The following is a 55402-nucleotide window of genomic DNA, read 5'->3' on the forward strand; positions in this document are numbered from 1 at the left end:
ACGAGCCCCGTCACACACGGCGGCGGGGGGGGGGCCGGGGGGGGGGGGGGGGGCGCCCAACTTCTGGTGGGGGGGGGGCCCCCTCCTCCCCCCCCCCCCCTCACTCATGAGTTCTGCAGCAAGTTTCGGTGTTCACGGTACGGATCAGGGCCGGGCGGACCGACGCCTGCCGAACCGGGGATTCACTGGCCCTGTTCGTCGCGGCGGCGCTGCCACCGTTGCTCGATCCGGTTCATCATCGACCGGCGCTGCTTGGGATGTCGGCGTTCGCCTCCGCCCCCGCTCTCGCTCCCCGCCTGCGGCTGCTCGCCGGGCTTGGGCGCTTTGCGCCACCCGGTGACAGCCAGCACGGCACAGCCCAGCATGACGAGGAATCCCACCACGCTGATCCAGATCTGCTGGGCGACCATTCCGGCCATGAGGAGCGCGATACCCACCAGAAAACCGGCCACCGCCTGGTAGACCCGTCGCCGGGTGTACCTGCGCAGCCCGCTTCCCTCAAGCGCTGTCGCGAACTTGGGATCTTCGGCGTACAGCGCTCGCTCCATCTGCTCGAGCATTCGCTGCTCGTGCTCCGAGAGCGGCACGGAGTCCTCCTCGTCGTCGGCCGCGGGGGGCGACCGGTATGCGGCCCTTCCAGAATAGGCAGGGATTCGCCCCCGTGAAACCCGCCCTCTAGCCATAGCCAGTCCGGACCGCCATGTCGGTCGGCTGCTGAGGCGTAGATTCCCCGACCGCCGATCCGTCATGCCGGATGGTGTCACCCGATCATACGGGGCCTGCGCCCCGATCGGGTGTTCTGGGCCGTACTCCGTCTGCAGCTGCGTTGCTGATCAGCCGTGCTCCGGTCGCGCCACGGCCACGTTCGGGCCGTGTCCGCGTCAGGCTCAGACGCGCTTCTCGCCCAGAACGTGCAGCTGGGTCGCCACCGAATGGAACGCCGGCAGTTCCGCGACGGCGGCCTCGAGCCTCAGGAGCGCATCGAGCGCGCCGGGCTCGGTGTCCACGAGAACCCCCGGCACGAGGTCCGCGAAGACCCGCACACCATGGACCGCGCCGACCTCCACCCCTGCGGCCGACACCAGCTCGGCGAGCTGGTCGGCGGTGAACCTGCGGGGCACGGGGTCGCCCTCCCCCCAGCGTCCCGAAGGGTCCGTCAGCGCCTGCTTGGCCTCGGTGAAGTGCCCGGCGAGCGCGCGGGCCAGGACGGCACCGCCGAGCCCGGCACCCAGCAGGCTGAGCGCGCCGGAGGGGCGGAGCGCGTCGACGGCGTTCCGTACGCCTTCGGCGGGGTCGTCCACGTACTCCAGGACGCCGTGGCACAGGACCGCGTCGTAGCCGGTGCGCTCCACGACGTCGAACAGGCCGAGGATGTCGCCCTGGACGCCGCGGACCCGGTCGGCCACCCCGGCCTCGGCGGCGCGGCGCTCCAGCGCGAACAGCGCGTTGGGGCTGGGGTCGACGACGGTGACCCGGTGGCCGAGACGGGCGACGGGCACCGCGAAGTTGCCGGTGCCGCCGCCCGTGTCCAGCACGTCCAGGGCGTCCCTGCCGGTCGCCTTGACGCGGCGCTCGAGAGCGTCCTTCAGGACCTCCCAGACCACGGCGGTACGGAGGGAGGCACGGGGGCGCAGCTGGTCCGACACGGCAGTTGACTCCTCGGCACGATGCCGCCACGGACGGCGGAGCGTGAACGGTGCAGGTGGTACGGGCTCTCCACCCTATTGCCTTGCACCGCCGTCCCGGTCACCCCGCGTCGGACCGCCTCCCGCCTGTTACCGGGGCCGGTCCTTTCGTGGTTGCGGAAGGACCGGCTGGAGCACCAGAAGCCGCTCGACCAGTCGCAGGAACATGGCGGCGTCCCGCAGCAGATCGTCGGCGTCGCGGCTGGTGGCCGCGCCCGGTATCCCGGCCTCCGCCCGGGCCCTGCGCCGGGCCCCGGAGGCGAACAGGGCGCTCCATTCGGTGAGTTCGGGCGCGATTTCCGGGAGGACTTCCCAGGCGCTGCGGATCCTCTCCCGGCGGCGCCTGCTGGTTTCGGGACGGCCACGGGCGGCGAGCACGGCGGCTGCGGTACGCAGCGCGGCGAGGTGAGCGGTGGCGTACCGCTCGTTGGGCACGTCGAGTACGGCGGCCTCGTCCAGGCCGGAGCGGGCCTGGACGAGCAGATCGAGAGCGGCGGGCGGCGCAGTGGTGCGACGCGTAACGGGGTGGACGTCGGTTGCCGGACCGGTCAGTGAGGGGGCAGGGCTGCCTGCGCGGCGCCGTGGAGCGGCGGCTGCGGACGAGCTGGCCATGACGAACCTCCTGTCGTCGTGTGACGGCTTCGTGGCCGTATGTATCCATCGTGACGGCCACCACTGACAATTCCTTCCGTACCGCCGCTGACCAGGCACTTTGCTTCGAGCGCAAGTTCGGGCTAGTTTTTTGCACTGACTGGTCAGTTCAAAAATGGGGGTGGGGTTGTGGACAGCCCGCACGGGGCGGAAGTGAGCGCCGAGGACTTCGGGCTCGAAGGGCCGCGCGGCTGGGCCTTCCGGGGTGTGGACTTCACCGCGGATCCCGGAACGCTCGTCGCCATCGAGGGCCCGTCCGGGTCGGGCCGCACGTGCCTGCTGCTCGCGCTCACCGGCCGGATGCGCTCCACTCGGGGGCACGCGGAGGTCGGCGGTCTGCGCATGCCCGGCCGGTTCGCGGCCGTCCGCAGGATCAGCGCGCTGGGTCCGGTGCCCGGGGTCAGCGAACTCGACCCCGCCTTCACCGTCGCCGAGCATCTGCGTGAACGGGCCCTGCTGCAGCGCCGCTTCGACGGATCGCTGCGCACCCTGCTGGAGCCCCGGGCCCGGCGGACCGCGACGGCCCGGGCCACCGTCGACGCCGCGCTGGAGGCCGTCCGGCTGGACACCTCGGCCCTGCCCAAGGCCGAACGGACCTCCGTACGGGACCTGGAGCGGCTCGAAGCCCTGCGGCTGTCCGTCGCCCTCGCGCTGATGGCCCGGCCCCGGCTCCTCGCGGTGGACGACACCGACCTCAAGCTCTCGGACGCGGACCGTGCCGAGGCCTGGGCACTGCTGGGCGCCCTCGCGGACGCGGGGACGACGGTGCTCGCCGTGTGCAGCGAGGCACCTGAGAACGCGTTCACCGTACGGACCGGAACACCCGGCCCGGGCGAGCGACCGGACGGAGCGGCCGCCGGCTCCACCTCCGGGACCGACACCGCCAGGAACGACAACGCCAGGACCGACAACGCCGGGAACGACACGGCCGCGGACGAACCCGCCAGGAACGACACGGCCACGGACGACACGGCCGAGCACGACACGAGTGAGAACGCACCGACCGAGGACGACACGACCGGAGAGGGGACGGCCGATGCGATCGCCGAAACTGGCCGCGCTTGAGCTGAGGCGGTTCGGAAGGGGCCGGATGCCGCGGGCCGCGCTGGTGGCCCTCCTGCTGCTCCCCCTGCTGTACGGCGCCCTGTACCTGTGGTCCTTCTGGGATCCGTACGGGCGGCTCGACAGGATCCCCGTCGCGCTCGTCAACGACGACAAGGGCGCGAGCGCGGAGGGCAAGCGCGTCGCGGCAGGTGACGAGATAGCCGGCAGGCTCCTCGACTCCAAGGTCTTCGACTGGCACGAGGTCGACTCCGACGAGGCCCGCAGGGGCGTCGAGGACGGAACGTACTACCTCTCGCTGACCATGCCGTCCGACTTCAGCAGGCGGATCGCATCGAGTTCCGGCGACTCCCCCGAGACGGGCGCCCTGCAGGTCCGTACGAACGACGCCAACAACTACATCGTCGGGCAGATCTCCCGGACCGTGTTCGCCGAGGTCCGCAGCGCCGCGTCGACGAAGGCCTCGCGCGGTTTCCTCGACCGGATCTTCATCAACTTCTCCGGCCTCCACGACGCGACGGCGAAGGCCGCCGCGGGCGCCGACGACCTCAAGGGCGGCGTCGCCAAGGCGAAGAAGGGCTCGAAGGACCTCGCGGCCGGGCTCAAGGACGCCAAGTCGGGAAGCGGCACACTGTCCGCCGGGATCGTCAGGCTCAACAAGGGGGCCGGCGACCTCGAGACCGGATCCCGGCAGGTCGCCTCCGGTACCCAGCTCCTCGCCGACAAGGTCAACAAGGTCGCCGGCGATGTCCGTCCCTTCCTGAAGGACAACGGCAGGACGATCGGGGACACCGCGCGGCTGGTCGCCGACTCCTCGAAGACCGTGCGGGACAACCTCGACCTGCTGGTCGAGGCCGCGCCCACCGCGTCGGCCGCCGCACACGCGGCCTCGGGCGATCTGGCCGACGTCTACCGCATCCGGTGCACGGAGCAGCCGCTGCCCGACCCCGGTGTGTGCCCGCAGCTGAAGCGCGCCAAGACCGCGGCTGCGGATGTCGCGAAGGTCTCCGACGACCTGAACACCCTGGTCGCCGACCAGAACGGGGACCTGAAGAAGCTGCGTGCCCAGCTGACCACCCTTCAGAAGCAGGCCGACGCCCTCGCCAGGCGCTCGCCGAACCTGGACACGGACCTGGAGTCCGCCGTCTCGAAGATCAACTCGCTCAACACCGGTGCCCACAAGGTCGCCAAGGGTGCCGACGCACTCCACACGGGGCTCGGCACCGCGAAGACCGGGTCCGCGGATCTGGACAGCGGGCTCGGGAAGCTCAAGAAGGGGGCCAAGAGTCTGGACAGCGGGCTGTTCCGGCTCAGTGACGGGTCCGCGACCCTGGCCCAGGGGCTGAACGACGGTGTCGGAAGAATCCCCGACTACGACAAGAAGGACCGCGACGCCCGTACCGGTGTCATGGCCGACCCCGTGCAGCTGGCCTCCTCGTCGCTGCACGCGGCTCCCAACTACGGCACCGGCTTCGCCCCGTACTTCATCCCGCTCTCCCTCTGGGTGGGGGCGATGGTGGCGTACATGCTGATCCAGCCGCTCAACCGGCGTGCGCTCTCGGCCGGTGCACCGGCCTGGCGCATCGCCTTCGCCGGCTGGCTGCCGGTCGCCGCGATCGGCCTGCTCCAGGTCGTCGCCCTGATGTCCGTGCTGCACTGGCGGCTCGGCCTGCAGATGGCGCACGCCGCCGGGACGATCGGCTTCCTGGCCCTGGTCACCTGCTGCTTCGCCGCGATCGTCCAGTGGCTGAACGCCCGCTTCGGCGCGGCGGGAAGGATCCTCGTGCTGGCGGTACTGATGCTCCAGCTGACCTCCGCGGGCGGCACGTACCCCGTCCAGACCAGCCCCGGCTTCTTCGGCGCGATCCACCCCTACCTGCCGATGACGTACGTCGTGGAGGGGCTGCGCAGGCTGATCACCGGGGGCGGTCTCGGACCCGTCTGGCAGGCCTGTGCCGTGCTGCTGGCCTTCACCGCGGGCGCTCTGGCACTGACCGCGCTCTCCGCGCGCCGCAAGCAGGTGTGGACCCTGGACCGGCTGCACCCGGAGCTCAGTCTGTGAGCTCGCCGGGACCTGTGAGAATCGACCGTATGGACAGCAGTAGCACCACACGTCGCCAGGCCACGCGGCAGAAGCTCTACGAGGCGGCTGTGACCCTCATCGCGGAGAAGGGCTTCTCCGCGACCACGGTGGACGAGATCGCCGAGCGTGCCGGGGTGGCCAAGGGCACGGTCTACTACAACTTCAAGAGCAAGACCGAACTCTTCGAGGAGCTGCTGCGGCACGGCGTCGGACTGCTCACGCAGTCGCTCCGCTCCGCGGCCGAGGAGACCGACGAGCGCGACGGCACCCGGGTGGAGGCCCTCGACGCGATGATCCGGGCCGGTCTGGTCTTCATCGACCGCTACCCGGCCTTCACCCAGCTGTACGTCGCCGAGCTCTGGCGCACCAACCGCGCCTGGCAGTCGACCCTCCTGGTGCTGCGCCAGGAAGCCGTCGCGGTCGTCGAGGGCGTGCTCCGGGAAGGTGTCGCGAACGGAGAGCTCAGCGAGGAGATCGACATCCAGCTGACGGCCGCCGCCCTCGTCGGGATGGTCCTCGTGGCGGCGCTCGACTGGCAGGCGTTCCAGCCGGAGCGCTCGATCGACGATGTGCACTCGGCCCTGTCCCTGCTGCTGCACGGGCGTGTCAGCGGACGCTGACCCGGGAGCACACGGCACACGAAGACGCCGGCCCGGTGGCATTCGATCCCCCTCGAATGCCACCGGACCGGCGTCTTCGGTGTTCCGCGGCGCCCTTCCCCGTGACCCCGATTCCCCCGTGGTCCCCGGGCTCCGCGTCGTACACCCCCGTTGCGTCCGGAGTGCCGCGCCGTTCCGCCGCCCCGTGTCGGCGGTCCGGGCGCTGCGCCCCTTCCGTGGTCTCCACTCTGCCGTCCGTGCAGGTGGGGCCCCATCCGCTTCCCTACTCATCTCCCCCACTAGGTACACGTACTCAGAGCTGTGTGCGGGGGCCCACCCGGGGCGGAGGGCGACTGGTTACGATCGCGTCCGTGTCCGTACTCCCCCTGGTGTTCACGAGTGGCTGGGCGAGCGGGATCAACGCCTACGCGGTGGTCCTCCTGCTCGGCGTCTTCGGCGCGACCGGACTCACCGACGAGGTGCCCGAGTCGCTGCAGCGCACCGATGTGCTCGTGGCGGCCGGGGTGCTCTTCCTGCTCGAGGCGGTGGCCGACAAGATCCCCTACGTGGACTCGGCCTGGGACGCGGTCCACACGGTCGTGCGTCCGGTCGCCGGGGCGGTCGTCGCGGCGCTGCTGGCGGGCGAGAGCGGATCGCTGCCGGAGCTCGCGGCCGCGGCGGTCGGCGGTTCCACCGCGCTGATGAGCCATCTGGTGAAGGCGGGCACCAGGATGGCGGTCAACACCTCGCCCGAACCGTTCAGCAACGTCGCGGTGAGCGTCGCGGAGGACCTCGGCGTCGCCGGGATCATCACGTTCGCCATATTCAACCCCGTGGCCGCGGCCGTCGTCGCCGCGACGCTTCTGGTGCTCGGCCTGGTGATACTGGTCTTCCTGGCCTCGCGCATCCGCCGCTTCCTTCGTCGCAGAGCCCAGCGACGCGAAGAGAGACGCATGGCCGGAGCGGGCGGGCACCGGCCTCACGAGTGAGCTGTCGGTGCCACCCCTTAGGGTCACTGACATGGCACGAATTGCGGTGATCGGCGCCGGGACGGGCGCGATGGCGGCGGCCGCCCGGCTGGCAGTGGCAGGCCACCGGGTGACGGTGTACGAGCGGTCCCGGACCTACGGCGGCTCGCTCGGCAGGTATGCCCACGAGGGGTTCGTCTTCGACACCGGACCCTCGCTGCTGCACCTTCCCGCGGTCTATCGCGACCTGTTCGTGAAGACGGGCAAGGAATCCCTGGAGCAGCGCGTCACGCTGACCCAGGTCGACCCGGCGAGCCGCCACCATTTCGCGGACGGCACCGCGGTCTCCCTGCCGAACGCCTCGCGGGCCGGAGTCGTCGGTGCGCTGGACGGGGCACTCGGCAAGGGATCGGGAGCCCGCTGGGGGGAGTTCCTGGACCGGGCGGGGACGGCATGGGACCGCTCGCGCAGGCCGCTGCTGGAGGAGCCCCTGCGGGACGACCGGCAGGTGCTGGCCCGCGATCCCTACCCCGCGCTCCGCAGGCGCAGGCTGCTGACCGTCCGGGAGGCGGGCACGGTCGCCGAGATCGGCGCGTGGGAGCTCGCGGACCCCCGGCTGGCCGCCCTGCTCGACGGGTACGCCCTGTCGTACGGCCTGGACCCCCGCCGCGCGCCCGCGGCCGCCGCCCTGCTGCCCTACATGGAGGAGACCTTCGGCAGCTGGTACGTCACCGGGGGCATGCGTGCGCTCGCCGAGGCGGTGTACGAGCGGTGCCTGGCGCGCCGTGTGACGTTCGTCTTCGGCGCCGAGGTGGTCCGGGTGGCCGAGAAGGACGGCCGGGCCGCAGGCGTCGAACTGGCGGACGGCGAGAGTGCCGAGGCCGATCATGTGGTCCTGGGCGCGCAGCCGTGGCCCGGTCTGTTGTCCGGTGAGGGGCGGCGGCTCGGCGCAGAGGCAGCAGAAGCACAGGGGGCCGGGCAGGGTCCGGTGCCGGGCCGCTTCCTGGTGCTGCTGTCGCTGCGCGGCGCCCGGGAGGCAGGTGCGGTGCACCGGAGCGTGGTGCACTGCGAGGACGGGGCCGCTGAGCAGGACGCGGTGTTCGGGGGACGGACCGCGGAGCGGCCCACGGTGACGGTGCTGCGTCCCGACGACCCCGCCACCCGCCCCGACGAGGCGCACGAGGCGGTGACCCTGATGGCGACGGTGGCCCCTCACGGTCCGGTCGACTGGACGGACGCGGCGCTGCGCGAGAGGTACGCGGACGTGCTGATCGATCGCGCTCGCGCAGCCGTTCCCGGGCTGCGGGAGCGCATACTCCACGCCGAGGTGCGTACCCCTGCCGAGACCGCCGCCGACACCGGCGCCGAGGGCGGTTCGGTGCCCGCGCCCGCGTTGGCGGGAGCGCGGGGCGCGTATCTGCACTCCGGGAACCGCACCGGGCTGCCCGGCCTGTATCTGGCGGGCGGCTGGTCGCATCCCGGTGGCGGACTGGCGCATGCCGGCATGTCGGGGGCCCTGGTCGCGGGGCTCGTGGTGGAGGGTGACGGCTTCCGCGGCTCCCAGTGAGCCGCGGAGCGCTCGTCGTCGTGACCGCGGGCGGTCAGTAGCGGTACTGCTCGTTCTGGCCGGTGTCGTACCCGTTGCCGTACGGGGCGGGCTGCTCGGGCGGCATCGGGGGGTACTGCTCGCCCTCGCGCTGCTGCGGGACCCAGACGCCCCCGGGCGGCGTCTCCGGGGCGTACTGCTCGGCGTAGGGGCCGGTGTACTGCTGCTGGCCCCCGTAGCTGTCGTAGCCGTTGCCGTAGCTGTCGTACGAGGTGTACTGGCCGGGGCCCGCTGCCGCACCGGTCCCGATGTACGGGTCGGAGTAGGGGGCGTAGTCCGGCGTCTGCGTGCCGTAGTCGTACTGGCCGGCGTAGGTGTCCTGGCCCTGGTAGGTGTCCTGGGCCGGATAGGCGTTCTGGCCCTGGTAGGCGCCCTGGCCGCTGTAGGTGTCCTGGGCGGGCTGCGCGTAGTCGGTGTACGGGTCGTAGGCGCCGTACTGCTGCTGCTCGCCCTGCTGTTCCTGGCTTCCCGCGGCTGCGTAGGCGGCGTCGGTGTATATCCCGTACTGCCCGGTGTCGTCCGGCAGCGGCTGCGGTTCGTAGACCGCCGCGGTCTCGTCCCCGGCCTCCGGGGCGGGTTCCTGGTACTCCAGGCCGGAGACCTCGAGCGTGGGTTTCCCGCCGGGTGCGTCGCCGGAACCACGGCGACGGCGGCTCTCGCCGGGGCTGCCGCCTATGGCCCAGCCCGTCGAGAAGCCCCGCCGGAAGGAGAGGGTCACATACGTCTGACCCGTCGCGAAAGCGATCGCGCCGAGGGCGATCACCAGCACGGAGGGAATCAGTACACCGAGGACCACACCGAGGAACCCGGCGAAGGCGAGCAGCCGCCAGCGCAGCCGCGCCTTGTACTGGAGCAGCACCTCGCCCAGCAGCCACAGCGCCACGACGCCGAATGCGATGTAGAGGACCGTCCAGCCCACGCCCGCCCCCTCCTACGGCCACCGCCCCGGTTGGTGGCGGGTACGGCCGGTCACGACTGCTTGTGCAGTCCGAGATTCTCGTAGATCTCGAGTGTTGCCGTCGAGTTGTTGAGCGTAATGAAGTGCAGCCCCGGGACACCCTCGGAGAGCAGCTTCGCGCAGAACTCCGTGGCGAACTCGATGCCAATGGAGCGTACAGCGGCGGGATCGTCCTTCGCGGCGAGGATGCGCTCTTTCAGCGAGGAAGGCAGGGACGCGTTGCTGAGCTGGGCGAATCTCTCCAGCTGCCGGACGCTGGTGAGCGGCATCACCTCGGGAATGACGGGGGTGTCGCAACCGGCAGCGACCACACGGTCACGCATCTGCAGATAGCTCTCCGGCTGGAAGAACATCTGGGTGATCGCATAGTCGGCACCCGCACGGCACTTGTCGACGAAATGCCTGATGTCGGTGTCCCAGTCGGCCGACCGCGGGTGCATTTCGGGAAACGCAGCGACGCCGACGCAGAAATCGCCGGATTCCTTGATGAGCCGTACGAGATCCGCCGCGTACCGCACGCCCTGCGGGTGCTTGACCCACTCGGCCATCGGGTCGCCCGGCGGGTCTCCGCGCACCGCGAGGATGTTGCGGATACCGGCGTCGGCGTACTGCCCGACCATGTTGCGCAGCTGGGCGACGGAGTGGTCGACGGCGGTGAGATGCGCGACGGGGGTGAGCGTGGAGTCGGCGGCGATCTGCTGGGTCGCCCGCACCGTCCCCGCACGCGTCGAACCGCCGGCTCCGTACGTCACGGAGACGAAGCTCGGACCCACCGCCTCGACACGCCGCAGGGCGTTCCAGAGGTTCCGTTCGCCCTTCTCGGTCTTGGGCGCCCAGAACTCGAACGAGTACGACGTTTTGCCGGTCGCGAGCAGCTCACGCACGGTGCGTGCGTGATCTGTCCTGGTGGAGGGTGTGCCAAGAGCCATACTGGGAGGTTAACCAGGGCTCGGCGGTACCCCAACCAGAGCGGGGCTTTTCGCCCGGATTGATGGGATTGCCGTCCACCCCTCGGACAGCTGCCTCCCCCCGGAGCCCGCGGTGCGCCCGCTCAGGCCGCGCTTGCCCTGATGCGCGCGGCGAGTGCCGCGGTCGCCGCGGCGGGATCCGCCGCTTCGGTGATCGCCCGCACGACAACGACCCGCCGTGCGCCCGCGTCCAGCACCTCGTCCAGATTTCCCGCGTCGATTCCGCCGATGGCGAACCAGGGGCGCGGCTGGTCGAGTGAGGCGGCGTAGCGGACGAGCCCCAGACCCGGGGCGTACCGGCCGGGCTTGGTCGGGGTGGGCCAGCAGGGGCCTGTGCAGAAGTAGTCGACACCCGTCTCGGCGACGGCCGCGTCCACTTCGGACTCGGCGTGGGTGGAACGGCCGATCACCGCCTCGGCGCCGATGACGGCGCGGGCGGCGGGCACCGGCAGATCGCCCTGTCCGAGGTGCAGCACGTCGGAGCCGATGGCGTGGGCGACGTCGGCCCGGTCGTTCACCGCGAGGAGTTTGCCGTGACGCTTGCAGGCGTCCGCGAACACGGCCAGGTGCTCGAGCTCCTCGGCGGCTTCCATGCCCTTGTCGCGCAGTTGCACGATGTCGACGCCGGAGGAGAGCACGGCATCGAGGAACGCGGGAAGGTCGCCCTGCCGTCTGCGGGCGTCCGTGCAGAGGTAGAGCCGGGCGTCGGCCAGCAGCGAGCGAGGCGTGGACATGGTGGATTTCCCCCCGTTGATTGGTCGCCGGCCCCACAGGCCGCCGACCTGGTGGTCGTCGGCCCGGCGGGTGCCGGTCACGGCAGAGCGCGGGCCGTGAAGCACGGCCCGCACCCCGCATACGGTCGTCCGGTCAGACGGCGAGCGCCTGGGCCCGGCGCTTCACCTCCGTACCGCGATTCTCACTCAGTGCCTGCGCGGGCGTGCCGGGCAGGCTCGGGTCGGGGGTGAAGAGCCACTCCAGCATCTCTTCATCGCTGTAGCCGTCGTCCCTCAGGAGCGTCAGGGTCCCTGCGAGGCCCTTGACCACCTTGTTGCCGTCGATGAAGGCGGCAGGCACCTGGAGCGTCCGCCTCTCACCACGCCGTACGGCGATGAGCTGGCCCTCCTTGACCAGCTGCCGTACGCGCGTCACCTCGACATCGAGCATTTCCGCGATGTCGGGAAGGTGGAGCCAGGCGGGGACGAGAACATCGGTCTTTGCGTCAATCTCGGTCACAGGGACAAGCCTGCCATCCCGGACCGACAGTCGGTAGCCGGGCCGCCCGTAAGGAGGTACCCGGGTCCTACAGCGCCGCCGCCTTCAGCTGTACGGAGGGGTCCGCGGCACGCACCGGATCGATGCGCGCCCCGGCCTCGATGAGCTTGCGCGCCTGGGAGAGGTCGCGCGGCCGGCTGACGGCGAGCACCGCGACCAGGACGCCCTCGCGCAGCCAGCAGACCGTCCAGGCGGGGTCCGCCGGGTCTCCGCGCCACAGCATGGTGTCGGCGGCGGCATGGTGACCGGCGTACTGCACGAACCGGCCGAACTGCTCGGACCAGAAGTAGGGCACCGGGTCGTACGTCCGGGGCTGCCCGTCCGCGAGGGCGGCCGCGACCGTCCGGGGCCCCTGGAGGGCGTTGTCCCAGTGGTGGACGAGCAGCCGCTCGCCGTAGCGGGCGGAGGGGAAGGAGGCGCAGTCGCCCACGGCGTAGACGTCGGGCAGGGAGGTGCGCAGCGAGCCGTCGGCGGTGATCGAACCGTCCGGGCCGAGCGCGATGCCGGAGTCCTCCAGCCAGCCGGTGGCGGGTCGGGCGCCGATGCCCACGATCACCGCTCCGGCGGGGACCACCCGTCCGTCCGCCAGGTGGACGGCACCGGGGTCGACACGCGCCACCCGGGCTCCGGTGAGGAGTTCGGCTCCGCTCTCGGCGTACCAGCGGGCCATCGGGGCGGCGACGTCGGCGGGCAGGGTGCCCGCGAGGGGGCGTTCCGCTGCTTCGACGACGGTGACCGCACAGCCCGCGGCACGGGCCGCGGTGGCGAATTCGGCTCCGATCCAGCCGGCACCCACGACCACGACGTCGTGCTGCCGCTCCAGGACGGGCCGCAGCCGTGCTGCATCGTCGACGGTACGCAGCAGATGGACGCCGGGAACGCCCTCGGAGCCGGGCAGGACGACGGGCTCGGCCCCGGTGGCGAGAACCAGCACGTCGTACGGGACGGGGCCCTCGGAGGTGTCCAGTTCGTGCGCGTCGGCGCGCAGTCCGCTCACGTCGAGGCCGAGGCGCAGGGTGATGTCCAGCGCCTCGAAGTCGACGTCGAAGGCGGAGTCCTCGGCCTTGCCGAGCAGGACCGCCTTCGACAGGGGCGGCCTGTCGTACGGCTGGTGCGGTTCCGCGCCGATCAGGGTGACCTGGCCGGCGAAGCCCTGTTCGCGCAGGGCCACGGCGGTCTGCACGCCCGCCATGCCGGCGCCGACGACCACGACCCGGTGTGGACTCTGTCCCGTTTCCCGCTGTTCCGTCTGCTCGCTCACCCGGCCACCCTAGTCATCTGACGGTTCGTCAGGTAGCGAGCTCCTCCACCACGCTCGTCCCGCTGCCCTCCTGGGACTCCCACTCCCACCGCTCGTCCAGCCGCACCCGGCCGTCGGGGAGTTCCGTGACGGTCGAGACGCAGTGGCCGCCGGAGGTCGTCCCGTCCTGCTTCAGCTGCACATAACGGAAGTCCAGGGTGTCGCCCTCCCTGGTGCCGACGAGATGTCCGCGGACGACGTCACCGCCCGCGTACTCGGCCCAGATCCGTCCCTCCCGCTCCCGGTAGGTGAAGCGTGTGCGGGTGCCGACCTGGCCGGGTGCCTGGTCTGCGACGGGCGACAGGACGAGTCCGTCGAGTGAACGGGCCACGGTGGCTGCTCCCTTACTGGCTGCGGGTGGCGGGGTTTAGGGTGGCCAACGTAAGGCACTCGCGGGAGCCCGGACGCACCGGGCTGAGAGGGAGGCTGGCCGGCCTCCGACCGTACGAACCTGATCCGGGTCATGCCGGCGAAGGGAGGGGCTGGACGCCCATGCGCATCTCCGAGAACGGATCCGACGTCCTGGTCGTCGGGGGCGGCATCATCGGCCTGGTGACCGCCTGGCGGGCGGCCGGGCGCGGCATGTCCGTCGCGGTCGCCGATCCCGAACCGGGCGGCGGTGCCGCCCAGGTCGCGGCCGGCATGCTCGCGGCCGTCACCGAACTCCACTACGGCGAGCAGACGCTGCTCGGCCTCAATGTCGCCTCCGCCGCCCGCTATCCGGCGTTCGTGGCCGAGCTGGAGGAAGCGAGCGGTCAGGAGACCGGCTTCCGTGCCTGCGGCACGCTGGCGGTCGCGCTGGACTCCGACGACCGGGCCCATCTGCGGGAGCTGCACGCCCTGCAGCAGCGTTCGGGGCTGGAGTCGGAGTGGCTGAGCGGCCGCGAGTGCCGCCGGCTGGAGCCGATGCTGGCGCCCGGCGTGCGCGGCGGACTGCGGGCGGACGGCGACCACCAGGTGGATCCCCGTCGGCTGGCCTCGGCCCTGGTCACCGCGTGCGAGCGGGCCGGTGTGGTCTTCCACCGGGCCCGGGCGGAGCGGCTCCGTGTGACGGGCGGCCGGGCGGCCGGAGCGGTCCTCGCGGACGGTACGGAGCCGATCGCCGACCAGGTCGTGCTGTCCGCCGGCAGTCTCAGCGGCAGACTCGCCGGGGTCCCCGAGGAGGTCGTGCCACCGGTCCGCCCGGTCAAGGGGCAGGTGCTGCGTCTGGCCGTGCCGCCCGCGTACGCCCCTTTCCTCAGCCGGACCGTACGGGCCGTGGTCCGCGGCAGTCACGTCTACCTCGTCCCGCGCGCCAACGGCGAGCTGGTCGTGGGTGCGACCAGCGAGGAGATGGGCTGGGACACGACGGTCACCGCGGGCGGGGTCTACGAACTGCTGCGCGACGCCCACGAGCTGGTACCGGGCATCACCGAACTGCCGCTGACCGAGACCCGCGCGGGCCTGCGTCCCGCCTCTCCGGACAACGCCCCGCTGCTGGGCCCGACGGCACTGCCCGGCCTGCACCTCGCCACCGGCCACCACCGCAACGGGGTTCTGCTGACGCCCGTCACCGGTGACGTGATGGGCCATGTGCTGGCCACCGGCGAACTGCCCGCAGAGGCGCGCCCCTTCGCGCCGAGCCGCTTCGCGTCCTCCGGCCGGGGGTCCGCGTCACCGACCCCCTCCCCCGGAGCCCTCACTTCAGCACCTCAGGAGCAGCCCGCATGACTGAGCCCCTGCCCACCGCCGCTTCCGCATCTGCGCTCCCGTCCGTGTCCGTGTCCGTCAACGGGGAGCACCGCACCGTCCCGGCCGGTACCGCGCTGGACACCCTGGTCGCGACCCTGACCGCGGCGCACTCCGGTGTCGCCGCCGCGGTCAACGAGGCCGTCGTGCCGCGCGGCCAGTGGTCCGCCACCGCTCTCGGCGAGGGTGACCGCGTCGAGGTCCTCACCGCGGTCCAGGGAGGCTGACCATGTCGGACGATCTCTTCACGCTCGGCTCCACCGCCTTCTCGTCGCGGCTGATCATGGGGACGGGCGGTGCGCCCAGCCTCGAGGTGCTGGAGCGCTCCCTGATCGCCTCGGGAACCGAGCTGACCACCGTCGCGATGCGCCGGCTCGATCCGACCGTGCAGGGCTCGGTGCTCTCCGTCCTGGAGCGGCTCTCCATCCGCGTGCTGCCCAACACCGCCGGCTGTTTCACCGCGGGCGAGGCCGTTCTGACCGCCCGGCTGGCCAGGGAGGCCCTCGGCACCGACTGGATCAAGCTGGAGGTCGTGGCCGACGAGCGGACCCTGCTGCCCGATCCGATCGAGCTGCTGGACGCCGCCGAGACCCTGGCGGACGAAGGCTTCACCGTCCTCCCGTACACGAATGACGACCCGGTCCTCGCCCGGAAGCTCCAGGACGTGGGGTGCGCGGCGATCATGCCGCTCGGCTCCCCCATCGGCTCCGGGCTCGGCATCCGCAACCCGCACAACTTCCAGCTGATCATCGAGCAGGCCGCGGTTCCGGTGATCCTCGACGCGGGGGCGGGGACCGCTTCGGACGCGGCGCTGGCGATGGAGCTGGGGTGCGCCGCTGTGATGCTCGCCTCAGCGGTGACCCGGGCGCAGGAGCCGGAGCTGATGGCCGCGGCGATGCGGCACGCGGTGGACGGCGGGCGCCTGGCGTACCGGGCCGGCCGGATCCCGAAGCGGCATTTCGCCGAGGCGTCCTCGCCCGCCGAGGGCCGGGCGGTGCTGGATCCGGAGCGCCCGGCCTTCTGACACGGCCGCCCGACCTGCTCACACGGCTGCTCCCAGGTCACAACACATACATGTCCCTGTCACGGCTCGGCTTCAGAACGGTCCCCGGGCTGCCCCGGGCCGTCCGCCGTGTCCGTGGCGGCTCGTAGACTCGACCCGTGGACACGACCCTCCAGGACCCCCTCGTCGGGCAGCTGCTCGACGGCCGCTACCGCATCGATGCGCGCATCGCCGTCGGCGGCATGGCCACGGTCTACCGGGCCGTGGACACCCGGCTCGACCGGGTGCTCGCCCTCAAGGTGATGCATCCGGCCCTTGCGACCGACGCCGCGTTCGTCGAGCGCTTCATCCGCGAGGCCAAGTCCGTGGCCCGGCTGGCGCACCCCAATGTGGTGGCCGTCTTCGACCAGGGTGCCCAGGGCGCGTACGTGTACCTGGCGATGGAGTACGTCGCGGGGTGCACCCTGCGCGATGTCCTGCGTGAGCGGGGCGCCCTGCAGCCGCGGGCCGCACTGGACATCCTGGAGCCGGTCCTCGCCGCGCTCGGTGCCGCTCACCGGGCGGGCTTCGTCCACCGCGACATGAAGCCGGAGAACGTCCTGATAGGGGACGACGGCCGGGTGAAGGTCGCCGACTTCGGTCTCGTGCGGGCGGTGGGCACGGTCACGGACACCACCGGCTCGCTCCTGGGCACCGTCTCGTACCTCGCCCCGGAGCAGATCGAGCACGGCACGGCCGACACCCGCACCGATGTGTACGCCTGCGGGGTCGTGCTGTACGAGATGCTGACCGGCGGCAAGCCGCACACCGGTGAGACCGCCGCACAGGTCATCTACCAGCACCTCAACGAGGACGTCCCGGCCCCGTCCGTGGCGGTTCCGGGTCTGGCGGCAGGGCTGGACGAGCTGGTGGCGGGCGCCACCGCCCGCAACCCCGAGGCACGGCCCCATGACGCGGTGGCCCTGCTGGCCCGGTCCCGCGAGGTGCGTGCCGGTCTGACCGAGGAGCAGCTGGACGCGCTGCCTCCGCAGGCCCTCGCCGAGACGCGTGACGCCGCCGACGACCGTACGAGCGTGATCCCGCGGGTCATCCCGGCCGGCCAGGGCACCGCGCACCACACCAGCCGCCTGGAGATGCCCCCGCTGCCGCCGCGGACGGGTGGCCGCCGGCCGTTCGCCGCCGGATCCCGGCGCGGGATGTTCGCGACGCTCGTCGCCCTGCTGCTGGTCCTGGGGGCCGGTGCGGGTGTCTGGTACATCAATTCGGGGCAGTTCACCCGGGTCCCCTCGCTGCTGGGCCAGACCCAGACGGCGGCGGAGAAGCGGCTCGCGGACGCCGGTCTCGACGTGGGGGGCGTGAAGCGTTCCTACAGCGACACGGTGGATCGCGGCAGGGTGATCAGCACCGATCCCGGATCGGGCGAGCGGATCCGGGGCAACGACGCGGTGAAGCTGGTGATCTCGCGCGGGCCGGAGATCGTGCAGGTGCCCGACGTCGAGGGCATCGCGCTCGCCGATGCCCGGCGCGAGCTGAAGAAGGTCGGCCTGGTGCCGGGAATGGTGACCCGGGAGTTCAGCGAGGAGATCGCACGGGGCGAGGTGATCCGTACGGATCCCGCCATCGGCACCGATCGCCACCCCGACTCGGCGGTCGCCCTGGTCATCAGCAAGGGCAGCCCGGTCGACGTCCCCGACGTCACGGGGCTCGACATCGAGGCCGCGAGAGCCGCGCTGGAGGAGGCGGGTCTCAGAACCGAGGTGCTGCCCGACCGGGTCAACTCCCCCGAGGCCGAGGGCACCGTCGCCCGCCAGTCGCCCGGCGACGACGCGGAGGCCGCGGAGGGCGACACCGTCGAGCTCACGGTCTCCAAGGGCCCGCGCATGCTCGACGTCCCGGATGTCACCGGGAAGGACGTGGACGAGGCCAGGAGCACACTGGAGGAGGCGGGGTTCGAGGTCAAGGTCGACCGATCGTTCCTCTCCTTCAGCGACACGATCGAGAGTCAGTCGGTCGACGGCGGCGAACAGGCCCCGGAAGGCTCCACGATCACCATCAAGACCAAGGGTCTCTAGAACACATGCGCAACCCAGTAGGCGGTCACGTCCCGGTGGCGGGCGGCCTCGCGAAGGTCGGCCTCGGCTACGCGAGGGAGCTTGCGGCGGAGACCGTACAGGTCTTCGTCGCCAATCCGCGCGGGTGGGCGACACCGCCGGGAAACCCGGCGCAGGACGAGCTGTTCCGCTCGGAGTGCGCGGCAGAGTCGATCCCCGCGTACGTCCATGCCCCGTATCTGATCAACTTCGGCTCGCACACCGAGGCCACCGTGGAGAGGTCCGTCGAGTCACTGCGCCACTCGCTGCGCCGGGCCAGGGAGATCGGTGCCCTGGGCGTGGTGGTGCACACGGGGTCGGCGACCGGCGGGCGGCCGCGGTCCGAGGCCCTCGCCCAGGTGCGTACGCACATGAGGCCGCTGCTCGACGAGCTGACCCATGACGACGATCCGTTCCTGCTGCTGGAGTCGACGGCCGGGCAGGGCTTCTCGCTCTGTTCACGGACCTGGGACTTCGGCCCGTACTTCGAGGCCCTGGACTCCCACCCCAAGCTGGGGATCTGCCTGGACACCTGTCACATCTACGCGGCGGGCCACGACCTGGCGGGCCCCGGCGGCATGCGGCAGACCCTGGATCTGCTGGTGGACACGGTCGGTGAGGGCCGGCTGAAGCTGATCCACGCCAATGACTCCAAGGACGTCGTGGGCGCGCACAAGGACCGCCACGAGAACATCGGCGCGGGCAACATCGGCGCCGAACCTTTCCGGGAGCTGTTCTCGCATCCGGCGACCGAAGGGGTGCCGCTGATCATCGAGACGCCCGGCGGCAAGGAAGGGCACGCGGCGGACGTGGCGCGTCTGAAGGAACTCCGGGGCCCCGTCGGCCTGTGAGGTGAGCGCGGGGAGTACTCCGTGCGGGTGTACCGGCTGCCGCGCGGTCAGAGCTCGGGGCCGTCCCCGGGCTCCTCCTGGTAGGAGTAGCGTTGCTCGCTCCACGGATCGCCGATGTTGTGGTAGCCGCGCTCCTCCCAGAACCCGCGGCGGTCGGCGCTCATGTACTCGATGCCGCGGACCCATTTGGGGCCCTTCCAGGCGTACAGGTGCGGTACGACCAGCCGCAGCGGGAATCCGTGTTCGGCGGTGAGGAGTTCGCCGTCCTTGTGGGTGGCGAAGAGCGTGCGGTCGGACATGAAGTCGGACAGCCGCAGGTTCGAGCTGAATCCGTATTCGGCCCAGACCATCACATGGGTGACATGGGGTGCGGGCGGCGCCAGTTCCACGACCGAGCGGGCGAGAATTCCGCCCCATTCGGCTCCGAGCATGCTGAACTTCGTCACGCAGTGGAGATCGGCGACGACCGTGGAGTACGGCAGCGCCGAGAATTCCTGGTGGTTCCAGCAGCGCTTGTCGCCGTCCGCCGTGGCCCCGAAGACCCTGAACTCCCAGCGGTCCGGCTTGAACTTGGGGACCGGCCCGTAGTGGGTGACCGGCCAGCCACGCTGCAGCCGCTGCCCCGGCGGTAGCCCGGACTGCTCTGCTGTGCCGCGTTCCCGGCTTTCCGGCTGACCCATGCCTCCATGGTGACAGACAGGCAGGGGTGGTTATGACCAGGGGAGACCCGATTCGGGCAACTCGTACTAAGCATGCACTTACTGGACGGCTGCGGGGTGCGATGCAAGGATGCGGCGCAAACATGCCCAGTTCACCGGTTGGAAGGAGCCTCTGCGATGCAGGGCGACCCCGAGGTCCTCGAGTTTCTGAACGAACAGCTGACCGCCGAATTGACTGCCATCAACCAGTACTTCCTGCACGCCAAGATGCAGGACAACTTCGGCTGGACGAAGCTCGCCAAGTACACCCGGGCCGAGTCGTTCGACGAGATGAAGCACGCCGAGATCCTCACCGACCGGATCCTCTTCCTGGAGGGCCTGCCCAACTACCAGCGGCTCTTCCACGTTCGGGTCGGCCAGACGGTCACCGAGATGTTCCAGGCCGACCGTCAGGTCGAGGTGGAGGCGATCGACCGCCTGAAGCGGGGCATCGACGTGATGCGCGGCAAGGGCGACGTCACCTCGGCGAACATCTTCGAGTCCATCCTGGCGGACGAGGAGCACCACATCGACTACCTCGACACCCAGCTGGAGCTGGTGGAGAAGCTCGGGGAGCCGCTCTACATCGCGCAGCTGATCGAGCAGCCGGAGAGCTGACCGCCCGGCCCGTCCGTGGGGCCCGGCCCATCGGGCGGCCCTGACGCTCCCGGCCGTGCCGCTCAGGCGGCGTCGGAGAGCCGGACGTCCGGCGGACCGGCGAAGGTGACGGGCGCACCGGCAGGAGCGCCCGTCGGCTCCGTCCGCCCCTCGATGAGCTCGCGGCGCGGGCAGTCGCCGCGTCCGAGAAGTGCCTGGATCCTGCGGACGCAGCCGCCGCAGTCCGTTCCCGCCTTGCAGGCGGAGGCTATCTGGCGAGGCGTGCACGCACCGTCGTCCGCATGCTTCTTGACCTGCTGTTCCGTGATGCCGAAGCAGGAGCAGACGTACACGCGGTTCACCTCCCGACGGGGTCGATCGCTGCGCCGTCCCGATGTTTCGGTGAGGCTAACCTAACCTTACCCGTCGCGCCAGGCCCGCAAAAGCCCCGGATACGACTGTGGGGCACGGATCACATGGATCCGTGCCCCACAGGTGCTCCCAGCGGTGGTCCCTACTGGTCGCGGTACATCTCGGCGACCAGGAAGGCCAGGTCGAGGGACTGGCTGCGGTTGAGGCGCGGGTCGCAGGCCGTCTCGTAGCGCTGGTGCAGGTCGTCCACGAAGATCTCGTGGCCGCCGCCCACGCACTCGGTGACGTCGTCACCGGTGAGCTCGACGTGGATGCCGCCCGGGTGGGTGCCCAGGGCCTTGTGGACCTCGAAGAAGCCCTTGACCTCGTCCAGGACGTCGTCGAAGCGGCGCGTCTTGTGTCCGGACGCGGCCTCGAAGGTGTTGCCGTGCATCGGGTCGGTCACCCACACCACCGTGGCGCCGGAGGCGGTGACCTTCTCGACCAGCTCGGGGAGCTTGTCGCGGACCTTGTCGGCGCCCATGCGCACGATGAAGGTCAGCCGGCCCGGCTCGCGGTCGGGGTCGAGACGGTCGACGTAGCCGAGCGCCTCGTCGACGGTGGTCGTCGGGCCGAGCTTGATTCCGATGGGGTTGCGGACCTTCGAGGCGAACTCGATGTGCGCGCCGTCCATCTGGCGGGTGCGCTCACCGACCCAGACCATGTGCCCCGAGGTGTCGTACAGCCGGCCGGTGCGCGAGTCGGTGCGGGTGAGCGCCGACTCGTAGTCCAGCAGGAGCGCCTCGTGCGAGGCGTAGAACTCGACCGCCTTGAACTCGGCCGGGTCCGTGCCGCACGCCTTCATGAAGTTCAGCGCGTTGTCGATCTCGCGGGCCAGTGCCTCGTAGCGCTGGCCGGAGGGCGAGGACTTCACGAAGTCCTGGTTCCAGGCGTGGACCTGTCGCAGGTCGGCGTAGCCGCCGGTGGTGAAGGCGCGGACCAGGTTCAGCGTGGAGGCGGATGCGTGGTACATCCGCTTCAGCCGCTCGGGGTCCGGGATGCGGGCTTCCTCGGTGAAGGCGAAGCCGTTGACGGAGTCGCCGCGGTAGGTCGGCAGGGTCACGCCGTCGCGGGTCTCGGTCGACTTGGAGCGCGGCTTGGAGTACTGGCCCGCGATCCGGCCGATCTTGACCACGGGCACGGAGGCCGCGTAGGTGAGGACGGCGCTCATCTGGAGCAGCGTCTTCAGTTTGGCCCGGATGTGCTCGGCCGACACCGCGTCGAAGGCCTCGGCGCAGTCACCGCCCTGCAGCAGGAACGCCTCGCCCTTGGCAACGGCCGCCAGGCGGGCACGCAGCTGGTCGCACTCGCCCGCGAAGACGAGCGGAGGATACGATTCGAGCTCCGCGAGCACATCGCGCAGAGCCTCGGCATCGGGGTACTCGGGCTGCTGCGCCGCGGGAAGGTCACGCCAGGTGTTGCCACTGGCGACGGAGGTATTGGCGTTCACGGTCACATCCCCAACATTACGGGGTCGCGGAGCGCGTTCATCCATGCGCTCAACAATTGAGACACACGCTCGTTTGTCCGGTGGATCCGCTAGGGTTCGGGACATGTTCGCGCAGACGACCCAGAACTGGTGGTGGACCGCTCATCCGGCGGCCCGCTGACTCATCGCGCGTACAGACTTCGCGAAGGCCGCCCGAGGGGCGGCCTTCTCTGCGTTCGGAGCCGGGAGCCGTTCCTCCATCCGGAAGGAACTCCCATGCCCGACCGTGTCACCGACCTGGTTCGCAGACTGCTCCGGGACGACTGCCCTCCCTTCGCGCTGTTGCGCAGGCGTACACCCGGCCGGGACCACGACACCGTCGAGGTCCTGATCGGCCCCGTCCACGAGGTGGACAGGCTCGCCGGTCTCCCGGTGGGCGAACAGCCGGCCCTGGCCATGGTGCCGTTCCGGCAGATCGCCGAGCGCGGTTTCGACGTACGCGACGACGGCACCCCGCTGGCCGTGCTGGTCGCCGAGGAGTCCTGGGAGCTGCCGCTGGACGAGGTGCTGGCGCGGCTGCCCGCCCATGACGTACAGGTCGAGGACGGTGCCTTCGACGTCCCCGACGGGGAGTACGCGGACATCGTGCGGCGGGTCATCGAGGACGAGATCGGGCAGGGCGAGGGCGCGAACTTCGTGATCCGGCGGACCTTCGAGGGCGAGATCCCGGGGTTCGGCCGGGCCGACGCGCTGGCACTGTTCCGGCGGCTGCTCGCCGGTGAGCGGGGCGCGTACTGGACGTTCGTCGTGCACACCGGGGACAGGACGCTGGTCGGCGCCAGCCCCGAGGTGCATGTGCGGATGTCCGGCGGGACCGTCGTGATGAATCCGATCAGCGGGACGTACCGCTACCCCGCCGAGGGGCCGAGCGCCGAGAGCCTGCTGGCCTTCCTCGGCGACCGCAAGGAGACCGAGGAGCTCTCCATGGTGGTCGACGAGGAGCTCAAGATGATGTGCACCGTCGGCGACATGGGCGGTGTGGTGGTCGGCCCCCGGCTCAAGGAGATGGCCCACCTCGCGCACACCGAGTACGAACTGCGCGGGCGCTCCTCGCTGGATGTGCGCGAGGTCCTCAGGGAGACGATGTTCGCGGCGACGGTCACCGGTTCCCCGGTGCAGAACGCCTGCCGGGTGATCGAGCGGTACGAGCCCGGTGGCCGCGGCTACTACGCGGGCGCCCTGGCCCTGCTGCGCCGGGAGCCCGGCGGGACGCAGACGCTGGACTCCCCCATCCTGATCCGCACCGCGGACATCTCGGCCGACGGCCGGCTGCGGGTACCGGTCGGGGCGACGCTGGTGCGTCACTCCGACCCGGCGGGCGAGGTCGCCGAGACCCACGCGAAGGCGGCCGGTGTGCTCGCGGCGCTGGGCGTCCGGCCGGGCCGGCCCGAGGCGGAGGCGGGCCGCCCGCGGCTGGCCTCCGATCCGCGGGTGCAGGCCGCCCTGGACGACCGGCGCGGCGGGCTGGCCCCCTTCTGGCTGCGCATGCAGGAGCGCACCGAGGATCTGTCCGGGCACGCGCTGGTGGTGGACGGCGAGGACACGTTCACCGCGATGCTGGCGCATCTGCTGCGCTCCTCGGGCCTCACCGTGTCGGTGCACAGGTACGACGAGCCCGGCCTGCGCGAGACGGTACGGGCGCACGAGGGACCCGTGGTCCTGGGCCCGGGGCCCGGCAACCCCGGGGACGCCGCGGATCCGAAGATGCGGCTGCTGCGCGGACTGACCGCCGAGCTGGTCGGGGACCACCGCCACGGGCTGCTGGGCGTATGCCTGGGCCATGAGCTGATCGCGGCGGAGCTGGGCCTGGAGATCGTACGGAAGACCGTGCCGTACCAGGGTGCGCAGACCCGGATCGAGCTGTTCGGCCGGCCCGAGACCGTCGGCTTCTACAACAGCTTCACGGCGCGCTGCGACGAGGCCGCCGCCACCGAGCTGGGGGCGCACGGCATCGAGGTGAGCCGGGACGCGGACTCCGGGGAGCTGCACGCGCTGCGGGGCAAGGGCTTCGCCTCGGTCCAGTTCCACCCGGAGTCGGTGCTGACGCTGCGCGGGGCCGCGATCGTCACCGGGCTGCTTGCGGCACTGCCGGTGGCCGGCTGAGGCATCCCAAGTGGGGCCCCGGGCGACCGGGGCCCCACGGGGCTACGGAGCGGCCGGAACGAGGACGTTGGCGCTGCGGCGGCCCGCCAGGTAGTCGGTGACGTTCTGCACGGTGGCTTCGATGATCTGTCCCACCGCGTCGCGCGTGTAGTACGCCTGGTGCGAGGTCACGATGACGTTCGGGAAGGTGACGAGCCGGGCCAGGGTGTCGTCGTCGACGCCCTCCAGCGACTTGTCGAGGTAGAACAGCCCCGCCTCCGCCTCGTACACGTCGAGCCCGACGCCGGTGAAGCGGCCGGCCCGCAGTTCGGCGACGAGCGCCTCGGTGTCGATGAGGCCGCCGCGGCTGGAGTTGACCAGGATCGTGTCGTCCTTCATCAGCGCCAGGCTGTCCTTGCCGATGAGGTGCTGGGTGGCGGGCAGCAGCGGTACGTGGAGGCTGATCAGGTCGGCCTCGGCGAGGAGCTGCTCCTTGTCGACGTAGGTCATGCCGAGCGCCGTGCAGGCGGGGTTCTCCGCGACGTCCCAGCCCAGCAGATTCATCCCGAAGCCGTGGGCGATCCGGGTGAACGCCTCGCCGATCTTGCCGGTACCGATCACACCGGCCGTGCGGCCGTGCATGTCCCGCCCGAGGAGCCCGTCGAGCCGGAAGTCGAAGTCACGGGTGCGGCTCACCGCGCGGACGATGTTGCGGTTGACCGCCATGGCGAGGGTCCAGGCGAATTCGGCGACCGAGTGGGGCGAGTAGTACGAGACCCTGGCGACGCGCAGTGCGAGGCGTTCGGCGACGTCGAGGTCGATGTTGTTGAAGCCGGTGGAGCGCTGGGCGATCATCTGCGTGCCGCCCGCCGCCAGGGTCTGCAGGACGGGGCCGCCGAGGTCGGCGTTGACGCTGGTGGAGATGATCTCGTAGCCGGCCGCGATGGGGGCGGTGTCCTTGGTCAGGAAGACGTCCAGGCAGCGGACGTCGTGCAGTCCGGCGAAGGCCTTCTCGATCAGTGGCTTCTCGTCGGACTGCACACCGAATGCCAGGATTTCCACGATGTCTCCCGGGTTGGGGGTGGGGCCTGTCGTCGCGAATATACGGCCCGCACCCCCGGTGCGCCGGTCAGCCGAAGAAGACCCCGGCCTCCGCGTACAGGGCGGGATCGACGGTCTTGAGGCGGGCTGTCGCCTCCCTGATCGGTACGCGTGCGATGTTCGTGCCCTGCAGCGCCACCATGATGCCGAAGTCGCCGTCGTGCACGGCTTCGATGGCGTGCAGCCCGAAACGGGTGGCGAGCCAGCGGTCGAAGGCACTGGGTGTGCCGCCGCGCTGGACGTGCCCCAGGACCGTGGTCCTGGCCTCCTTGCCCGTACGGCTCTCGATCTCCTTGGCCAGCCATTCGCCGACGCCGGAGAGCCGGACGTGCCCGAAGGAGTCGTGCGACGCGTCCTTGAGGACCATCTCGCCGTGCGCGGGCGCCGCACCCTCGGCGACCACCACGATCGGCGCGTAGCTCGCCCTGAAGCGGGAGGTCACCCAGTCGCAGACCTGGTCGATGTCGAAGCGCTGTTCCGGGATGAGGATGACGTTGGCGCCGCCGGCCAGACCGGAGTGGAGGGCGATCCAGCCCGCGTGCCGGCCCATCACCTCGACGACGAGGACGCGCATATGGGATTCGGCCGTGGTGTGGAGCCGGTCGATCGCCTCGGTCGCGATGCCGACGGCGGTGTCGAAGCCGAAGGTGTAGTCGGTGGCGGAGAGGTCGTTGTCGATGGTCTTGGGAACGCCGACGCACTTGATGCCGTATTCGTCGGACAGGGTCGCCGCGACGCCGAGCGTGTCCTCGCCGCCGATCGTGATGAGGGAGTCGACCTCGTACTTGGCGAGGTTCTCCCTGATCCGGCGGACGCCCTGCCCGGCGTACTCGGCGTCGAACGGATTGGTACGGGAGGAGCCGAGGATCGTGCCGCCGCGCGGCAGGATGCCGCGCACCGCCGGGATGGAGAGCGGTACCGTCTCGCCCTCCAGTGGTCCGCGCCAGCCGTCCCGGAAGCCGGTGAAGTCGTAGCCGTACTCCTGCACGCCCTTGCGGACGATGGCGCGGATGACCGCGTTGAGTCCGGGGCAGTCGCCGCCCCCGGTCAGTACTCCGACCCGCATGGAAGCATCCCTTCGCCGAAGTGAGCTCTCTACGGGTCACGCTAATGGTGATCCAGCTCACTCCGGGATGGGTCGGACGGTCAATTCCCGTACGGCCGACGGTGTTTGTTCCTGTCAGGCGTCGTCGAGGCCGGTCTCGATGGCGTACCGCACGAGCTCCACGCGGTTGTGCAGCTGGAGTTTGCCCAGGGTGTTCTGCACGTGGTTCTGCACGGTGCGGTGCGAGATGACCAGGCGTTCGGCGATCTGCTTGTACGAGAGTCCCTTGGCCACGAGCCGCAGCACCTCGGTCTCGCGTTCGGTGAGCTGCGGGGCCTTCGGCTCGTCGGAGGCGGCCGGGGCGGGGTCGGAGGCGAGCCTGCGGTACTCGCCGAGGACCAGTCCGGCGAGTCCGGGGGTGAAGACCGGGTCGCCGGCCGCCGTCGCGCGCACGGCGTCGGTCAGCTCCTGGGTGCTGGCCGACTTGAGCAGGTAGCCGGTGGCGCCCGACTTCACGGCCTCCAGCACATCGGCGTGCTCACCGCTGGCGGAGAGCACCAGGACGCGCAGCCCGGGGTGGGAGCCGACGAGCTCCTTGCAGACCTGGACGCCCGGCATGCCGGGCAGGTTGAGGTCCAGGACGAGGACGTCGGGGCCGGCCGCCCTGGCGCGTCGTACGGCCTGCGGGCCGTCACCCGCGGTCGCCACCACGTCGAAGCCGGACTCGGCCAGGTCGCGGGCCACGGCGTCGCGCCACATCGGATGGTCGTCGACGACCATCACCTTGATGGCCCGCTCCTCGGATGCCTGTGTGTTCGGTGTACTCATCGGGCCGATCCTGCCTTCCCCCGCGAAACCTTCGGAACCTTCAACTCGACCTCGGTGCCCTGGCCGGGCACCGAGATCAGCTCTGCTGTGCCGCCCAGATCGCGCAGCCGCCCGCGGATCGACAGGGCGACGCCGAGCCGCCCTTCGCCCTCCGCCTGGTCGAGCCTGCCCTCCGGGATGCCGGGCCCGTCGTCCCGGACCGTGACGATCACCTCGTCCGGCTCGTCCTCGACCAGGATCCATGCCTGCGCGCCCGGCCCGGCGTGGACCCGCACGTTGTCCAGCGCGGCGCTCACCGCTGCGGCGAGTTCACGCGCGGCGGCGGGCGCGAGCAGTACCGGGGCGCCGGGTTCCGCGAAGCTGACCCGGGAGCCCGCGTGCCGGGCGAGGAGGGTGCGCAAATCGCATTCGGACGGCCCGGACTCCTCGTCGTCGATGTCCACGTCCACGGTGCGGACCACCGCGCCCTCGGCGGTGTCCTCGGAGACCCGGGTGGTGGGCACCAGACCGCTGGAGACCAGGGTGCGCAGGGCGACCTCCTGCTCGCCCGCCATCCTGCCCAACTCGGCTGCCTCGCCGCCGAGCGCCGAACCACGGCGCTGCACCATGGCGAGGACCTGCAGCACGCTGTCGTGGATGTCTCGGGCGAGGCGCTCGCGCTCGCGGGTCGCGGCCTCGATCTCCAGGGCGCGGGCCAGAGTGCGCTCACTGGCTCGGGCGACCTCGACGACGTAGCCGATCGCTATCGACGCGACCCAGACCAGCAGGACGTTGTGGAAGGTGTCCCGGCTGGGCTCGCCGCGCTCGACGATGTTGGCGGCGGCGACGAGCGTGGAGGCGAAGGCCGCCCAGCGCCAGCCGCCCTTGAGCGCGAAGGCGAGGACCGAGCCCGCGGTCCAGATGGAGGGAAGGGTCGGGCCGTCGACGTGCTGGGCGCTGAAGTCGGCGAGCGGGGTCAGCAGGATCCCCGTCAGGGCGATGGTGAGGTCGATGCCGAGGAAGCGTTTGGTGCAGCTCGCGGCGCCCGCCACCCTGGGGAGGGTGGCCAGCGTCCAGATGCTCATGACCGCGAGGAAGGCGATGGCCACCCAGGGCCGGTCGTACGTCTTGTCGCGGAAGCCCGCGAGCAGCACCGCGTAGATCAGCGTCAGTACGCGGTACGCGGTGAGCGCACGCCACAGCGGCTGCTCGACCGACATCCGCACGACCCGCTCGAGCCTGGCCATGTCCCCTCCCCCGTTTCCTGCATGTACTGCGTGTCCTGCGTTTCTTGCCCCGGACGGTGAACGACGCGGTTACGCGCCGGACCGTTCCGTCCCCTTCTTCTTCGCCTCTTCGGCGATACTGCGCTTGGCCGCGGTCGCGTAGATGTCCACGTACTCCTGGCCGGAGAGCTTCATGATCTCGTACATGACCTCGTCGGTCACCGAGCGCAGGATGAAACGGTCGCCGTCCATGCCCTGGTAGCGGCTGAAGTCGAGCGGCTTGCCGATCCTGATGCCGGGCCGCATCAGCTTGGGCACCACCTGGCCCGGCGGCTGGATCTTCTCCGTGTCGATCATCGCTACGGGGATGACGGGTGCGCCGGTGGCGAGGGCCACCCGGGCGAGACCGCCGGGCTTGCCCCGGTAGAGCCGTCCGTCGGGTGACCGGGTGCCCTCCGGGTAGATACCGAAGAGCCCGCCGCTCTCGATGACCTGGATGCCGGCCCTGATGGCCGCCTCACCGGCGCCACGGCCGCCGGAGCGGTCCACGGGGAGCTGGCCCACGCCCTTGAAGAAGGCTGCGGTGAGTTTGCCCTTCACTCCGGGGGCGGTGAAGTACTCGGCCTTGGCGATGAAGGTCACCTTGCGGTCGAGGACGGCCGGCAGGAAGAACGAGTCCGAGAACGACAGATGGTTGCTCGCGAGGATCGCCGGCCCCTGTGCGGGGATGTTCTCCAGGCCCTCCACCCACGGCCTGAAGGCGAGCTTCAGAGACCCGCCGATGGAGAACTTCATTGCGCCGTAGATCAACTCGTATGCCTCCTGTGTGCTGTCCGTCCGACCTTAGCCTGTGCTGCCTCGGCGTCTTCCGCCCGGCATGTGCCCGTGCTCCCCGCCGGTGCTCCCCGCCACAGGGGCACCCCCGCCCTGCCGACGGCCGGGAGACGATGGCCGGTGACGACGTCTCGGACGGTGACGGCCCTGGTCGGTGTCGGTCCGGTCGCGTACGGTGAAGTAATCCTTTTGCACTCCCCTCACACGCCCCCGTCCCGCTCATGAACAGGAGACCCCGGTGCCGGTCCTTCCTGGAGCCGAGCCGTTCCGCCACGAGGGCGGAGAGGTCGGCGTCCTTCTCTGTCACGGATTCACCGGATCGCCGCAGTCGCTGCGCCCCTGGGCCGACTACCTGGCGGAGCGCGGCTTGACCGTGTCCCTCCCGCTGCTGCCCGGACACGGCACGCGCTGGGAGGACATGGCGGTCACGGGCTGGCAGGACTGGTACGCGGAGGTGGACCGGGAGCTGCGCGTCCTGCTGGCCCGGTGCGAGCAGGTCTTCGTCTTCGGGCTCTCCATGGGGGGCGCGCTGTCGCTGCGCCTCGCGGCGAAGCACGGCGACGCGATCCGGGGCCTGGTCCTGGTGAACCCGGCGAACAAGGTGCACGGTCTGTCCGCGTACGCCCTGCCGGTCGCCCGGCACCTGGTGCGGACGACGAAGGGGCTGACCAGCGATATCGCGCTGGAGGGCTCCGAAGAGGTCGGTTACGACCGGGTGCCGCTGCACGCCGCCCATTCGGTCCGGAAGTTCTTCCGGCTGGTCGACGCCGAACTGCCTCAGGTCACACAGCCGATGGTGCTGCTGCACAGCCCGCAGGACCATGTCGTGCCGCCGGCCGACTCGGCGCGGATCCTCAGCCGGGTGTCGTCGAGGGACGTCGAGGAGATCCTCCTGGAACAGAGCTACCACGTGGCGACGTTGGACCACGATGCGGAGCGGATCTTCGATGAGAGCTACCGGTTCATCGGCCGCCTCGCACCCAGCGTCGGTAGAAAGGGGAGCACGTCCGGTGGCTGAGCACGACGCGGAGCGGGCAGGCAGTGACGAGGAGCGCGAACCGCGCCCCACGGAGGGGACGGCCGTCCCCGAGGGCACGGAGGAGGCCCGGCCGCTGGACGAGGCCGCGGCCTGGGAGGCGATCGTCGCCGGATACGGCGAGGAGCCGCCGGACCCGCCGGGCGCCAAACCGTTCAAGTCCATCGAGGACCTCGCCCTGCTGGAGGACGACCAGCTCAACACCCTGCCCGGTACGGACACGGGCGCGGGTGACGACGCGGACAAGGGTGCGGGCAAGAAGGCGCCCGGCAAGCCGCCGGAGAAGAAGCCGCTCGGCAGTTCGGTGGTCTTCGCTCCCGGGGTGGCAGGTCCGCGCGACTACGACGTGGCGGATCCCCAGGACTCCGACACCGACGATCCGGACGACAGCGAGGAGGGGCATTTCGTCCCTCCGGAGCCGCCGCCGCTGCCCGAGGCCGATGTGACGGCGAAGTTCGCCTGGCTCGCGGTCGTCGGCGGCCCGGTGCTGATGCTGGTCGCGGTGCTGCTCCAGTGGGACATGACGTGGTGGCTCACCACGCTCTGCATCGGCGGCTTCCTGGGCGGCTTCGCCACCCTGGTGGCCCGGATGCCCCACGACGAGGACGAGGACAACGACCCGGGGCGCGGCGCGGTCGTCTGACCGGCGACGGGCCCTCAGCCCCCCGCGGGCACTCTGAGGGCGGCCAGTACGGGCAGATGGTCCGTGGCCGCCCGCAGGTCCGCGTCGGCGACTCCGGGCAGGCCCGCCGGAACGCCGCACCCGAGCACCTCGATGCCGTCCGTCGCGAAGACCGCGTCGATGCGCTTGACCGGTGCGTGGGGCGGGAAGGTGTACTCGCCACCCCAGGGGCGTACGGACCGGCAGTCCTGGAGCCGTCCGGCAAGCCGCCGGAACGCCGGCCCTTCCGGTACGTCGTTGAGGTCTCCCGCCACGACGGCGTGCGGGACGTCCATCGCGTCGAGCTGGGCGAGCAGGAGTTCCGCCTGGGTGCGGCGCTCCTCGCGCTGCAGGCTGAGGTGGCAGCTCACGACCCCGAGCCTGGCCCCCGCGATCCGTACCACCGCCGTGGCCAGGCCCCGCCGGTGAAGTCCGGGGGTGAGCGGCAGCAGGACGTCCTCGGCGCGCTCCACCGTGGCGCGCAGGGAGCACAGCAGCAGCGGTCCTGCGGCGGGGGCACCGCCGCCGAGGACCACCAGGTCGGTCATCGCGGCGAGCCGGGCCGCCGCCTTGCGCCAGCGGAAGAAGCGCGGGGCTTCCTGGACGCACACCAGATCGGGTGCGCAGGCGCGGATGACGCGGGCCATGGCCTCGGTGTCGTCGCGCAGCGAGCGGACGTTGTAGCTGAGCACCCTGATGACGGCCGAACCGTCCGGCTCGGTACGGGAGTCGGGCAGCGGCATCGGCGTCGTGACCATGCGAAGCACGATACGACGGACGCCCGTCGCGCCCCGCGGGGCGCGACGGGCGTCCGTCGTCGTAGTGCGTGTGGACTCAGCCCTGGCGAGCCAGGTCGGCCGCGCCCACCAGTCCTGCCTTGCCGCCCAGTTGGGCCGCGAGAACCTGGGCGTGCGGACGCCACTCGCCACCGATCAGCCAGCGCCGGAACGACTTGCGGATCGGGTCGAGGACCAGTTCGCCCTCGTCAGAGACGCCGCCGCCGACGATGAACGCCGACGGGTCGAAGAGCGACGCGAGGTCGGCGAGTCCGGCTCCGGCCCAGCGGGCCAGCTCACGGAACGAGTCGACGGCCACCAGGTCGCCCTGCCGGGCGGCCTCGCTGATGTGCTTGCCCTCGATGCCGTCGACCGTGCCGTCGCCGAGCGACAGCAGTATCGCGGCGTTCTCCGGGGTGGCGTTGGCACGCTGCTTCGCGTACCGGACGAGCGCCCGCCCGGATGCGTACTGCTCCCAGCAGCCCTGGCTTCCGCAACCGCAGAGCAGGCCGTCCGGGACAACCCGGATATGACCGAATTCCGCCGCTACACCGAAGCGTCCCCGGCGCAGCTTGTTGCCGATGATGATGCCGCCGCCGAGGCCGGTACCGAGCGTGATGCAGATGACGTCGTCGTGCCCCTGGCCGGCACCGAAGCGGTATTCGCCCCAGGCCGCCGCGTTGGCGTCGTTCTCGACGACGACCGGCAGGCCGACGCGCTGTTCGACCTTGTCCTTGAGCGGCTCGTGGCGCCAGTTGATGTTCGGAGCGAACAGCACGGTGGCACGCTTGTCGTCGACGTATCCGGCTGCGCCGATGCCGACCGCCTCGACTTCGTGTCCCTCGCTCGCCCCGGCCACGGCCGAGCAGATCGCGTCGACGATGCCTTCGGCCGTCGGCGGGGTCGATACCTTGAACATCGAGAGGATCCGGCCCTCTTCGTCGACCACTCCAGCCGCGATCTTCGTGCCGCCGATATCGACGCCGATGGTGAGTCCCATGAATCCCTCAGTTTCGGTCGAGCCCCGCTACGGCCAACCGTACCCGAGCCGGGGACGGGTATTTCCTGCCCACGGTCAGTCCAGGTCGATGTGTTCGCTGCCGCCGGGGCCCTCGTCACGCGGGTCGGAGGGGTCGTCGGCGGCCTTTTTCGACGGGCCCGGGGTACTTGTCGTACTACCTGTCGAGCCTCCGGCGCCCTCGGTACCGCGGGTCCAGCGGCCTTCCTGGCCCTCGACCGCGGAACGGTAGGCGGCGAGAAGTTCGTTGCCGGCGGCGGCGAGATGGTCGAAGAGGTCCGGATTGCGCTCGATGACCGGCTCGACCGCGGACTTGGCCTGCCGGATCACCTGCTGGACAGTGCCCTGGGCGGCCATGCCGAGCAGCGGCGACTGGAGCGAGGTGACCTTGTCGGCCACCGCGTCGATCAGCTTGCGCAGCTCCTCGGCGGCGGATCCGGGCTGCGGCCCGTGCTGGGCCCGCCGACGGGCCTTCTCCGCCTCGAGGTCCTCGGCGCAGGCCTCGGCCCACGCGTCGTCGTCGACGGGACGATCGGTGGCTTCACTCATGGCGGACTCCTGCGACGCGGTTGCCTGTGGTGGCCCCACGGGCCACGTACTACCGACGTTACCCGAACGGTGGTAAGCCGTTCATCGTGTCCTCGGCCAGAGCGCGGGGTCCGGCGTGAACCGGACACGCAGGACGCCGTCGGTCAGCGCGGCCCCCGAGACGGTGCAGCGGCGCAGCGCGGACTCCAGGCGCACGATCCGGTGGAACGCGCCCACGGTGAGGAGCAGTTCGTCACCGCGCCGGACGAGCCGCAGCTGCTCCTTGACGGCTCCGGGCAGGGGCAGGCACCAGACGAGGACGCCGTCGCCCCCCTCGCCGCGGGTGTCCTCCGTCCACGAGGGGTCACCGGCGCGGCCCGGTGCCCGTTCGTCGGGTGCGCAGGCCTCACCCAGGAGGGCGAGGTCGTCGAGGCCCTGCGGGTCACGCCCGAGGTGGGCCACCTCGGTCAGCGGGGTCCCGGGGGCCCACACCTGGTGCCAGCGGTCCAGGCTCTTCTCCTGCTGGGCGGCGAGACCGGCGAACCAGGGGTCGGACGAGTGCCGGGGCAGGATGCGGTTGGCCACGAGGGTGTCGACGCGCAGTCCGTGCAGGGCCAGTCCGGTGCGGGCGGCGCCCAGGGTGTCCTCCGCGGCGGGCCCCGGTTCGGCGACCAGCCGCACGGTGGTCGAGTCGTCCTCGATCAGTGACTGGACCGCGGCGAGCTCGGCGTCCTTGCGGGCGGCTGCCTCGTACAGCCACTGCGCCGGCATGGGGACGCCGGCGAGCTGGGCGAGCATCGGGCGCAGCGCGCGGGCGGCCTGGCGCTCCTGGGGCAGGAGACGGCGCAGGTAGCGGCGCAGCTGCCCGGGCAGGGCGAGCAGGGCGAGGGCGTCGGCCAGCGGGGGGAGGTCGACGACGAGGACGTCGTAGCCGCCCTTCGACCAGTCGCCCTCGGCCGCGCGGCGCAGGGTGTGCAGGAGGGCGAGCTGGGCGCTGCCGGGCAGCTCGGTGAGCTCCTCGCCGTCCAGCCGGCCCGCGCCGAGCAGGTCGAGCGCTCCGGACGCACGGTCCTGGAGGGCGACGAGTTCGCTGCGGAAGTGCTCGCCGGAGTCGATACGCGCGTGGTGGAGCCCGTCGGTGACCTCGGTGGGTTCGGCGCCGGCCGGGAAGCCGGGGACGGCGTCCGAAGAGATCAGGAGGGTGCGCCGGCCGTTGCGGGCCGCGGCCAGTGCCGTCGCCGCGGCGACGGTGGTACGGCCTGCGCCGCCGGGGCCGGTGACGAGGACCGTACGCACGTGATCAGGCCTTCGGGACGGACTCGACGCGCTTCTTCAGTCCGGCCAGGGCACGGTCGATGATGACCTTCTCGGCCTTGCGCTTGATCATGCCCAGCAGCGGGATCTTGACGTCGACGGCCAGCCGGTAGGTGACCTCGGTGCGGTCGCCGCCGACGGGGGCCAGCGCGTAGCTGCCGTCGAGGGCGCGCAGCATCTGGGACTTCACGAGGGTCCAGCTGACCTCGTTCGCGCCGTTCCAGGTGTAGGCGAGGACGTGGTCGTCCTTGATCGCTCCGGCGTCCAGCACCAGCCGGACCTGCTCGGCGCGGCCGAGCTCGTCGGTGGCCAGGATCTCGGCCTCCTTCACCTCGCCGGTCCATTCCGGATAGCGGGCGAAGTCGGAGATCACTCCCATGACGTCGGCCGGTGCCGCCTCGATCGTGATGCTCGAGCTGGTGTGTTCAGCCATCGCCGTGGCCCTCCAGTGCGGTGTACCGGTCGCGTTCGGCAGAGGCCTGCCGTGTGCAGGCTATCGCGTACCCGGCGTCGCCCCGTCCACGCCCCGGCCGTCGGCCCGGACCCGTGGCCCTCACCACTCCAGGGCCCAGGGCCGCCCGGTCGACGCGAAGTGGCCGACGTTGACGCACTCGGTGACGCCGATCCTCATCCGGCGTACCAACGGCTGGTGAACGTGGCCGAAAATCGCGTACCTCGGGCGGGTGCGGTGAATGGCGTCCAGGAGCGCGCGGCTGCCGCGCTCGAAGCGGCGGGCCACCGTGTCGTACGTCAGCTCGGGCACCTCGGGCGGGATGTGCGAGCACAGCACGTCCACCGGGCCGAGCCCCTCGACCTTGGCGGCGTACTCCTCGTCGCTGATCTCGTACGGGGTGTTCATCGGGGTTCTGAGGCCGCCTCCGACGAACCCGAAGACCCGGCCGCCGATCTCGACGCGCTCGCCGTCCAGGACCGTGGTGCCGGGGCCCGCGAACTCGGGCCAGAGAGCGGGCACGTCGACGTTGCCGTAGGTGGCGTACGTCGGGGTGGGCAGAACGGCGAACATCTCGGCGTACTGCTTGCGCACGGCGCCCAGGATCGCGGCGTTGCGGTCCCTGCCCGCCCACAGGGCGCGGCCGAAGTCGCGCGCCTCCTCGAAGCGGCGTGCGGTGCGCAGTTCGACGATGCGGTCCGCGTTGTCCTTCCCGAACAGGTCCGGGAAGATGCCGCGCGAGTGGTCCGCGTAGTCGAGGAAGAGAACGAGGTCCCCGAGACAGATCAGGGCGTCCGCGCCGTCCCCGGCGCGTGCCAGCGCCTCCGTGTTGCCGTGCACGTCGCTGACCACGTGCACACGCGTACCGCGGGTGGCGGTTGCGTCTCGACCGTCCGGTCCGCTGGCTCGCATGGAGATCACCCTAGGTTCTCCGCACCCGCGCTGGGTAGGGCCCACCGGACCTGCGGATACTTCCGGGTCGTGACAGGGGTGGACTAGTGTGCACCCAAGGACCACTTATATGTGTGATGCATAAGACATCTGGCCGGAACCCCCTATCCGGAACCGAGTACTGATGGGTAACGTCCCGCCAGTCCAGTCGTGCTCACCCCACTGAGCATCTGCCAGTCTTGGACCGATCCGGTGCGTCACACAGAGCCGTGGAACCGGAGCCCGATGAGGAGCAGCAGTCTTGCGCGAGTTCAGCCTTCCGGCCCTGTACGAGGTCCCTACGGACGGCAACCTGACGGATCTCATCCGCCGCAATGCCGCTCAGCATCCCGATGTCGCGGTGATGAGCCGCAAGGTGGCCGGCGTCTGGACGGACGTCACGGCCACCCAGTTCCTGGCTGAGGTCAGGGACGCCGCCAAGGGATTGATCGCGGCGGGCATCGAGCCCGGCGACCGGGTCGCCCTGATGTCCCGCACCCGCTTCGAGTGGGTCCTCCTGGACTTCGCCATCTGGAGCGCGGGCGCGGTCACCGTGCCGGTCTACGAGACCAGCTCCGCCGAACAGGTCCAGTGGATACTCGGCGACTCCGGTGCGGTCGCTGCCGTCGTGGAGAGCGACGCCCATGCCGAGTCCGTCGCCTCGGTGCGCGACGCGCTCCCGGGGCTGCGGCACGTGTGGCAGATCGACCGGGGCGCGGTCGGCGAGCTGACCGCCTCGGGCGTCGGCGTCTCCGACGAGACCCTCGATCTGCGCATGGTGAGCGCCAAGGCCGACGACCCGGCCACCATCGTCTACACCTCGGGCACCACCGGCCGCCCCAAGGGCTGTGTGCTGACGCACCGCAGCTTCTTCGCGGAGTGCGGCAACGTGGTGGAGCGGCTGAAGCCCCTCTTCCGTACGGGTGAGTGTTCCGTCCTTCTCTTCCTGCCCGCCGCGCACGTCTTCGGCCGCCTGGTCGAGGTCGCCTCGGTGATGGCCCCGATCAAGCTCGGCTGTGTGCCGGACATCAAGAACCTCACCGACGAACTGGCCTCGTTCCGGCCGACGCTGATCCTCGGTGTGCCGCGGGTCTTCGAGAAGGTCTACAACTCGGCGCGCGCCAAGGCGCAGGCCGACGGCAAGGGCAGGATCTTCGACCGGGCGGCCGACACGGCGATCGCGTACAGCCGTGCGCTGGGCACGCCGCAGGGCCCGTCGGTGGGCCTGAAGGTCAAGCACAAGGTCTTCGACAAGCTGGTGTTCAGCAAGCTTCGGGCGGTGCTCGGCGGTCGTGGTGAGTACGCGATCTCGGGCGGCGCGCCGCTCGGGGAGCGGCTCGGCCACTTCTTCCGCGGCATCGGCTTCACGGTGCTGGAGGGCTACGGCCTCACCGAGACCTGCGCGGCCACGGCCTTCAACCCGTGGGACCGGCAGAAGATCGGTACGGTCGGCCAGCCGCTGCCCGGCTCGGTCGTGCGCATCGCCGACGACGGCGAGGTGCTCCTGCACGGCGAGCACCTGTTCACGGGCTACTGGAAGAACGAGACGGCGACGGCCGAGGCACTGGCCGACGGCTGGTTCCACACGGGCGACATCGGCACGCTCGACGAGGACGGCTATCTCGCGATCACCGGCCGCAAGAAGGAGATCATCGTCACGGCGGGCGGCAAGAACGTCGCCCCGGCCGTGATCGAGGACCGGATCCGTGCGCACGCCCTGGTGGCCGAGTGCATGGTGGTCGGCGACGGACGGCCGTTCATCGGCGCCCTGGTCACCCTCGACGAGGAGTTCCTCTCCCGCTGGGCCGAGGAGAACGGCAAGCCGGCCGGTTCGACCGCGGTGTCGCTGCGTGAGGACGCCGATCTCCTGGCCGAGGTGCAGCGAGCGGTCGACGACGGCAACGCGGCGGTGTCCAAGGCGGAGTCGGTGCGCAAGTTCCGCATCCTGGCCCAGCAGTTCACGGAGGAGGCGGGCCACATCACCCCGTCGCTGAAGCTGAAGCGCAACGTCGTGGCGAAGGACTTCGCCGACGAGGTCGAGTCGATCTACCGCGCCTGAGCGCACGGCAGGGCCGTACACACGTACACATGACGAGGGGCCCGCACCACGACGGTGCGGGCCCCTCGTCGTACGCGTTCAGAGCAGCGTCTTCAGCTCCTCCGCGAGCAGGTCCCAGCGCCACTTCTCCTCGACCCAGGCCCTGCCCCGCTCCCCCATCCGCCGGCGCAGCTCGGGATCGCCGAGAAGGGTGACGATACGGTCGGCGGACTCCTCGGCCGAGCCGCCCCGCACCACCCACCCGGTCTCGCCGTCGAGCACCGCGTCGGGTGCGCCGCCCGAGTCGCCCGCCACCACCGGCAGCCCGGTCGCGGACGCCTCCAGGTACACGATGCCGAGGCCTTCGACGTCGAGCCCGCCGCGCCGGGTGCGGCAGGGCATGGCGAAGACGTCGCCTGCGCCGTAGTGGGCGGGCAGCTCCTCCCACGGCACCGCTCCGGTGAAGCGCACGGAGTCCTGGACGCCCGTCTCGGCGGCCAGCTTCTTCAGCTGCCCCGCGTACGGCCCGCCGCCGACGATCAGCAGGACGGCGTCCGGCACCCGCGCCAGGATCGCGGGCATGGCGAGGATGAGGGTGTCCTGGCCCTTGCGCGGGACGAGCCGCGACACGCAGACGACGACGGGCCGGTCCGCGAGCCCCAGCCGGGCCCTGACGCGGTCCCCGCCCGAGGACGGGTGGAAGGTCGACTCGTCGACACCGGGCGGCAGCTGGACCATGCGGCCCGCGGCCTCGGGGGTGAGGGCTGCGGCGATCCTGGAGCGGGTGTACTCGCCGAGGTACGTGATCGTGTCCGTGCCCTCGCCGATGCGGCGCAGCAGTTGCCTGGAGCCGGGCAGCTGGGCCCAGCCCGCCTCGTGGCCGTGGGTGGTCGCCACGATGCGGCGTGCTCCGGCCCTGCGGAGCGCGGGTGCCATCAGGCCGAGCGGGGCAGCCGCGCCGAACCAGACGGAGGAGCACCCGTGTGCGCGCAGCAGCCGGACCGCCTGCCGGGTGACGCGCGGGGTGGGCAGCAGCATCGTCGTACGGTCGCGCACGACGGTGAAGGGCTGTTCCGCGTCGAAGGCGGCGGTGGCCTCCTGGCCCTCCGCGCCGCGCTTCCAGGTGGAGGCGTAGACGACGAGCCGGCCGGGGTCCACGCGCAGTGCCATGTTGTGCAGGAAGGCCTGGATGCCACCGGGGCGGGGCGGGAAGTCGTTGGTCACGATCAAGGTCTTGTCCATCGCCGCCGACAGTACCGGGCTGCCGACCGGCCCTGCTTGACGGCTCCCGCACATCAGGCAACGGCATCATGACGGTTATGCGTCTGCTCCTCGCCACATGGATCCTCACCCGAGCGGCGCTGCTGCTCTGCGTCTTCAAGGTGTTCACGGTGCCGGGTCCGGACGTCACGAGTGATGTCTCGGTGATCTACCACGGCTGGTACGAGGTGCTCCGCGCCGGTTCGTACCCGCTGGACGACGTCACCTGGCAGTACCCGCCCGCCGCCGCGCTGGCCGTGCTCGCCCCGGCGCTGCTTCCCTTCCTGGAGTACGCGTCCGCCTTCTTCGTCCTGGTACTGGCATGCGACGCCCTGGTGGTTCTGCTCCTGCTGTACGCGTCCGGCCGGCCGGGCACGCGCGCGGCGGGCGGCTGGGTGTGGGTGGTGGGTGTGCCGCTGCTCGGGCCGACGGTGTACGCCCGGTACGACCTGATGGTGACGGCCGTCGCGGTGGCGGCGCTGCTGGCCGGGGTGCGCCACCCGCGGGTCCTGGGGGCGCTGGCGGCGTTCGGCGCGCTGATGAAGGTGTGGCCGGTCCTGCTGCTGGCGGGTACGGCCCGGGGGCGTGCCACGCGGCTCTCCTGGTCGGCTGCGGCGGTGACGGCCGGCGGGCTCCTTCTGGCGGCCTCTGCGGCTCTGCCCGGCGCGTTCGCGTTCCTGACGTTCCAGCGGGACCGGGGGCTGGAGGTCGAGTCGCTGGGGGCGCTGGTCTTCCACCTGGCGCGGCAGTTCGGCTGGGAGGGCCGGGTGGAACTGCGGTACGGCTCGATGGAGTTCGCCGGCGCCCACGTCGGGCCGGTGAGCACGCTGGCACTGGGGCTGAGCGTCCTCGCCCTCGGCTGGCTGCTGGTGTGGCGGCTGCGGGCCCGCACGTTCGCGGTGCACACCCCGGCGGACACGGCGTTCACGGCGGTGCTGCTGTTCACCACGACCAGTCGTGTCATCAGCCCGCAGTACATGGTGTGGCTGGTGGGTCTGGCCTCGGTGTGCCTGGTGTTCCGCGGCAGCCGGATGGCCCTTCCGGCGTGCCTGGTCCTGGTGGCCACCGGCGTCACCCTGCTGGAGTTCCCGCTGGGCTTCGCGCATGTGGTGGCCAGTGACGCGGAGGGCGTGACGCTCCTCGTCGTACGCAACGGCCTGCTGGTCGCGGCGACCCTGAGCGCCGGTCGGCGGCTGTGGCGGGGGACGGTGCCGGGGGTGCGGACCGGGCGCGAGGGGCGGCTCAGCCGAGCCGCTCGCGCAGATACTCCCGCCAGCGCACCGTGAAGTCCTCCGGAGTCGTACCGAGCACCGTCTGCATGGCCTGTTCGACCGCCCCGTCCCGCCCGGAACGGGCCCCGACGGCCTTGTAGAAGGCGATCAGCTTCTCCTCGCCCCAGTCCTGCGCGATCAGCTCGCAGGCCAGCCAGCCGCCCTCGTACGCCTTCGCGAGGGTGGCCGCGTCCCCGCCGAATCCGAAGTCCTCGTCCACCGGCAGCCGGGCGGGCAGTTCCGCGCGACGGACCGCGCCGGTCAGCTCGGGGGCGATCTCCTCGGCGGTGCGGCTCTCCCGCCGGTAGGCGGCCCGGTCGGCGAAGCCCTCGGAGAGCCAGACCGGTGTGGCCGCGGAGGTGTGGGCCCTGGTCGCCACGTGGGCGGTCTCGTGGGTGAGGACGACCCTCTGGCCGAACTCGCCGAGCATTCCGTACGCCTGCGGATTGACGATCACCCGGTCCGCCGGAGCCCTGCCCCTGCCGCCGACCTCACCGGTGGTGACGGCCGCTATGCCCCGGTAGCTCGCCACGGGTGAGCCGAGGAGGCCCGCCATGTCCTCCACGGATTCCGGTACGAGCACGACCACCCGCTCCGTCCAGGGCTCGGGCCAGCTGCCGGAGACGGCCGGCACGGCCCCGTCCGCGGTGTCCGCGATCCGGCGCAGTTCCCTCTCGCGGCGGCCGACGCCGAGGACGAGGCTGTGCGTGCCGCGTACGACCTGGACGTCGCCCTGCTGCCACAGCAGCCCCGGAGCGTCCCCGTCGGCCCGGTCCGCGGCGATGTACCAGGTCCCCTCCTCGCCGCGGCGCACCAGTTCCACCGTGCGGGCGGAGGACATCGGGGCGTTGTCGTAGCCCTTGAAGCGGTAGCGCAGCTCGACGTCGGCGGTGACCCGGCCGGAGCCCTCTTCGGTCACGTCCTTGACCCTGTACGCCCAGGACTCCAGGGGTATGTCGGCCAGATTCTCCAGTTCGGTGCGCTGGGCCGCCCGGAAGGACGTGGCCCGCGGGTCGAGCGAGGCCAGGTAGGCGTCGGGGTCGTGTCCCATCACGGCGGCGGCCCTGCGGTCCAGGGTGGTGCCTATCTCCCGGGCGGTGAGGCCGGCCGCGGAGTCCTGCGGCAGGGAGCAGGCGGACGCGAGGAGCAGCCCGGCGAGCACGGCGCCCGCCGTGCTCCGTGTGCGGGTGCGTCCCCGCCGCGCGTTCCGCGTCCGAACAGCCATCCTGCCGATCGTACGGTCAGACGCGGGTCACCGAGGAGACGGGCATCATGCCGACGGGGTCGTAGCGCACCGGGGCGCCGGGGTACGGGGCGTGGATGACCTGGCCGTTCCCCGCGTACATGCCGATGTGGCTCGCGTCGGCACGGTAGGCGACGAGGTCCCCGGGCATCGCCTCCCCGAGCGGCACCATGCGGCCCGCGTTCCGCTGGGCCTGGGAGGTCCGCGGCAGGCTGACCCCCGCCTGGGCGTACGCCCACTGCATCAGCCCGGAGCAGTCGAACGCGGACGGACCGTCGGCGCCCCACACGTACGGGCTGCCGAGTGCCTGCCGGGCCGCCATGAGAGCCGCCAGCGCGCGTGGGGAGGCGGCACCGGGAGGAGGGAGCGCCTCGTGCCCGGCGGACCGCGAAGCGCGGCCGAGGCTCTCGCGGTCCTCGGCGGGCAGTGAGTGCAGGAGCTGCCGGGCCCGGGCCAGCTTGCCCTCGACGGTGCGCTTGTGCCGGGTGACGGCCGCCCGGTTGCGCTCCAGCCCGGCGAGGGCTCCGGTGGCCTCGGCACGGGTCTGGGCGATCCTGCGCTGAGCCTGCCGGAGCTTGTGCAGCAGCACGGCCCTGCGGTCTCCCAGCCGGTCCAGGGCGGCGGCCCGGTCCAGGAAGGTGTCCGGGTCCGAGGAGAGCAGCAGCGCGAGCGAGGGGTCGATGCCGCCCGAGCGGTACTCCGCACCCGCCATGGAGCCGAGGGCGGTCCGCATCCGGTTGATGCCCTCCTGGGCACGGGCCGCCGCGTCCTGGGCCCTGTCCACCTGGCCGCGCAGCAGGTCGACGTTCTCCCGGGCCTTGTTGAACTGCTCGGTGGCGCGCTCGGCCTCCCCGTACAGCTGGTCGACCCTGGCCTTCGTGCTCTCCCGGGTGTCCTGCGGTTCCGCGCCCGCCGGGGCTGCGCCGAGGGTGGCCGCCGCGGTGGCCGCGGCGGCCGACAGGACGGTGGCCCGGATGCCCCGGGTGGGGCCGGGCCGGGTGGGACGGCGATGCGACACCACAGGAAGCCGCACTCCCTTCCGCTGTACGCAGATGTGCGCAGCCCCTGCCGCCCTGGAGGGCGGACCGACGACCGGGAGCTGCACGGCAGCGCAGACAGTAACCGGACGGCTACGGAGCGACCAAAGGCCACGCCCGGGCGCGGGAAGGGGACAAACAGCGCCGCCCCGCCGGTGACCTGTCGGTCTCCGGCGGGGCGGGGCTCAGCGAAGGGTGCGGCGATTCGCCCGTTCGGGCGTCAGATCCGCACGCCGAACTGGAAGGTGCCCATGTAGTCCATCGACTCGTAGCGGACCACGGTGCCCGGCTTCGGGGCGTGCAGGATCTGGTTGTTGCCCGCGTACAGGCCCACGTGCGAGGTGTTGTTGAAGAAGACCAGGTCGCCCGGCTTCAGGGCGCTGCGGCCGATCCGGACACCGTCGTTGATCTGGGTGTACGTGGTGCGGGTGATCTGGACGCCGGCCTGGGCGTAGGCCCACTGGGTCAGACCCGAGCAGTCGAACGAGTTCGGGCCGGTGCCGCCGGAGACGTACGGCTTGCCCTGCTGCGTGGCGGCGGCCCTGAGGGCGGCGCCACCGAGAGCCGATGCGGGGACCTCGTTGCCGAGGTTGACGCGCTCACCGGCGGCGCGGCTGGCGCGCTGGTCGTCCGCGGCCATCTTGGCCCGCTCGGCGGCGGTGAGGGTGTTCAGGAGCTTCTGGGCGTCGGCGAGCTTGCCCTGGAACTTCTTCTTGTTCTCACCCAGGGTCTTGCGGACGTCGGCGAGGTCGCCGAGCTTCGCCTGCGCCTCCTTGCGCTGCTGCGCGAGGGTGCGCTGCTTGGACTGGATCTTCTGCAGCGACTCGGTCTGCTTGGCGGTCAGCTGGTCGAGCGCCGAGGCCTGGTCGAGGAAGGTGTCCGGGTCCGAGGCCAGGAAGAGCTGGACGGACGGGTCGATGCCACCGGAGCGGTACTGCGCGGTGGCGAGCGAACCGAGCTCACCACGCATGGTGTTGAGCTCGTCCTGGCCGCGCGCGACCTTGTCCTGGATCGCGTCGACCTGCTTCTTGAGCTTGTCCTGCTGCTCCTTGGCCCCGTTGTACTTCTCGGTGGCGGCCTCGGCCTCGTGGTAGAGCTTGTCGACCTTCGCCTTGACCTCGTTCTTGGTCGGCTTGGGATCGGCGTGCGCAGCCTGGGAAGTCAGGGCCACGGCCGCAGCGGCGGTCGCGGTGAGCACGGTCACGCGGGTGCGGCTCGGCTGCTTGGGACGACGGTGGGACGCCACGAAGGCGAGCTCCTTCTTCCTCGAGCCGCCTACCGGGCTGTGGGGGACTGAATCCCCGGCTCCGTGCACGTCACGGACTCGGCGGTTCCTTCGCTGTCACCCCTGGTGGGTGATCAACCGTGCGAAGGTTCGAGGCCTGACCCTAGTGACCATCCTGTGATCAGTTCAAATCCTCACAGGAAAAATCTCGTCACACCAGGCACTTCTTTACTTTCATCACACCGCGTGTAGTGGCGACTTGACGGTACGTTCCCAAAATTCCGACAAGCCGCACATGCCACACATGACGAACTAGACGCGTGAAAGGCGCTTCAGGAGCAATGCGGACGCGACGGGCCGAGCGCCCGCCTTCGCCACCCCGTCGGCCACTTCGCGGTCGGTGGACACCACCACGACGGGTCTGCCCGGCGGTTCCGCGCGGGCCAGCTGCCTGATCAGCTCGTCGGCCGTCACCCCCGCCTTGCTGAACAGCACACGCACCCCACGCGGCGGCGCGAGCAGGACGGGTGCGGCCAGTTCGGCCCCGTCGAAGACACAGGTCATCTCGGCGCCCGTCTGCGCGGCGAGGACCGAGAGGCCGCCCAGGAGCCGCAACCGCTGCTTCTCCAGCGGCATCTGCGGATAGCCGGTCTTCGTGACGTTGTAGCCGTCCACGATCAGATGCGCCTGCGGCAGCGCGAGCAGCTGGTCGAGCAGCGCCGGATCCGTCTCCGAAAGGGCCCTGGCCGCAATGTCCTTCGGTGACATGCGGCCCGGCTCCACCGCCTCGACACTGTCGGCCGGGCGGATCGAGGAGGGCGGCAGCGCGAGTTCACGGCGGAGCCCCTGAGCCGCGTCGAGCACGGTGTCCAGGAGCAGCCGCAGCCGCATGTCCTCGACGGAACGCCCTTCCCTGGCCGCCCTGCGGCTCGCCTCGACAGAGGTCTCCGCCTCGGCCAGGCGCGCCTTCAGGCGCCGGGACTCGCTCTCAGCAGCGGACACCTGGGCGGCCGCCTCGGCCCGCACGGTGTCCGTCTCGGCGCTGCCCCTGCGCAGGGCCGCCTCGCCGCGCTTCACCTCGCTCAGGGCGCTGCGCAGCTTGCGCTGCAGGGATTCCGCTTCCTTGCGGGCCGCGTCCAGTTCCGAACGCAGCCGCTCGGTCTCGCTCCTGGTGTGGCTGCGGGCGTGGGCGAGCTCCTCGCGCAGCCTCTCCAGCTCGCGCCGGGTCTCCTCGTCCACCCGCTCGGCGTCGGCTCGCTGGACCTCTTCGCCCGCCGCGGCCACCAGTTTGACCCAGCCGGCCGGCCGCAGCACGTACGCCGCCGCGGCCACATCGACCGGATCGGCGGCGGCGGGCGGCGCGCCGGACTCCAGCGCCGCGGCCAGCTCCGGCTGGCCCTGGCCGATCCGCTCACCGATGCGCCGGCGGAAGACCGGATCGCTCTCGAGGGCGGCCGCCATCGCGTTGCCCGCGAACTTGGCGCGCCTGGTCGGGGTGAAGCGGGCGTACTGCCTGAGCTGTGGGGGAAGTTCGCCGACGGTCAGGCCGCCGAAGGCGTCGGAGACGAGCGCCACGACCTTGCGGCGCACGCCTTCGGGCAGCGGACGGTCGAGCGACTCCGCGGCGCCGTCGGCCGCGTCGGCCGGTCCGGCGCCGCCTGTCGGCTGCTCCACCATCCATCACCCCAATATGTCTGTCCGCACAGCCCCGTCAGGAGTCGGCACCCGGTCGGTCGACCAGCTCGATCTGGTCCACCGCGTTGCACCAACGACAGCGCACGGACTCGATGGTCTCACTGACCACCTCCCGCTCCTCGACACTCGACTCCCCGGCCAGGTCGAGGTGGACGTACTCCACGACCTTGGAGGAGCGCGTCACATCGAAGCGGGTGAGGTTGCCGCAGAGCGTGCAGCGCCAGCGGGTCCCGTCGGTGGGCGTGGGAACCGTCGTCATCGTTGCGTCCTCTTTCGTCGAGTCTCGTACTGCCCAGGTCTTCGATCTCGCGGTGCGCCGTCGAACTGCGATGTCCTGCGGTAACCCTACGGCCTCGCGTTTACCCATCGGCACGGCGAGGCGATCTGTCACGTTCTCCGCCGGTGCGTCATGCTCTGTACGTGATCGATTGGCGGGATGCCGGGTGGCGGGAGCGGGCCAGAGAGTTCGGGGCCGCGGCCTCGGCGGGCGGCGCACCGGTCACCTACGGCCTCATCGCGGCCTGTTCCGCCGTGTTCCTGATCAGCCCGCTCTCCGGGTTCAATCCGGCCTACGGCACGGCGGACGCCCTGCTCGCCGCGCAGGCCGGGTACTTCGAGCGGTGGGGGGTGATCCCCAGCGAACTCCTGGACGGTTCCGCGCACGCCGCCCTCACCCCGCTGACCGCCCTCTTCGTGCACGGGAGCTGGCTGCACCTGCTGGGCAACATGCTGTTCCTGTACGTGTTCGGGGCGATGGCCGAGGAGCGCATGGGCCGGGCCGAGTTCGTCTTCTTCTATGTCTGCTGCGGCTATCTGGCCCTGGTCGTCTACGCGGTCGCGCACTCCGGCTCCGACCAGACCCTGGTGGGCGCGTCGGGGGCGATCTCGGCGGTGCTCGGCGCGTTCCTCTACCTCTTCCCCCGGGCCCGGGTCACCAGTCTCTTCCCGTTCCTCTTCTTCCTGCCGCTGCGCTTCCCCGCCTGGATCGTGCTCGTCTTCTGGTTCGCGCTGCAGTGGCTGGCCGCGCAGGGCGCGGGCAGCGGCCCCGGCGTCGCCTACCTCGCCCATGTCGCGGGCTTCGCGGCCGGGTTCCTCTACGCCTGGGGGCGCTACCGGGGTGGGGCTAGAGTGAAGTCTCCAGCCACGGCCACCGAGGGAGAAAGCCAGCCGTGATCACCGCGATCGTGCTCATCAAAACCAGCGTGGACCGGATCCCCGAGATCGCCGAGGCCGTCGCCGCGCTGGACAGCGTCAGCGAAGTCTTCTCGGTCACCGGTACGTACGACCTGATCGCCATGGTCCGGGTGGCCAAGCACGACGATCTGGCGGATGTCATTCCCGGCCGGATCAGCAAGATCCCCGGCGTCGAGGGCACCGACACGCACGTGGCGTTCCGCACGTACTCGCAGCACGACCTCGAGGCGGCCTTCGCCATCGGTCTCGACGCGTAGGACGACCGGACACGGCGTACGGCTTCGGCCGGGGACGGGGCCATCGCCTCCCGTCCCCGGCCGAAGCCGTACCCGGCCGGGTCAGACCTGCGCAGCGCCCCTGTCCGGGACGCAGCGCCCGTCCTCGGTGCGGTAGGTCCACCGGGCACCCGCGCCCACCAGCTCCCGGACCGCGCCCAGGAACCGCTCGATGTGCTCGTCCGGCGTACCGGCCCCGAAGCTCACCCGGATGGCGTTGAGGGACCGCTCGCCCGGCTCGGCCTCCGGGGCGCCGCACTCGCCCGGGTCCTGCGGCTCGCTGCCCAGCAGGGTCCGTACGAGCGGGTGGGCGCAGAACAGGCCGTCGCGGACCCCGATGCCGTACTCCGCGGAGAGCGCCGCGGCGAAGTGCGAGCTGTTCCAGCCCTCGACCACGAAGGAGATGACGCCGACCCTCGGGGCGTCGTCGCCGAACAGGGAGAGCACCTTGACCGCGGGGACCTCGGCCAGGCCTTCACGGACCCGGGTGACGAGCTGCTGCTCACGCGCGACGAGCTGGTCGAACCCGGCCTCGGTCAGGGCCTTGCAGGCAGCGGCGATGGAGTAGACGCCGATCACGTTGGGCGATCCGGCCTCGTGCCGGGCGGCCGTGGTGTGCCACTCCACGTCGACGCCGCCGTCGGCGCGCCGGGCGACCTTCCGGGAGGCGCCGCCGCCCGCGAGGTACGGCTCCGCGTCCCGCAGCCAGTCGGCCCGGCCCGCGAGGACGCCCGAGCCGAACGGCGCGTACAGCTTGTGCCCGGAGAAGGCGACCCAGTCGACGTCCAGTTCCGCGATGTCCACGGGGTGATGGGGTGCCAGCTGTGCGGCGTCGAGGACGATCCGGGCACCGTGCGCGTGGGCGGCGGCGGCCAGTTCCTGCACCGGCCACAGTTCACCGGTGACGTTCGACGCGCCCGTCACACAGACCAGCGCGGGGCCGTAGGGGTCGCGGCCGGCCAGCGCGCGCTCCAGCGTCACGACGGCCTCGGCCGGGGTACGGGGGGCGTCGAGGTAGGTCACGCGGGCGTCGCGCCAGGGCAGCAGCGAGGCGTGGTGCTCGGTCTCGAACACGAACACCTGGCAGTCCGCGGGGAGTGCGGCGGCCAGCAGGTTGAGGGAGTCCGTCGTCGAGCGGGTGAAGACCACCTGGTCCTCGGCACGGCAGCCGAGGAACTCCGCGACGGTGACGCGGCTGCTCTCGAAGAGGTCCGTGGAGAGCTGCGAGAGGTAGCCGGCGCCGCGGTGCACGCTGCCGTAGTACGGGGCGTAGGCGGCCACGTCGTCCCACACGCGCTGCAGGGCCGGGGCGCTCGCCGCGTAGTCGAGGGCGGCATAGGTGACTTCGCCGCCCGTAACCAGAGGAACAGTGACATCGGCTCCCAGAACCGGCAGCGGGGCACAAATGGTCTGGTCGGCGGCAGCGGTGGAGACAGACATGGCGAACTCCCGTAACAGGCAGGCGAAATCCCGACGCCGGCAGATACGCGGCAGCGCGGGAAAAGAAGAAGAGGGTGCGCGGAAGAGGGCGTTGAGCCCTATCGCATTCGCTTGCTCACAAGAGGCTCCCTGGGGACCAGGACCCCGGGGGTTGGCATTCACAGATGCCTAGGGGCCCGCGCTTGCCACAGACCTCGCTGCCTGCGGCCTGGTCTTCACCCGGGGCACCCCGCCACGGACGGAGGGTTGCCGGACAGCGAGCCGGGGCTTATTCGCTGTCACTCATGACCTGCGCAGCATCTTGCCATACCTGACCACATGCGCAAGGGCGCAGTCCGCGATCCGGACTGCGCCCCGTTCCACACGGCCCTGCCTCAGGCGTTGCTGGCGGCCACCCAGCGCTCCAGCGCCCGCTTGGCGGCACCCGAGTCGATCGATTCCGCGGCCTTCGCGATCCCGGCCGCGATCTGCTCGTTCAGCGTGCCCTCGCCCGGGTGGAGCGCGACCAGCGCGGCAGCGGAGTTGAGGAGCACCGCGTCGCGTACGGGGCCTGTCTCCCCGTCCAGCATCCGCCGGGCGACGTCCGCGTTGTACGAGGCGTCGGCGCCGCGCAGCGCCGAGACCGGCACCAGGTCCAGGCCGACGTCCCGCGGGTCGAACGCCTCTTCGCGCACGGCGCCGTCCCGGACGATCCAGACCCGGGAGGTCGCCGTGGTGGTCAGCTCGTCGAGGCCGTCGTCGCCCCGGAAGACCAGCGCCGAACTCCCCCGGTCGGCGAGCACGCCCGCGACGATCGGCGCCATCTTGAGGTCGGCGACGCCGACGGCCTGGGAGCGGACCCGGGCCGGATTGGTGAGCGGGCCCAGGATGTTGAAGGTGGTCGGCGTGCCGAGCTCCTTGCGGGCCCTCGCCGCGTGCCGCAGGGCGGGGTGGAACTTCACCGCGAAGCAGAAGGTGATGCCCGCTTCCTCGGCGACCCGGACGACGCCCTGCGGGGTCAGCTCGAGGTTGACGCCGAGCTTCTCGAGCACGTCGGAGGCCCCGCTCGCCGAGGAGGAGGCGCGGTTGCCGTGCTTGACGACCTTGGCGCCGGTCCCGGCGACGACGATCGCCGACATGGTGGAGATGTTGACCGTCTTGGCCAGGTCGCCGCCGGTGCCCACGATGTCGACCGTGCGGCCGGGCACCTGGATCGTGTGGGCGTGCTCGTACATGGTGCGTACGAGTCCGGTGACCTCGTCGACGGTCTCGCCCTTGGCACGCAGCGCGATCACGAAGCCGGCGATCTGCACGTCGGTGGCCTCGCCGCTCATGATGCGGTCCATCGCCCAGGCGGTGTCCTCGGCCGTCAGGCTCTCGCCGCGCAGGAGGGGCATCAGCACGCCGGGCCAGGAACGGTCCGCCACGCTGTCGCCGCCGTCCGGGGTCACAACGTTCATGGTCCGCTCCTGGGGTCCACAGCCGATAGAAGAATCCCCCCACCCTATCCAGCCCCGGAGACAGCGAAGAGCCCCGTCCATCGAATGGACGGGGCTCCTGCTGTGGCGATCAGCTCAGGTGATCAGTGGTGGCCGTGGCCGCTGGTGATCTCCTTGTACTCCTCGGCGGAGGGCTTGGCGATCTGGCTCTGCTCGCCGTAGTAGCTCTTGCTGAGCTTGGCCCGCAGCTTCTGCAGCGCCGAAGGCTTGCGCTCGACACCGTTCTCGTCGACCGTCGGGCCGATCTCGATCGGCTTGTACTGCTCGTGCGCGGTGAGCGTGTGCAGCTGGCCCTGGCTGAGCGGCTCGTGGATCTCGACGAACTCACCGTGCGGCAGGCGCTTGATGGTGCCGGACTCGCGTCCGTGCAGCACCTTGTCCCTGTCGCGGCGCTGGAGGCCGAGGCAGATCCGCTTCGTCACGATGAACGCGATGACCGGGCCCACGAAGATGAAGATCCGGACGAACCACGAGATGGCGTTCAGCGACAGGTGGAAGTGCGTGGCCCACAGGTCGTTTCCACCACCGATGAAGACGATGACGTACTCGGTGATCCATGCGACACCGAAGGCCGTACGGGTCGGGGCGTTGCGCGGACGGTCCAGGATGTGGTGCTCGCGCTTGTCCCCGGTGACCCAGGACTCGATGAAGGGGTAGACCGCGATCGCCGCCAGCACGAGGCCGAAGGCCGTCAGCGGGATGAACACACCCAGGACGAGCGTGTGGCCCCACAGGTTGATCTCCCAGCCCGGCATCACTCGGATCAGACCCTCGGCGAAGCCCATGTACCAGTCGGGCTGGGCGCCGGTGGACACCTGGTCCGGGCGGTACGGGCCGAGGGCCCAGATCGGGTTGATCGAGGCGATGCCCGCGATGACGGTGATGACACCGAAGACGAGGAAGAAGAACCCTCCGGCCTTCGCCATGTACACCGGCAGCAGGGGCATGCCGACGACGTTCTTGTTGGTCTTGCCGGGACCCGCGAACTGCGTGTGCTTGTGGTAGAAGACCAGGATCAGGTGGGCCACGACCAGACCGAGCATGATGCCCGGCAGCAGCAGGATGTGGATCGAGTAGAACCGGGCCACGAAGTCGCCGCCGGGGAACTCCCCGCCGAACAGGAACATCGAGAGGTACGTACCGACGATCGGCGTCGCCAGGATGGCGCCCTGGGTGAAGCGGACACCCGTACCGGAGAGCAGGTCGTCCGGGAGCGAGTAGCCGGTGAACCCGGTGAACATGCCCAGGACGAACAGCAGGAAGCCGAACATCCAGTTGATCTCACGGGGCTTGCGGAACGCACCCGTGAAGAAGACGCGCATCATGTGCACGAACATGCCGGCCAGGAAGATCAGCGCGGCCCAGTGGTGGATCTGCCGAACGAGCAGACCACCGCGGACGTCGAAGCTGATGTCCAGCGTCGAGGCGTAGGCCTCGGACATCCGGATGCCCTGCATCGGCTCGTACGAGCCGTGGTACACGACCTCGTTCATGCTCGGGTGGAAGAACAGCGTCAGGTACACACCCGTGAGGATGATGATGATGAAGCTGTAGAGGCAGATCTCACCGAGCATGAAGGACCAGTGGTCCGGGAAGATCTTGCGCATGTTGGCCTTGGCCAGGCCGTAGATGCCCAGCCGGCCGTCTGCCCAGTCGGCTACCCGCTCACCGGCGGGCGCCTTGCGCTTTGAATCCGTCGCAGTACTCATCCGCGCTCCCAGAAGGCAGGACCGACGGGCTCTTCGAAGTCGCCGAGCGCCTCGAGGTTGCCCTCGCTGTTCACACCGATCCGCAGCTGCGGGAGGGCGTGACCGGCCGGACCGAAGATGACGCGGGCGCCGTCGGAGAGGTCGAAGGTGGACTGGTGGCACGGGCAGAGCACGTGGTGCGTCTGCTGCTCGTACAGGCTGATCGGGCAGCCGACGTGGGTACAGATCTTGGAGAAGGCCACGATTCCCTCGTGGGCCCACTCACGCTCACGCTTGTCCTTGATGTTGTCCGGCTCGATGCGGATGATCATCAGGGCAGCCTTGGCGATCTGCGTCTGGAAGTCGTGCGCGTCCTCCTCCAGGCCCTCGGGCATGGCGAAGGTCAGCGAACCGACGACGACGTCCTCGGGACGAAGCGGCTCCATCGTGTTCATGTTGATGAGCTGCTTGCCCTTGGCCCACAGGGTCACGCGGAGCTTCTTCTCCGGCAGCGGGCCGAGGTCGCGCAGCAGCATGATGCCGGAGAGCGGCACCAGGGCCAGCGCGCCGAACATGGTGTTGCGGATCAGCTTGCGCCGCCCGATCGCCGACTCCTCGGCGCCGTCCGCGAAGTCGGCGAGAACCTTCGCCTTGACCTCGGGCTCGGCCTCGATGGCGTGCCGGTCGTCGGCGACCTCCACGTCGGACATCAGGGTGCGCGCCCAGTGGACGGCCCCCGCTCCGATGCAGAAGAGCGCCACGCCCAGGGTCAGGCCCAGGGAGAAGTTGAGCGAACTCACGTGCCCGAACGGCCAGATGTAGACGATCTGGTCGACCGGGAAGATGACGTAGGAGGCGATGAACGCCACCGTCGCCAGCATGGACAGCGTGAACATGAAGGCGACGGCTCGCTCGGAGCGGCGCGCGGCACGTTCGTCGATGTCCTGGATGCGCGGCCGGTGGGCCGGCAGCCCGGGGTCGGCGAACGGATCGCCGGCACCCTCTACCGCGCCGTGCGCGGTGTCCTGCTCTGCGGGCAGGACCTCTTCTGGAATCTCTTGGCTACTCATGACTTCTTGGCCTTAGCGGTGTGGGCCGCGACCCAAACGGCAATTGCGACGAGGGCGCCGAGCCCGAAGACCCACGCGAACAGACCTTCGCTGACCGGTCCGAGACCACCGAGGCTGAGGCCACCGGGGGTTTCGGCGTCGTCACCGTTGACGGTCTTGATGTACGCGATGATGTCCTTCTTCTCCTGCTCCGGCATGGTGCTGTCGGGGAAGGACGGCATGCTCTGCGGGCCGGTCTGCATGGCCTGGTAGATGTGCTTCGGGCTCACGCCTTCGAGGTTCGGGGCGTACTTGCCGTGTGTCAGCGCGCCGCCCTCACCTGTGAAGTTGTGGCACTGCGCGCAGTTCGTACGGAACAGGTCGCCGCCCCTGGCCACGTCGGCACCCGCGGGGTCGACCTGGCTGTCGGTCGGCGTGATCGGACCGGCGCCCAGGGACGCGACGTACGCCGCGAGCTGGTCGATCTCGGCCTGGGAGTAGATGACCGGCTTCTTCGGTACCTGGGCACCCGGCTGCTGAGCCGGCATACGTCCGGTACCGACCTGGAAGTCGACGGCGGCGGAGCCGACGCCCACGAGGGACGGCCCGTCGGTGGTGCCCTGACCGCCGGTTCCGTGGCAGCTGGCGCAGCCTACGGAGTAGAGCTTCTTGCCCTCGTCGATGGCGAGGGACTGGGCGGTTTCGTCGGCCTGCGCCTTACCCGCAGGCGCAAACGCGGCGTACAGCCCCCCGGTAGCCGCCAGCGCGAGGAGTAGTACGACGACCGCCGCCAGCGGATGGCGTCGTCGTGCGGAGAGCTTTTTCACGGATTACCCCGGTGTCAGGATCTTCTGCGTCGATGGTGGGTGGGTGCGAGCCCGGTTACTTGATCATGTAGATCGTGGCGAACAGGCCGATCCAGACGACATCGACGAAGTGCCAGTAGTAGGACACGACGATGGCGGCGGTGGCCTGTTCATGGGTGAATCTCGAGGCCGCGTATGTCCTGCCCAGTACGAGCAGGAAGGCGATGAGACCGCCTGTCACATGCAGACCGTGGAAGCCGGTCGTCAGGTAGAACACCGAGCCGTACGGGTCGGAGGACAGGGAGAGACCCGCCTCCTTGACCAGCTCGGTGTACTCGAGAACCTGGCCTCCGATGAAGATCGCACCCATCACGAACGTGATGATGAACCAGGTGCGGAGCTTCTTCACATCGCCCCGCTCCGCGGCGAATACGCCGAGCTGGCAGGTGAGAGAGGAAAGCACCAGGATCGTGGTGTTCGTCGCCGAGAACGGGAAGTTCAGATGGTGGGCCATCTCCTTCCAGTGAGCGGGTCCCATCACCGATCGCAGGGTGAAGTACATCGCGAAGAGGGCCGCGAAGAACATCAGCTCGGAACTCAACCAGATGATGGTTCCGACGCTGGTGAGGTTCGGCCGATTGACCGACGGGTGCGCGTGCCCGGTTTCTACTGTCGTTGCTGTCGCCACGACCGACATTATGTCGGTCGCTTATCCCGCCCTCACTCCGGGGGGTGCCGTTCGGTGTGTCAGTGACGTGTGTCCTCACCGAACGGCCCAGCGAAACGCTGTCGTCAACGGTGCTGACAGGCTGTTCGCCGGAGTACGATCCGCCCAACGGTTCATGCCCCGAGAGCTCAGAGCGCCCCGAAGACACGGATGTCACGGAGGAACAATGCAGCCGACCGCCACGGTCCTGGTCTACAGCGACGACGCCAACACCCGTGAGCAGGTGAGGCTGGCCGCGGGCCGCAGGCCTGCTGCCGACGTGCCACAGGTGGAGTTCCTGGAGTGCGCGACCCTCCCGGCCGTCCTGAGCGCGCTGGACGGTGGCGGTGTCGATGTCTGCGTGCTGGACGGCGAGACGGCTCCGGCGGGCGGTATGGGCGTCTGCCGTCAGATCAAGGACGAGATCTTCGACTGCCCGCCGGTGCTCCTGCTGATCGGGCGCCCCCAGGACGCCTGGCTGGCCACGTGGAGCCGTGCCGACTCCGCGGTGACGCATCCGGTCGACCCGGTCGACTTCGCGGACGCCCTGGCCGCCCTGCTGCGCCAGAGGCTGTCCGTGGAGGCCTGAGACGGAGGGGCCCCGAACCCCTCCGCGGTGTCCTTCGAGGGCGTGGCGCACTCCCGGCCGGGTCAGACCCGAGGGCGCAGCCGCGCCGCCTCGACGTCGGTGCCCGAGTCCGGTGTGCCGCCCCCGTGCAGGGCGCTGCCCTTCCGCCAGGCGTCCCAGTCCAGGTTCCAGTCGCCGAAGCCGTTGTCGAACGGCGTCATCGTCTCGCCGTCGCTCCCGACAACCTTGACGATGTCGCCCTCACGTACGGTCTCGAAGAACCATTGGGCGTTGGCGGTGCTCATCCCCGTGCAGCCGTGGCTGACGTTGGCGCTGCCCTGTGAACCGGTCGACCAGGGCGCCGCGTGGACGTACTCACCGCTCCAGGTGACGCGGGTCGCCCAGTAGACGGGCAGGTCGTACGACTCCGAGGAGCCGGCGGCGATGCCGATGCTCTCTCCGCGCATGCGTACGAACTGCTCCTTGGCCAGCACCACCTTGACGCCGTTGCGCGTGTCGAAGCCGGGTTTCCCCGTGGTGACCGGCAGAGTGTTGATCACCTCACCGTTGCGCAGCACGGTCATGGAGTGGTCGGAGGCGT

Annotated in this window: 56 protein-coding genes and 2 riboswitches (1 of these 58 running past the window's edge); of the genes, 20 read left to right on the forward strand and 36 right to left on the reverse strand. The window is 70.8% G+C overall.

The window, feature by feature from the left end:
* Positions 1-182 precede the first annotated feature (182 nt).
* The 3 genes from ACFW9O_RS16040 to ACFW9O_RS16050 form a co-directional block, all read right to left on the reverse strand.
* The gene (locus ACFW9O_RS16040) at positions 183-587 is read right to left on the reverse strand and encodes a DUF3040 domain-containing protein (RefSeq protein WP_351175133.1); all 405 of its coding nucleotides are present in this window, start codon (positions 585-587) and stop codon (positions 183-185) included.
* Between the two features lie 300 nt (positions 588-887).
* Complete coding sequence (locus tag ACFW9O_RS16045; RefSeq protein WP_351175131.1) at positions 888-1646, reverse strand: methyltransferase; 759 nt, start codon at positions 1644-1646, stop codon at positions 888-890.
* A gap of 129 nt (positions 1647-1775) precedes the next feature.
* Positions 1776-2297: an SAV_6107 family HEPN domain-containing protein gene (locus ACFW9O_RS16050; protein WP_351175129.1), complete on the reverse strand. Its 522-nt coding sequence runs from the start codon at positions 2295-2297 to the stop codon at positions 1776-1778.
* 168 nt (positions 2298-2465) lie between these two features.
* Here ACFW9O_RS16050 and ACFW9O_RS16055 point away from each other — a divergent pair, with 168 nt between their 5' ends.
* From ACFW9O_RS16055 to ACFW9O_RS16075, 5 genes are all read left to right on the forward strand, one after another.
* On the forward strand, positions 2466-3401 hold the full coding sequence (locus ACFW9O_RS16055) for an ATP-binding cassette domain-containing protein (protein WP_384609705.1): 936 nt from the start codon (positions 2466-2468) through the stop codon (positions 3399-3401).
* Positions 3373-5460, forward strand: coding sequence for a YhgE/Pip family protein (locus ACFW9O_RS16060; RefSeq protein WP_384609708.1), 2088 nt, complete (start codon positions 3373-3375; stop codon positions 5458-5460). Before ACFW9O_RS16055 ends, ACFW9O_RS16060 begins: the two co-directional genes overlap by 29 nt.
* Positions 5461-5489: 29 nt before the next feature.
* A complete protein-coding gene (locus ACFW9O_RS16065) occupies positions 5490-6101 on the forward strand; it encodes a TetR/AcrR family transcriptional regulator (protein WP_329211977.1) in 612 nt (203 codons plus the stop codon).
* A 350-nt stretch (positions 6102-6451) separates the two neighbouring features.
* A complete protein-coding gene (locus ACFW9O_RS16070; RefSeq protein ID WP_384609711.1) occupies positions 6452-7069 on the forward strand; it encodes a DUF4126 domain-containing protein in 618 nt (205 codons plus the stop codon).
* Between the two features lie 31 nt (positions 7070-7100).
* On the forward strand, positions 7101-8615 hold the full coding sequence (locus ACFW9O_RS16075) for a phytoene desaturase family protein (RefSeq protein ID WP_384609714.1): 1515 nt from the start codon (positions 7101-7103) through the stop codon (positions 8613-8615).
* A gap of 34 nt (positions 8616-8649) precedes the next feature.
* Here the strand turns inward: ACFW9O_RS16075 and ACFW9O_RS16080 are convergent, their stop codons facing one another.
* From ACFW9O_RS16080 to ACFW9O_RS16105, 6 genes are all read right to left on the reverse strand, one after another.
* Complete coding sequence (locus ACFW9O_RS16080) at positions 8650-9573, reverse strand: hypothetical protein (protein ID WP_384609717.1); 924 nt, start codon at positions 9571-9573, stop codon at positions 8650-8652.
* A gap of 50 nt (positions 9574-9623) precedes the next feature.
* Positions 9624-10541, reverse strand: coding sequence for a methylenetetrahydrofolate reductase [NAD(P)H] (gene metF / locus ACFW9O_RS16085; protein WP_351175117.1), 918 nt, complete (start codon positions 10539-10541; stop codon positions 9624-9626).
* A 122-nt stretch (positions 10542-10663) separates the two neighbouring features.
* Entirely contained in the window at positions 10664-11314 is a 651-nt protein-coding gene (thiE, locus tag ACFW9O_RS16090) for a thiamine phosphate synthase (RefSeq protein WP_384609720.1), read from the reverse strand.
* 133 nt (positions 11315-11447) lie between these two features.
* Positions 11448-11813: an Rv2175c family DNA-binding protein gene (locus tag ACFW9O_RS16095; RefSeq protein ID WP_384609721.1), complete on the reverse strand. Its 366-nt coding sequence runs from the start codon at positions 11811-11813 to the stop codon at positions 11448-11450.
* Between the two features lie 67 nt (positions 11814-11880).
* Positions 11881-13044: an NAD(P)/FAD-dependent oxidoreductase gene (locus ACFW9O_RS16100; protein WP_384610389.1), complete on the reverse strand. Its 1164-nt coding sequence runs from the start codon at positions 13042-13044 to the stop codon at positions 11881-11883.
* 97 nt (positions 13045-13141) lie between these two features.
* Positions 13142-13483 (reverse strand): hypothetical protein, encoded by a 342-nt coding sequence (locus ACFW9O_RS16105; protein ID WP_384609727.1) that lies wholly within the window; start codon positions 13481-13483, stop codon positions 13142-13144.
* Between the two features lie 51 nt (positions 13484-13534).
* A riboswitch (TPP riboswitch) is annotated at positions 13535-13647 on the forward strand.
* On the opposite strand from ACFW9O_RS16105, the gene thiO reads away from it, so the two are divergent.
* From thiO to ACFW9O_RS16130, 5 genes are all read left to right on the forward strand, one after another.
* Positions 13645-14862 (forward strand): glycine oxidase ThiO, encoded by a 1218-nt coding sequence (gene thiO, locus ACFW9O_RS16110; RefSeq protein ID WP_384609730.1) that lies wholly within the window; start codon positions 13645-13647, stop codon positions 14860-14862. It overlaps the preceding riboswitch by 3 nt.
* A complete protein-coding gene (thiS, locus tag ACFW9O_RS16115; protein ID WP_384609734.1) occupies positions 14859-15107 on the forward strand; it encodes a sulfur carrier protein ThiS in 249 nt (82 codons plus the stop codon). The genes thiO and thiS overlap by 4 nt, the downstream gene beginning before the upstream one ends.
* Positions 15108-15109: 2 nt before the next feature.
* On the forward strand, positions 15110-15904 hold the full coding sequence (locus ACFW9O_RS16120) for a thiazole synthase (RefSeq protein ID WP_384609737.1): 795 nt from the start codon (positions 15110-15112) through the stop codon (positions 15902-15904).
* A gap of 137 nt (positions 15905-16041) precedes the next feature.
* Positions 16042-17955 carry a Stk1 family PASTA domain-containing Ser/Thr kinase gene (gene pknB / locus ACFW9O_RS16125; protein WP_384609739.1) on the forward strand — a complete coding sequence of 638 codons (1914 nt, stop codon included), beginning with the start codon at positions 16042-16044 and terminating at the stop codon, positions 17953-17955.
* A gap of 5 nt (positions 17956-17960) precedes the next feature.
* Complete coding sequence (locus ACFW9O_RS16130; RefSeq protein ID WP_384609742.1) at positions 17961-18824, forward strand: deoxyribonuclease IV; 864 nt, start codon at positions 17961-17963, stop codon at positions 18822-18824.
* A 47-nt stretch (positions 18825-18871) separates the two neighbouring features.
* Here ACFW9O_RS16130 and ACFW9O_RS16135 read toward each other — a convergent pair whose 3' ends face one another.
* Positions 18872-19504: a sulfite oxidase-like oxidoreductase gene (locus tag ACFW9O_RS16135; protein WP_351175099.1), complete on the reverse strand. Its 633-nt coding sequence runs from the start codon at positions 19502-19504 to the stop codon at positions 18872-18874.
* A gap of 156 nt (positions 19505-19660) precedes the next feature.
* Between ACFW9O_RS16135 and bfr the strand changes: the two genes are divergently transcribed.
* Positions 19661-20140, forward strand: a complete 480-nt coding sequence (bfr, locus tag ACFW9O_RS16140; RefSeq protein WP_351175097.1) for a bacterioferritin — start codon at positions 19661-19663, stop codon at positions 20138-20140.
* Positions 20141-20202: 62 nt separating this feature from the next.
* Here the strand turns inward: bfr and ACFW9O_RS16145 are convergent, their stop codons facing one another.
* Positions 20203-20472, reverse strand: coding sequence for a (2Fe-2S)-binding protein (locus ACFW9O_RS16145; protein ID WP_351175135.1), 270 nt, complete (start codon positions 20470-20472; stop codon positions 20203-20205).
* Between the two features lie 161 nt (positions 20473-20633).
* On the reverse strand, positions 20634-21986 hold the full coding sequence (locus ACFW9O_RS16150) for a class II 3-deoxy-7-phosphoheptulonate synthase (protein ID WP_351175095.1): 1353 nt from the start codon (positions 21984-21986) through the stop codon (positions 20634-20636).
* Between the two features lie 97 nt (positions 21987-22083).
* Between ACFW9O_RS16150 and ACFW9O_RS16155 the strand changes: the two genes are divergently transcribed.
* Both ACFW9O_RS16155 and ACFW9O_RS16160 read left to right on the forward strand, forming a co-directional pair.
* Positions 22084-22140, forward strand: coding sequence for a trp operon leader peptide (locus ACFW9O_RS16155; protein WP_124277238.1), 57 nt, complete (start codon positions 22084-22086; stop codon positions 22138-22140).
* A gap of 95 nt (positions 22141-22235) precedes the next feature.
* The gene (locus ACFW9O_RS16160; RefSeq protein ID WP_384609745.1) at positions 22236-24122 is read left to right on the forward strand and encodes an anthranilate synthase family protein; all 1887 of its coding nucleotides are present in this window, start codon (positions 22236-22238) and stop codon (positions 24120-24122) included.
* A 42-nt stretch (positions 24123-24164) separates the two neighbouring features.
* Here ACFW9O_RS16160 and ACFW9O_RS16165 read toward each other — a convergent pair whose 3' ends face one another.
* The 5 genes from ACFW9O_RS16165 to ACFW9O_RS16185 form a co-directional block, all read right to left on the reverse strand.
* A complete protein-coding gene (locus tag ACFW9O_RS16165; RefSeq protein ID WP_384609748.1) occupies positions 24165-25163 on the reverse strand; it encodes a 2-hydroxyacid dehydrogenase in 999 nt (332 codons plus the stop codon).
* A 67-nt stretch (positions 25164-25230) separates the two neighbouring features.
* On the reverse strand, positions 25231-26268 hold the full coding sequence (locus ACFW9O_RS16170) for a 6-phosphofructokinase (protein ID WP_351175089.1): 1038 nt from the start codon (positions 26266-26268) through the stop codon (positions 25231-25233).
* A 114-nt stretch (positions 26269-26382) separates the two neighbouring features.
* Entirely contained in the window at positions 26383-27075 is a 693-nt protein-coding gene (locus tag ACFW9O_RS16175) for a response regulator transcription factor (protein WP_351175087.1), read from the reverse strand.
* Positions 27072-28301 (reverse strand): MacS family sensor histidine kinase, encoded by a 1230-nt coding sequence (gene macS, locus ACFW9O_RS16180; RefSeq protein ID WP_384609752.1) that lies wholly within the window; start codon positions 28299-28301, stop codon positions 27072-27074. Before macS ends, ACFW9O_RS16175 begins: the two co-directional genes overlap by 4 nt.
* A 69-nt stretch (positions 28302-28370) precedes the next feature.
* The gene (locus ACFW9O_RS16185) at positions 28371-29090 is read right to left on the reverse strand and encodes a lysophospholipid acyltransferase family protein (RefSeq protein ID WP_384609755.1); all 720 of its coding nucleotides are present in this window, start codon (positions 29088-29090) and stop codon (positions 28371-28373) included.
* Positions 29091-29352: 262 nt separating this feature from the next.
* Between ACFW9O_RS16185 and ACFW9O_RS16190 the strand changes: the two genes are divergently transcribed.
* Together ACFW9O_RS16190 and ACFW9O_RS16195 are read left to right on the forward strand one after the other, a co-directional pair.
* Positions 29353-30132 (forward strand): alpha/beta fold hydrolase, encoded by a 780-nt coding sequence (locus ACFW9O_RS16190; RefSeq protein WP_351175081.1) that lies wholly within the window; start codon positions 29353-29355, stop codon positions 30130-30132.
* Complete coding sequence (locus ACFW9O_RS16195) at positions 30125-30793, forward strand: hypothetical protein (RefSeq protein WP_384609758.1); 669 nt, start codon at positions 30125-30127, stop codon at positions 30791-30793. Before ACFW9O_RS16190 ends, ACFW9O_RS16195 begins: the two co-directional genes overlap by 8 nt.
* Before the next feature lie 14 nt (positions 30794-30807).
* On the opposite strand, the gene ACFW9O_RS16200 is transcribed toward ACFW9O_RS16195, so the two are convergent.
* The 6 genes from ACFW9O_RS16200 to ACFW9O_RS16225 all read right to left on the reverse strand — a co-directional run bounded on the left by ACFW9O_RS16200 (position 30808) and on the right by ACFW9O_RS16225 (position 35810).
* Positions 30808-31569: an endonuclease/exonuclease/phosphatase family protein gene (locus ACFW9O_RS16200; RefSeq protein WP_384609760.1), complete on the reverse strand. Its 762-nt coding sequence runs from the start codon at positions 31567-31569 to the stop codon at positions 30808-30810.
* A 76-nt stretch (positions 31570-31645) separates the two neighbouring features.
* Positions 31646-32587, reverse strand: a complete 942-nt coding sequence (locus ACFW9O_RS16205; RefSeq protein ID WP_351180584.1) for an ROK family glucokinase — start codon at positions 32585-32587, stop codon at positions 31646-31648.
* Positions 32588-32662: 75 nt separating this feature from the next.
* Positions 32663-33154 carry a DUF5304 domain-containing protein gene (locus ACFW9O_RS16210; protein ID WP_384609763.1) on the reverse strand — a complete coding sequence of 164 codons (492 nt, stop codon included), beginning with the start codon at positions 33152-33154 and terminating at the stop codon, positions 32663-32665.
* An 81-nt stretch (positions 33155-33235) separates the two neighbouring features.
* Positions 33236-34429, reverse strand: coding sequence for an ArsA family ATPase (locus tag ACFW9O_RS16215; protein WP_384609764.1), 1194 nt, complete (start codon positions 34427-34429; stop codon positions 33236-33238).
* Positions 34430-34433: 4 nt separating this feature from the next.
* The gene (locus tag ACFW9O_RS16220; protein WP_351180593.1) at positions 34434-34880 is read right to left on the reverse strand and encodes an SRPBCC family protein; all 447 of its coding nucleotides are present in this window, start codon (positions 34878-34880) and stop codon (positions 34434-34436) included.
* A 120-nt stretch (positions 34881-35000) separates the two neighbouring features.
* Positions 35001-35810 carry a metallophosphoesterase gene (locus tag ACFW9O_RS16225; protein WP_384609767.1) on the reverse strand — a complete coding sequence of 270 codons (810 nt, stop codon included), beginning with the start codon at positions 35808-35810 and terminating at the stop codon, positions 35001-35003.
* 280 nt (positions 35811-36090) lie between these two features.
* Here ACFW9O_RS16225 and ACFW9O_RS16230 point away from each other — a divergent pair, with 280 nt between their 5' ends.
* Positions 36091-37887, forward strand: coding sequence for an AMP-dependent synthetase/ligase (locus ACFW9O_RS16230; protein WP_384609770.1), 1797 nt, complete (start codon positions 36091-36093; stop codon positions 37885-37887).
* A gap of 78 nt (positions 37888-37965) precedes the next feature.
* Here the strand turns inward: ACFW9O_RS16230 and ACFW9O_RS16235 are convergent, their stop codons facing one another.
* Complete coding sequence (locus ACFW9O_RS16235) at positions 37966-39108, reverse strand: glycosyltransferase family 4 protein (RefSeq protein WP_351180602.1); 1143 nt, start codon at positions 39106-39108, stop codon at positions 37966-37968.
* A gap of 77 nt (positions 39109-39185) precedes the next feature.
* On the opposite strand from ACFW9O_RS16235, the gene ACFW9O_RS16240 reads away from it, so the two are divergent.
* Entirely contained in the window at positions 39186-40412 is a 1227-nt protein-coding gene (locus tag ACFW9O_RS16240; protein WP_384610392.1) for a glycosyltransferase 87 family protein, read from the forward strand.
* On the opposite strand, the gene ACFW9O_RS16245 is transcribed toward ACFW9O_RS16240, so the two are convergent.
* The 5 genes from ACFW9O_RS16245 to ACFW9O_RS16265 form a co-directional block, all read right to left on the reverse strand.
* Complete coding sequence (locus tag ACFW9O_RS16245) at positions 40369-41622, reverse strand: hypothetical protein (RefSeq protein WP_384609773.1); 1254 nt, start codon at positions 41620-41622, stop codon at positions 40369-40371. The genes ACFW9O_RS16240 and ACFW9O_RS16245 overlap by 44 nt on opposite strands.
* Positions 41623-41638: 16 nt before the next feature.
* Complete coding sequence (locus tag ACFW9O_RS16250) at positions 41639-42661, reverse strand: NlpC/P60 family protein (RefSeq protein WP_384609775.1); 1023 nt, start codon at positions 42659-42661, stop codon at positions 41639-41641.
* A gap of 236 nt (positions 42662-42897) precedes the next feature.
* A complete protein-coding gene (locus ACFW9O_RS16255; protein ID WP_351182061.1) occupies positions 42898-43923 on the reverse strand; it encodes an NlpC/P60 family protein in 1026 nt (341 codons plus the stop codon).
* 291 nt (positions 43924-44214) lie between these two features.
* Positions 44215-45576 carry an NYN domain-containing protein gene (locus tag ACFW9O_RS16260; RefSeq protein WP_351182064.1) on the reverse strand — a complete coding sequence of 454 codons (1362 nt, stop codon included), beginning with the start codon at positions 45574-45576 and terminating at the stop codon, positions 44215-44217.
* Between the two features lie 37 nt (positions 45577-45613).
* On the reverse strand, positions 45614-45856 hold the full coding sequence (locus tag ACFW9O_RS16265) for a hypothetical protein (RefSeq protein WP_329211905.1): 243 nt from the start codon (positions 45854-45856) through the stop codon (positions 45614-45616).
* A gap of 161 nt (positions 45857-46017) precedes the next feature.
* On the opposite strand from ACFW9O_RS16265, the gene ACFW9O_RS16270 reads away from it, so the two are divergent.
* Together ACFW9O_RS16270 and ACFW9O_RS16275 are read left to right on the forward strand one after the other, a co-directional pair.
* Positions 46018-46770 carry a rhomboid family intramembrane serine protease gene (locus ACFW9O_RS16270; RefSeq protein WP_384609779.1) on the forward strand — a complete coding sequence of 251 codons (753 nt, stop codon included), beginning with the start codon at positions 46018-46020 and terminating at the stop codon, positions 46768-46770.
* A complete protein-coding gene (locus ACFW9O_RS16275; protein ID WP_123470113.1) occupies positions 46767-47048 on the forward strand; it encodes an Lrp/AsnC family transcriptional regulator in 282 nt (93 codons plus the stop codon). The genes ACFW9O_RS16270 and ACFW9O_RS16275 overlap by 4 nt, the downstream gene beginning before the upstream one ends.
* A gap of 81 nt (positions 47049-47129) precedes the next feature.
* Here the strand turns inward: ACFW9O_RS16275 and ACFW9O_RS16280 are convergent, their stop codons facing one another.
* From ACFW9O_RS16280 to ACFW9O_RS16305, 6 genes are all read right to left on the reverse strand, one after another.
* Positions 47130-48506 (reverse strand): aminotransferase class V-fold PLP-dependent enzyme, encoded by a 1377-nt coding sequence (locus ACFW9O_RS16280; protein WP_351181047.1) that lies wholly within the window; start codon positions 48504-48506, stop codon positions 47130-47132.
* 173 nt (positions 48507-48679) lie between these two features.
* A riboswitch (SAM riboswitch) is annotated at positions 48680-48796 on the reverse strand.
* A gap of 84 nt (positions 48797-48880) precedes the next feature.
* The gene (trpD, locus tag ACFW9O_RS16285; RefSeq protein ID WP_384609783.1) at positions 48881-49945 is read right to left on the reverse strand and encodes an anthranilate phosphoribosyltransferase; all 1065 of its coding nucleotides are present in this window, start codon (positions 49943-49945) and stop codon (positions 48881-48883) included.
* Between the two features lie 122 nt (positions 49946-50067).
* A complete protein-coding gene (locus ACFW9O_RS16290) occupies positions 50068-51693 on the reverse strand; it encodes a ubiquinol-cytochrome c reductase cytochrome b subunit (RefSeq protein ID WP_351181041.1) in 1626 nt (541 codons plus the stop codon).
* Entirely contained in the window at positions 51690-52742 is a 1053-nt protein-coding gene (locus ACFW9O_RS16295) for a Rieske 2Fe-2S domain-containing protein (protein ID WP_351181038.1), read from the reverse strand. The genes ACFW9O_RS16290 and ACFW9O_RS16295 overlap by 4 nt, the downstream gene beginning before the upstream one ends.
* Positions 52739-53548 carry a c-type cytochrome gene (locus tag ACFW9O_RS16300; RefSeq protein WP_351181035.1) on the reverse strand — a complete coding sequence of 270 codons (810 nt, stop codon included), beginning with the start codon at positions 53546-53548 and terminating at the stop codon, positions 52739-52741. Before ACFW9O_RS16300 ends, ACFW9O_RS16295 begins: the two co-directional genes overlap by 4 nt.
* A gap of 55 nt (positions 53549-53603) precedes the next feature.
* Positions 53604-54224 carry a heme-copper oxidase subunit III gene (locus ACFW9O_RS16305; RefSeq protein ID WP_329211890.1) on the reverse strand — a complete coding sequence of 207 codons (621 nt, stop codon included), beginning with the start codon at positions 54222-54224 and terminating at the stop codon, positions 53604-53606.
* A 196-nt stretch (positions 54225-54420) separates the two neighbouring features.
* On the opposite strand from ACFW9O_RS16305, the gene ACFW9O_RS16310 reads away from it, so the two are divergent.
* Complete coding sequence (locus tag ACFW9O_RS16310; protein ID WP_351181032.1) at positions 54421-54822, forward strand: hypothetical protein; 402 nt, start codon at positions 54421-54423, stop codon at positions 54820-54822.
* A gap of 62 nt (positions 54823-54884) precedes the next feature.
* Here ACFW9O_RS16310 and ACFW9O_RS16315 read toward each other — a convergent pair whose 3' ends face one another.
* Positions 54885-55402, reverse strand: partial view of an Ig-like domain-containing protein gene (locus ACFW9O_RS16315; RefSeq protein ID WP_384609788.1) — the end only. It continues 739 nt past the right edge of the window; 518 of the gene's 1257 nt are visible here — the last part of the coding sequence; its start codon lies beyond the right edge, outside the window — the gene reads right to left on this strand; its stop codon occupies positions 54885-54887.

It is taken from the genome of Streptomyces sp. NPDC059499 (assembly GCF_042749285.1).
Classification (GTDB): domain Bacteria; phylum Actinomycetota; class Actinomycetes; order Streptomycetales; family Streptomycetaceae; genus Streptomyces.

Coding starts and splice junctions, on each gene's coding strand:
- ACFW9O_RS16050 (WP_351175129.1), bottom strand. CDS start 2,297: ATGGCCAGCTCGTCCGCAGCCGCCGCTCCACGGCGCCGCGCAGGCAGC.
- ACFW9O_RS16060 (WP_384609708.1), top strand. CDS start 3,373: ATGCGATCGCCGAAACTGGCCGCGCTTGAGCTGAGGCGGTTCGGAAGG.
- ACFW9O_RS16065 (WP_329211977.1), top strand. CDS start 5,490: ATGGACAGCAGTAGCACCACACGTCGCCAGGCCACGCGGCAGAAGCTC.
- ACFW9O_RS16075 (WP_384609714.1), top strand. CDS start 7,101: ATGGCACGAATTGCGGTGATCGGCGCCGGGACGGGCGCGATGGCGGCG.
- metF (WP_351175117.1), bottom strand. CDS start 10,541: ATGGCTCTTGGCACACCCTCCACCAGGACAGATCACGCACGCACCGTG.
- thiE (WP_384609720.1), bottom strand. CDS start 11,314: ATGTCCACGCCTCGCTCGCTGCTGGCCGACGCCCGGCTCTACCTCTGC.
- ACFW9O_RS16100 (WP_384610389.1), bottom strand. CDS start 13,044: ATGGCGGGCGTGCAGACCGCCGTGGCCCTGCGCGAACAGGGCTTCGCC.
- thiO (WP_384609730.1), top strand. CDS start 13,645: ATGCGCATCTCCGAGAACGGATCCGACGTCCTGGTCGTCGGGGGCGGC.
- thiS (WP_384609734.1), top strand. CDS start 14,859: ATGACTGAGCCCCTGCCCACCGCCGCTTCCGCATCTGCGCTCCCGTCC.
- ACFW9O_RS16120 (WP_384609737.1), top strand. CDS start 15,110: ATGTCGGACGATCTCTTCACGCTCGGCTCCACCGCCTTCTCGTCGCGG.
- ACFW9O_RS16130 (WP_384609742.1), top strand. CDS start 17,961: ATGCGCAACCCAGTAGGCGGTCACGTCCCGGTGGCGGGCGGCCTCGCG.
- ACFW9O_RS16135 (WP_351175099.1), bottom strand. CDS start 19,504: ATGGGTCAGCCGGAAAGCCGGGAACGCGGCACAGCAGAGCAGTCCGGG.
- bfr (WP_351175097.1), top strand. CDS start 19,661: ATGCAGGGCGACCCCGAGGTCCTCGAGTTTCTGAACGAACAGCTGACC.
- ACFW9O_RS16160 (WP_384609745.1), top strand. CDS start 22,236: ATGCCCGACCGTGTCACCGACCTGGTTCGCAGACTGCTCCGGGACGAC.
- ACFW9O_RS16170 (WP_351175089.1), bottom strand. CDS start 26,268: ATGCGGGTCGGAGTACTGACCGGGGGCGGCGACTGCCCCGGACTCAAC.
- ACFW9O_RS16175 (WP_351175087.1), bottom strand. CDS start 27,075: ATGAGTACACCGAACACACAGGCATCCGAGGAGCGGGCCATCAAGGTG.
- macS (WP_384609752.1), bottom strand. CDS start 28,301: ATGGCCAGGCTCGAGCGGGTCGTGCGGATGTCGGTCGAGCAGCCGCTG.
- ACFW9O_RS16200 (WP_384609760.1), bottom strand. CDS start 31,569: ATGGTCACGACGCCGATGCCGCTGCCCGACTCCCGTACCGAGCCGGAC.
- ACFW9O_RS16205 (WP_351180584.1), bottom strand. CDS start 32,587: ATGGGACTCACCATCGGCGTCGATATCGGCGGCACGAAGATCGCGGCT.
- ACFW9O_RS16210 (WP_384609763.1), bottom strand. CDS start 33,154: ATGAGTGAAGCCACCGATCGTCCCGTCGACGACGACGCGTGGGCCGAG.
- ACFW9O_RS16220 (WP_351180593.1), bottom strand. CDS start 34,880: ATGGCTGAACACACCAGCTCGAGCATCACGATCGAGGCGGCACCGGCC.
- ACFW9O_RS16225 (WP_384609767.1), bottom strand. CDS start 35,810: ATGCGAGCCAGCGGACCGGACGGTCGAGACGCAACCGCCACCCGCGGT.
- ACFW9O_RS16235 (WP_351180602.1), bottom strand. CDS start 39,108: ATGGACAAGACCTTGATCGTGACCAACGACTTCCCGCCCCGCCCCGGT.
- ACFW9O_RS16240 (WP_384610392.1), top strand. CDS start 39,186: ATGCGTCTGCTCCTCGCCACATGGATCCTCACCCGAGCGGCGCTGCTG.
- ACFW9O_RS16245 (WP_384609773.1), bottom strand. CDS start 41,622: ATGGCTGTTCGGACGCGGAACGCGCGGCGGGGACGCACCCGCACACGG.
- ACFW9O_RS16265 (WP_329211905.1), bottom strand. CDS start 45,856: ATGACGACGGTTCCCACGCCCACCGACGGGACCCGCTGGCGCTGCACG.
- ACFW9O_RS16280 (WP_351181047.1), bottom strand. CDS start 48,506: ATGTCTGTCTCCACCGCTGCCGCCGACCAGACCATTTGTGCCCCGCTG.
- trpD (WP_384609783.1), bottom strand. CDS start 49,945: ATGAACGTTGTGACCCCGGACGGCGGCGACAGCGTGGCGGACCGTTCC.
- ACFW9O_RS16290 (WP_351181041.1), bottom strand. CDS start 51,693: ATGAGTACTGCGACGGATTCAAAGCGCAAGGCGCCCGCCGGTGAGCGG.
- ACFW9O_RS16295 (WP_351181038.1), bottom strand. CDS start 52,742: ATGAGTAGCCAAGAGATTCCAGAAGAGGTCCTGCCCGCAGAGCAGGAC.
- ACFW9O_RS16305 (WP_329211890.1), bottom strand. CDS start 54,224: ATGTCGGTCGTGGCGACAGCAACGACAGTAGAAACCGGGCACGCGCAC.
- ACFW9O_RS16310 (WP_351181032.1), top strand. CDS start 54,421: ATGCAGCCGACCGCCACGGTCCTGGTCTACAGCGACGACGCCAACACC.